Below are 45,917 nucleotides of genomic sequence, written 5' to 3' on the forward strand. Positions count from 1 at the left end.
GCAGACCGCGCGAAGCGCTCGGCCCCCGCGAGGAGGCCCAGCGGTGACCCCTCAGATCTGCGCCCGCTGCGACCAGCCCACCAGCGAGCCGGTGACCGTCGCGGTCGAGCACGGGGCGAGCGTCGGCGGCCGCACCGTCTACGCCTGCCCCGACGAGTGCGCCGCGAGCTTCCCCCAGCAGCGCGACCCGCTCGCCGAGACCGCGGCCATGCGCCGCGCCCGAGAGCAGGGGTGGGTCCGGTGACGACCAGGGACCCCGCCGAAGAGGCGGCATGGCTCGCTGCCATCAAGCACGCCGCGGGCTGCCAGGCGTGCAAGACGCCCGGCGCCGTCTGCAGTCAGGGCGAGCAGTTGCTGCGCGCCTACGAGGCAGCCACGCGGCAGGCCCGCAAGGAGGAGGACGGAGGATGAGGCACCGCCGACCGTCCCCCGCCGAGCGGGCCGCGCTGTTCGTCTTCCGGGTCGCCCGCGCCGGCGTGGCCATGGGCGTGCCGGCCGGGCTCCTGATGCTCACCGTCGCCCTATGCGTGGCGGGCGACCCGGCCCCGTAGACCGGTGGGTCGTCGGGCGTCCGGTCCCCCCGTGCCGGAGGCGTCCGCTCGGCGGCCCACCACCTGGCCCCCGCTCCGGCCGCTCCCGACAGGTGAGGACGGCCGGCCGGAGCGGGCCTCGCCGAGCAGCACGCGCTCGGCCTCCCTGCCCCCGCCCCCGGCTGCGGTTGACCACGGTCCCTCAGCCGCGGGCGGGCCTCACCACCCATCCATTTCGAAGGAGACCCATGGACGACGACGAGCTCCTGGCGCAGATCGGCAACCTCGGCGCAGCGATCAACGCCAGCCAGGACCCGGCTCTCGACCCCCAGCTACAGGGCCTGGCGGGAAGCGCCGCCGAGCACGCTGCCGGACAACTGTCCACCGACAGCAAGCAGGAGTAGGGCCCACCGCATCACAAGCCCCCGCTCCGGTCGCCCCCTTATCGGTGAGGACGGCCGGCCGGGGCGGGCCCAGTCCCTCGACACGGATGGAGCAGCCCGTGAGCGCTTACGAGGAGTATCAAGAGAAGGCCACCGAGAAGGGACACAAAAAGGCTGGCCCCGGTGGTGACCAAGGGAACGGCAAGACGAGCGGCTGTATGGTCGTGGCCCCGGTGGCCGCCCTCTCAGCCCTGGCCGCCGCAGCGATCCGCCGGAGGTAGACCGTGCCGATCAGAACGGTACGCATGTGCACCGAGTGCGACGAGCCGCACGAGGACGAGCACGGAACGCGCTTCTTTGGCGTGCCCGCGTGGATGATCTGCCTGGCGGCGTGCGTGGCGATGCCGATAGCGCTGCTCGCCTACACGTACACCAGCCGCTGACCCGATCAGCCCGAGCCCCGCCCGCGCTGCCTCCGTGCCGTGCGGGCGGGGCTTCGTCGTCTCCGCTGTCGGTGGGTCGCCGTACCGTGGACGGCGCGCGAAGGAGGGGGCGGCACCTCCGCACAGGTGCCGCCCCCTTTGCGGGCCGGAGTCAGCGGTGGGGCTGAGGGTAGGGGCCCCGGCGTGACTCCGGTGGTCGGGGTTGCCGCCCGAGGGCGGCCACGGTGGTCGGGTTACCGCCCGAGGGCGGCGGCGCGGCCGGATTCGAGGCGGGCCACGGGGACGCGGAACGGGGAGCAGGAGACGTAGTCCAGGCCCACCTCGTGGAAGAAGTGGACGGATTCCGGGTCGCCGCCGTGTTCACCGCAGACGCCGAGCTTGAGGTCGGGGCGGGTGGCGCGGCCGGCTTCGGCGGCGCTGCGGACGAGGGAGCCGACGCCGTCCTTGTCGATGGTCTCGAAGGGGCTGACGCCGAAGATGCCCTTCTCCAGGTAGGCGGTGAAGAAGCTGGCCTCGACGTCGTCGCGGGAGAAGCCCCAGACCGTCTGGGTGAGGTCGTTGGTGCCGAAGGAGAAGAAGTCGGCGGACTCGGCGATCTGAGCGGCCGTCAGCGCGGCGCGCGGCAGCTCGATCATGGTGCCGAGGGTCAGCTTGAGGTCCACGCCCCGGGCGCGCTCGACCTCCTCGATGACCTTTTCGGCCTCCTCGCGGACGATCTCCAGTTCCTGGACCGTGCCGACCAGCGGGATCATGATCTCGGCGCGCGGATCGCCCTTGGCACCTCGGCGCTCGGCGGCGGCCTCCGCGATGGCCCGGACCTGCATGGCGAAGAGTCCGGGGATGACGAGGCCGAGGCGCACGCCGCGCAGGCCGAGCATCGGGTTCTGCTCGTGGAGGCGGTGGACGGCCTGGAGCAGGCGCAGGTCGTTCTCGTTGTGCTCCTTGCGGGACTCGGCGAGGGCGACGCGCACCGACAGCTCGGTGATGTCGGGCAGGAACTCGTGGAGCGGCGGGTCGAGGAGCCGTACGGTGACGGGCAGCCCGTCCATCGCCTCGAACAGCTCGACGAAGTCGTCCTTCTGGAGCGGCAGCAGCGCCCCGAGGGCGGCTTCCCGCTCCTCGTCGGTGTGGGCGAGGATCAGCCGCTCGACCAGTTCGCGCCGCTCGCCGAGGAACATGTGCTCGGTGCGGCACAGGCCGATGCCCTGGGCGCCGAAGCGGCGGGCGCGGGCGGCGTCCTCGGCGTTGTCGGCGTTGGCCCGCACCCGGAGCCGGCGCACCCGGTCGGCGTAGGCCATGATCCGGTGGACGGCCCGTACGAGTTCGTCGGCGTCGTCGGCGCCCGCGTGCATCCGGCCCTCGAAGTACTCGACGACCGGGGAGGGGACGACGGGGACCTCGCCCAGGTAGACCTTGCCGGAGGAGCCGTCGATCGAGATGACGTCGCCCTCCTCGATCACCAGGCCGTCCTTGCCGTCGCGGCCGGGCACCGTCATCCGGCGCCGCTTGGTGTCGACTTCGAGCTCCTCGGCGCCGCAGACACAGGTCTTGCCCATGCCGCGGGCGACGACGGCGGCGTGCGAGGTCTTGCCGCCGCGGGAGGTCAGGATGCCCTCGGCGGCGATCATGCCGTCGAGGTCGTCGGGGTTGGTCTCGCGGCGGATGAGGATGACCTTCTCGCCGGAGCGGGACCACTTGACCGCGGTGTACGAGTCGAAGACGGCCTTGCCGACGGCCGCGCCCGGCGAGGCGGCGATGCCGCGGCCGAGCTTGCGCACCGCGTCGCCGTCCGCCGCTTCCTCGTCGAAGCGCGGGAACATCAGCTGGGCGAGCTGGGCGCCGTTGACCCGCCGCAGCGCCTCGGCCTCGTCGATCAGGCCCTGGTCGACGAGCTGGGTGGCGATACGGAAGGCGGCCCCGGCGGTGCGCTTGCCGACGCGGGTCTGGAGCATCCACAGCTTGCCGCGCTCGATGGTGAACTCGATGTCGCAGAGGTCCAGGTAGTGGTTCTCGAGGATCTCCATGATCCGCATCAGCTCGTCGTACGAGCCCTTGTCGATCCGCTCCAGTTCGGCGAGCGGCACGGTGTTGCGGATCCCGGCGACGACGTCCTCGCCCTGGGCGTTCTGCAGGTAGTCGCCGTAGACGCCCTGCTGGCCGCTGGCGGGGTCGCGGGTGAAGGCGACGCCGGTGCCGGAGTCGGGGCCGAGGTTGCCGAAGACCATGGAGCAGACGTTGACGGCGGTGCCCAGGTCGTGGGGGATGCGCTCCTGGCGGCGGTAGAGCTTGGCGCGGTCGCCGTTCCACGAGTCGAAGACCGCCCGCACGGCGAGGTCCATCTGCTGCCGCGGCTCCTGCGGGAAGTCGCGGCCGGTCTCCTGGGCGACGATGTCCTTGAACTCGGTGACCAGTCGCTTGAGGTCCCCGGCGTCCAGGTCGACGTCGACGGTCACGCCCTTGGCGCGCTTGGCGTCCTCGAGCGCCTCCTCGAAGAGGTCGCCGTCCACGCCGAGCACCGTCTTGCCGAACATCTGGATGAGGCGGCGGTAGGAGTCCCAGGCGAACCGCTCGTCGCCGGCCTGGGCGGCGAGGCCCGCGACCGAGTCGTCGGAGAGGCCGATGTTGAGGACGGTGTCCATCATGCCGGGCATCGAGAACTTGGCGCCGGAGCGCACGGAGACCAGCAGCGGGTCGTCCGGCTGGCCGAGCTTCTTGCCCATCTTCCGCTCGAGGGCGTCGAGGTGCGCACTCACCTCGTCGCGCAGGGCCGGGGGCTCCTCGCCGCTGGCGAGGTAGACCTTGCAGGCCTCGGTGGTGATGGTGAAGCCCGGTGGCACGGGGAGACCGAGATTGGTCATCTCGGCCAGGTTGGCGCCCTTCCCGCCGAGCAGGTCCTTGAGATCCTTGTTGCCCTCGGTGAAGTCGTAAACGAACTTCTGCTGATCTTGTGTTTCCGGCACGGGACTCGAACTCCTCGGCTCGGCTGCCCTGACGGCGGGGAGCGTACCCAGATCGAAGGTGCCTGAGCATGTGCACTCCCCCGTCATTCGGCTGTAACCACCCGCCTGCCACGAGTTCGAAAGTCACTCGTACGAATGACGCCCCTCCCGCGTTTGATTCAAGTGTCGAATACATGCTTACGTTTCGACCACATCAAAACGCTCAGACGTCACCCTGCGTCACTATTGGTTCGGCGTGTCGAACATCCAAAAGGTGGCACGGAGTGCCATGCCTTGGAGAGGTGAGCACAGTCCCGCACCGCCGAGACCCCTCCGGATCACCGCTCATGTGAGCGAGGGGGCTATCAGAGTGGCGAGAATCACGCGCTCTGACGGGGTATCATCTCGCCTTTTGGATACAACGAGAGGGGCCCCGCTCAAACGAGCACCTCGCATGGGAATCACCTCGCATGGGAACCCCCCGAACGAGCACGCGCAACGCAGCAGGGCCCGCCGCGCGCTCGGCTATCTTCGCCGTGACGGCAATACGAGGCCACGACCCTCTCGGAGTCCTTCGTGGAAAGCGGCGAGCCACACCAGCCCGCGCCCCCGCGGCTGCTGCGCGGCGCCCGGCGGGTGCTCCTGGACAACTGGACCGGCACCTCCACGGTCCCCTCCCGCGGCCTCTACCCGCACCAGTGGAGCTGGGACTCGGCCTTCATCGCCATCGGGCTGCGCCACCTGTCGGCGCCCCGCGCCCAGCGGGAGCTGGAGACCCTGCTGAGCGCCCAATGGGGCGACGGCCGGATCCCGCACATCGTCTTCAACCCGGCGGTGCCGCTCGACGCCTACTTCCCCAGCCCCGACTTCTGGCGCTCCTCCCGCGCGGGCGCGGCCGCCGGCGCCCCCGCGGCCGTCGAGACCTCCGGCATCGTCCAGCCCCCCGTCCACGCGCTCGCCTGCCTGCTGGTGCACCGCGCCGACCCCCGGACCTCGGCCCGCCGCGGCTTCCTGGCCCGGCTGTACCCCAAGCTCGCCGCCTGGCACCGCTATCTGACCGAGGCCCGCGACCTGGGCGGCCACGGGCTGGTGGCCGTGGTCCACCCCTGGGAGCCCGGCATGGACAACAGCCCCTGCTGGGACGCCCCGCTGAAGCGGATCGAGCCCGCCGCGCCCGGCACCTTCCGCCGCGCCGACCTCCACCACGGCGCCGCCGCCGACCGGCCCACCGACCTGGACTACGGCCGCTATGTGCGGCTCGCCGCCGACTACCGGGACCGCGGCTACCGCGACGACGGGCCGCCGCCCGCCTTCGCCGTGGAGGACCCGGGCGTCAACGCCCTGCTGATCGCCTCCGAACACGCGCTGGCCGAGATCGCCACCGCCGTCGGCGCCGCCCCGGCACCCCACCGGGCGCGAGCCCGGCGGCTCACCGACGCGCTGGTGAAGCGGCTGTGGGACCCGGCCACCGGGCTGTTCCTCTGCCGCGACCTGCGCGACGACACGCTGATCCCCGAGCGCGGCGCGGCCGGCCTGCTGCCCCTGATCGTCCCCGGCCTGCCGCCCGCCCTCGCCGCCCACCTCATCCGCACCGCGACGGGCCCCCACTTCGGCCTGGGCGCCGCCGCGCGCCTCGTCCCCAGCTACGACCTGCTGGGCGCCGCCTTCGACGCGTCCCGCTACTGGCGCGGCCCCGCCTGGTTCAACGTGAACTGGCTGGTCGAACGCGGCCTGCGGCTGCACGGCGCCGCACCCCTGGCCGACACCCTGCGCTCCGCCGCCCTCGAGGTGGCCGTCTCCTCCGGCTTCGCCGAGTACGTCGACCCGTACACGGGCCAGGCGCGCGGCACCCGGAACTTCAGCTGGACGGCGGCGCTGGCCCTCGACCTGCTGGTGGCCTCGGGCGGGGCGGGCGCGGAGCCGGTGGCGTGGGACCGCGAGACGGCTGCCGTGGAGGCGGGCGGCACGGACTGACCTCGGGCTATTCCTCCTGATCGTCGTCCGTCGACCACAAGGCGGCCAAGGCCTCGCGGGTGGCGACCGTGCGGTCGTGCTCCTCCCCCAGGACTCGCTCGCTGATCTCGAGCACCGCGCGCCACTCGGCCTCGGCCTCGTCGAGGCGGCCGAGGCCCTTGAGGGCAAAGGCGAGGTTATGGCGGGTGGAGAGGGTACCTGGGTCCTCCTCCCCCAGGACGCGCTGCCGCCCCCGCAAGGTCTCTCGGATCTCCGTCTCGGCCTCCGAGAACCGGCCCAGCTCGTTGAGCACATAGCCGAGGCCGTGCCGGGCGTTGAGCGTCATATCGGCCTCCGCGCCCAGAGTCCGGGTGCGCCCCTCCACCACCTGGCGGAGCAGCGGCTCGGCCTCCTCGTAACGCTTCTGGTCGCGCAGCAGGAGGGCCAGTTGGACCCGCGTCCTCAGCGCGCTCGGATCGTCCCGCCCCCGCGCCCGGGCCTCCGCCTCCACGGTCACGCGGTACTCCTCCTCGGCCTCTTCCAGACGCCCGAGGTCCCTCAGGACCCCGGCACGGTTGTAGCGCGTCACCAGCGTCTCCAGGGCATCCGCTCCCAGTACCCGAATCCGGCCCTGGAGCACCCGGTCGAACTCCTCCAACGCCTCCTCGTGCCGCCCGGCCGTCCTCATGCTGCTCGCCAGGTACCGCCGGGTGGTGAGGGTGCCGGCATGTTCCGCCCCCAGCACCGCGGTCTGCCGCTCCGCAAGCTCTCGGAGGGCCGACTGCGCTTCGTCGTACCGCCGTTGATCGTCCAGCAGGGCCGCTTGCAGACGCAGTGCGCCCAGCGACTCCTCGTGCCACTCCCCGACCGCGGCGACCGACTCCTCCACCAGCGTGCCGATCTCGGCTTCCGCCTCGGTGTACCGGCCGAGGCTGCGCAGCCCGTCGATGCGCCTGCGACGTGCCGTACGCACCCGCCAGTGGCCGGGACCCAAATCCGCGGACGCCCTGTCGACCAACTCGCGCCACACCGGCTCCGCCTCTTCGTCGTGCTCCCGCGCCGCCAGGAGGTCACCCAACGTCCAGAGTGCCCTGAACAGCGCGTGGTCCGCGGTCGATTCGGCCGAGCGGCATTCCTCCACCATCGCGCGCGCCTCGGCCTCGGCCTCGTCGTACCGCCCCAGCTGCCGCAACGCGGCGACCAGCCAGGCACGTCCGTTGATGGTGTCGAAATGCCGAGGGCCCTTCAGCTCACGTTGGCCGCGTGCCGCGGCGCGGAACTCCCGCTCGGCCTCCTCCCTCCGGTGCAGATTCAGCAGGAGGGTCCCCCGCATCCGGCGCAGCCGCAGTACCGTCGCTCGGACGTCACCCTCCGAGCGCCGCTCCCACGCCTCGATCAGCGTGCGGCACTCGTCCTCCGCCGCCGCCGTCCGCCCGGCGTCGTCCAGCAGATCGACGAGGTAGTCGCGGGCGAAGAGCGTGTAGTCGTGCTCCTCTCCATGGGCTCTCCTGGAGATCTCGACCACCGCACGCAACTCTCGCTCCGCCTGGTCGTGCTCTCCCAACTGGTTGAGGGTGAGCGCCAGATGTCCGCGGAGGTCTCTGGATTCCAGGTCCTCGAAGGAGGCCAGTGCCGCGAGTTGCTCCCGCGCCACGTCACGCAGCTCGTTTGCGTACCCCCGCCACCCGGCCTTGACGAGTTCCCGGGCCAGGTCCGGCAGGGTGCGCACCCCCGACCAGCCGGTGTCAGTCCGCTTGCCGGCCTCGCCCAGCACCTTCTCAACCCATTCGCGCACCGTCCTCGGCAGGCCCTCCTCCGCCGCGATCCGCCGCACCACCGCGATCAGCGGCGGCTGGACGCGCTCGGAGGTGTAGGAGCGGGCAGGGGGCCCGGCGGCCGGTTCGGCCGGCCGCCTCGCGGGCTCCTCCGGCTCCGGCGAGGGCCGGTCGTCCGGGGGCTGCTCCGGAAGCCCCAGCCGTCGCAGCAGCTCGGGGGACGCCGCGGCGAAGGGGCGGGCCTCCTCGGCGACCCGGGAGTCGCCCTGGTCGCCCACCAGCCTGGCACGGAACTCGGGGCCGCCGCCCTGGCGGTGCAGCAGGAACTCGGTGACCCGCGCCGCCGTTTCCAGCGCGTCCGCCGTCCGGACCGCGTCCAGGAGCAGATCCGCGACCCCGGGATGGAACTCGTACTCGTCCGCGCCGCCCTCCCGGCCCCGCAGCAACCCGCCCAGGAACACCTCGGCGAGCTGCGCCGGGTGGAAGCGCTCGCCGCGTTCGGCGGCCGCCTGGTGGATCAGCCGCATCACCGGGAGCGTCAGCGGCCAAACGGTGGCCAGTGCCCCGGCCAGGCGCTGGCTCTCGGGAGAGGCCGCGGCCCGGAAGCGGCGCAGCCGCTCCTCGGCGGACGGCGCGGGGACGGGGGCCGTGGCCGGCGCGGTCACCGGTTTCTCGGCCCCTTCGAGCAGCATCACCGACAGCAGGGCGCTGCCGTCCCCCGTACCGGTGAGCGTCGCCCAGGCGCCCAGCTCGCCCTCGGCCAGCTCCAGCACGGGCACCGGAGTGCCCTCGTACCGGACGAGGCCGCGCGGCAGCACCGGATGGCGCACGGACAGCGCACGGCCGGGTGCGCCCTCCCGGCCACCGGCTTCGACCAGGAGCCGCTGGGTGGGCATTCCCCGCTCCGGCCACATCCGCGCCGGCAGCGGCTGGAGGACCGCCACGGGCGAGTGGCGGGCCCAGCGGTGGAGGAGGCGGGGAATCGCGCCGCTGCGCCATGCCGGGCCCACCCCGTCGGAGAGGACCAGCATCACCGTACGGCCGGAGATGTCGGTGAGCTGGCGTGCGGTGCGACGCGGGGCGCCGGGGGCGTACGGGCGCGCGGTGAGCACCGGTTCCAGGTCCGGGGCGCTGTCCAGGCCGTAGGTCCGGACGGAGCGGAAGGCTCCCTGTCGCTCCAGCAGGCCGCGCACCTCGGTGGCCAGTTGCCGCCAGAGCACCATCGAGGGGCCGTCGTCCACGATGAGCGCCGCGCTCAGCCGACGCTCCGGGCGCGGGCGCAGCACCACATCGGGAAGAGCGGTTTCGGCGATCCAGGCGGCGGTGGCGGCCTCGTCCATGTGGAAGGAGGTGCGGGAGGGCACGCTCCGCCGCAGCGGCCGCAGCGCGCGGGACAGCCCGCGCGCCGTGGGGAGCGCCCGTACGCCCCTGACGCCGACCGTGCGCGCCGGGCGGGTCGCGGCGGGACGGGCGGCTCCGGGTGAGAAGAGCCCGACGGGGGCGCTGCGCTCGGGCTCGGGTTCGCCGGCGGTGTGCTCCCCGGCGCGGCGGTGCGGGACGCCCTTGCCCTCGTCACCGCCGTCAGCCTCCTCGGAGGCGGGGCGGGCGCCGCCCGTGGACCGTGCCCGCCCGTCGCCGTCCCCCGCCGACGGGGTCGGTGCGGTGGTGGCGGCGAACCACAGGACGTCGCGCAGCTCCACCTCGGAGAGCTCGACCCCCGCGTCCTCCAGCAGGGCGCACAGCCGCTGGATCATTACGCGTCGACTTCGTTCAGCGAGCGGAACAGCTTGTCGAGGACGTCGTGGTCCACCCGCACCCCGGAGGCCCTCAGCCGGACCGCGTTGAGCAGCTGATCGGTGGCCAGCTCCCGCTCGTTCCGCAGGCCCACGAAGTGGGTGATCAGCTCCTGGGCCCGCGCGCCGACCTCCTCACCCAGATGCATGGTGACGATCCGCTGGAGCTGCTGCTCGTCGGGGTGTTTGAGGTCGAGTCGTACGCAACGGCGCAGAAAGGCGGGAGGGAACTCGCGCTCGCCGTTGCTGGTGATGACGACGACGGGGAAGATCCGGCAGCCCACCCTGCCACCGGTGATGCCCACCCTCTGGCGGGAGCCGGTGACCTGCACCGGGACCGTCTTTTCCGCCCCGAGGCGGGCCAGTTCGGGGATCTCGAACTCGCCGTCCTCGAAGACCGTGAGCAGGTCGTTGGGCAGATCCACATCGCCCTTGTCGAGCTCGTCGATGAGCAGCACGCGCGGCCGCCTCTCGTCCGGCAGCAGCGCGGTGCCGAGCGGGCCGAGCCGCAGGTAGTCGCCGATGTCCGGCTCGGGTCCGGTGGGCTCTTCGGCGCGCTGCCGGAGGGAGGCCTCGCGCAGCCGGCCCACCGCGTCGTACGAGTAGAGGCCCTCGGTGAGCGTGGAGCGGCTGTTGACCGGCCAGTGCAGCACCTCGCCGAGTTTGAGCTCCTGCGCGACGGCGCGGGCCAGGGTCGACTTACCGGTGCCGGGCGGGCCGGTGACCAGCAGCGGGCGGTGGAGGTGCAGCGCCATGTTGACGACGTCGCGGTCCTCTTCGGAGATCAGGTACGGCAGCCGTCCCCGGGACCGGCGCGGCGAGTCGTCGCCGAAGCGCCGCCACGGCGGTGCGGTGGGCCAGGCCTCCACGTCATGGGGCTCGGTGTCCCCGCCCTGGAAGAGTCTCCAGTCCTGTGCCATCGTCTTCTCTCTCCTCAGGGTGCCGACAGGTGGAGCCGTTCCGGGAGCGGCCGGTGGGGATCGTCCCACAGCAGGGCCACGTGTCTGCCCGGGTGGCTCTCGTCGGCCTCGCTCGCCGAACGGAGCCTGCGCAGGTACTGGGGCAGGGACTTCAGCTGCTCGGCGCCGCCCAGCAGGGGCTCCAGTTCGGCCTCCGCCTCCGCCAGTTCCCGGGCCTTGTGCCAGACCATCACCGGGACTCCGCCGTACAGACAGGCTGTGAAGACCTCTGCCCGGGCTCGCGCCGGAGTGGTCATCACCACGCCCGGTATGTCGTCGCGCGCCTGTAGGGCTCCGTAGACGAGCCTGCTCTTGTCCAGGTGGCCGGGCAGCCGGTAAAGATCGCCGGCGCTCGCCCCGTCGACCCGCTCCCATCGCCGCATCCACAGGTGGCGCTGGACCTCTCGGAGCTCGCCGCAGCGCACGACCACGGGGAAGTCGGTGCCGAGGGAACGCTCGAAGGGGCCGGACGCGCCGAGCTGCCAGCAGTGCACGTCGAGCTCCAGGTCGGTGGGCTCCACGAAGAACTCCACCAGGGTCTCCTGAACGCGAGCGTGCCTGAGCAGGAGGTCGTCCAGGCCGCGCTGTATCTCCTCGACGGTCGAGGGGGTGTCGACCTTCGCCAGCGAGACGACCTCGTCGCCACGCCGCGACCAGACCTCATAGGCGCGCCGCTGGCCGGGGCCGCTCGGCCCGAGTCGTATCTGCAGCCGCTCGTCCACGGGTCCGGCCGCCCGGGCCCGGGCCGCCCGGTCCTCGGCTTCGGCGCGCCGGTCGTGCAAGGCTCCCTCCAGCCCCAGCCGGATGGCGCACCGCAGCGACCAGTCACGCAGATCGACCACCGGAGGGCCGTCGGCGGCGGCCGCGAACCGCTCGACCGCGCGAAGCAACTGCGGAAGCTGGTGGGGGCCGCAGGTCAGCTCTTCGAGCGCGTCGGCCAGGGGCGCCGGGACGGAGGCGGCGGGGAGGAACACGCCGGGGATCTCGGCACGGGCGGCCCCGGCGAAGTCGTCCATGGCAGCTGGGCTCAATTCGCCCAGCAGGCCCACAAGTTCATCGTACTCCGGGCAGGTGAGCCACTGCCCGGGCTGGAGGACGAAGCATGCCTCGCGGGCCAGGGAGAGGATCGGTTCATCGGGCAGGGCCTCGCCGAGCGCGGCCAGGAGGGTCGCCGCTCCGTGACGGTGGCGCAGCGCCCAGTCGACCATGGCGTCCGTCGAGAGTTCCGCCGACGAGGGCGGCTCCTCGCCGAACGCGCCGCACAGCCGCGCGGCTACGCCCGCACGGCTGCCGGGGAAGGGGTCGCACAGCCGTCCGACTTCCAGAAGCAGTTGCCGCCGCGCGCGGCGGCGCGTCGGGTCGGATGGCCGTGGGGCCCAGGTGTACTCGCGCTCCCGCTGCCGCCAGTTGCTGACGGACACGGTGGGGAGCTGTCTGCTCCCCTCGTCCTCGCTCAGCCGGAGGAACTCGTCGTCGACCCCCTGCCACACCCGGTCGAGGTCCGGCGTCGCCCCGCCACCGGAGGCCGCGTGGAGCTGCCGTAAGAGCACGGAGGTGAACAGGCCGACGCGCTGTTGGTTCTTGGTGACACCCCCCGCCTGGCAGGCCCGCATCCAGAAGATCTGGCGGTCGTCGATGGTCTGCGGCTCAGTGGTGAGCGTGTCCGGGGTGTCGGCCAGCTCATGGGTGCCGGCGGGGAGGGCCTCACGACAGGCGTCGATGACGACCGTGACCCTGTCCACACCGGAGGAATACGGCAGACAGTCCGTCCGCAGCAGGTGGACCAGATTCTCCGCGTCCAGCCCCTGGAGATCCGTGTCATGGGTCTCGGGATACAGCAGGCTCCACCGGCCGCCCCGCGCCTGCACGCCGTGCCCGGCCCAGTAGACCCACAGCCAGTCCCCGTCGATCTCGCGCAGTCCCTCCCGGAAGACCTTGCGCACATCGGCGCGGTCCGCCGGCCGGTAGGCGGGGTGCACCGCCTCCAGAGCCGCCTTGTTGTGCCCCAGGGGGGAGGCCAGCAGCTGGATGTTCTCCGCGGGGACGCCCTGTCCGGTCAGCCATTTCCACATCCCGATGGCGTCGTGCACCGGGCCGTCGAGGTTCAGGCCGTCGCCGCCGTTGTACTGCTCGACCGCCACGATCACGGCATGGGTGCGGCTCCAGTCGTGTGTCACCTGCGTCACCGCGGCAGCTCCGGGGCCAGCAGTTCGTACAGCCGCTGGTGGGCGAAGTACGAGGTGTGGGCGCGCGGAAAGGGCTGGCGGGTGTTGACGCGCAGGTCGGTGACCCGGTCGGGGAAGACCTTCTCGCCGACGAAGCCGAGCAGGTCGTGCTCGTCGTAGACGTTGATCCAGCGGGGGAAGGTGTCGGGCAGCGGCTCGTCGCGGCGCAGGGAGGTCAGCGCGTCCAGCTCGTAGAGGAACGGCGCCTGCGAGCCGACCGTCACCAGCAGCCCGACCTCCGGCGGCGGCTCGGTGGCGTCCGCGAGGAGATCGACACAGGCGATACCGCCGAGGCTGTGGGCGAGCAGTACGACCGGCCCCCCACCGCTCTCGGCGGCCTCGCGCACCGCCGTGCGGATCGCGGCCCGCACACCGGCACCGCGCACCTGGTAGCGGAGGATGTCGCCACTGGCCGGGACGGATCCGCCTGTGATCCGACCGCGATAGCGGTGGGCCAGCGAAGAGATCGGTGACAGGTAGGAGTTGAGCGCCCGCACGGCGATGCCCTTCGCCGCGCCGGCGACGGCTCCGCCCCGGTCGGTGCCGCCCAGCTGGTCGGTGAGCGCGCCGACGAGAGTGTCCCGGTCGGCGCCGTCCACGGGCAGCGGTTCGCCGGCGCCCTGCGGGCCCTCGGCCGACCGGACGGCCAGGGCGTAGACGGCGCGGGCCGCGATCCCCTCGATGCCGTCGGCCGGCGGCGTGCCTACCAGGGAGCGGGAGATCTCGTGGGCGACACGGCCGCCGGCCGCGCCGAGATGCGGCGCGAGATCGGCGGCCAGCTCGCCCAGGCCGCCCTCAGCGTCCGCCACGGCCCCGAGGCTCAGCCCGCGCACCTTGTCGGCGGTGTCCTGCCAGGGGTCCCGGCGCCCGGGCGTGTAGCCGACGCGCGCCACCCCGCCCCGCCGTGCCTTCGCGGCCTCCGCGTACTCCCGGAGCTCGGCGAGCGGATCGGCCTCCAGCAACGCCCAGACGGCCAGCGGGTCGTCCTCGTCCAGCGGGCCGTCGCCGCCGACACCCCGGTTCCGCGTCCGCACCGGGATGGACACACCACCGAGCCCCAGCGCGGCACCGTGCTCCTCGCCCCAGAAGCAGCGGAGGACCCGGACATCGGCTCTCACCCGCCCCAGGCCGCTTGTCACCCGCGCGAAACTCTTCTCATAAGACGCGGCCCGGACCCCCGTGCCATGGACGAAGACGACGCTTGTCACCGATCCCCCCAGACCGTCCAGCTCCCCGCTGGGACCACGAACCCATCACTGTAACGTGTCATGCCCTCACAGGACCGGGTCACCCGCCGGGTGTGTCGCGGCCCCGGTCACCCGCCCGAGGTGTCCAGCTCCGCGTCCGCGCTGACGCCCGCGCAGTCGTACGGGTCGTCCAGCCAGCCGTCGGGCAGGACGACCCGGTTGCGGCCGGAGGTGCGGCCGCGCGGGCCGTCCGCGCCCGCCGGCCACTCCTGGTCCAGGTCCAGCTCGGCGAGGAGGGCGTCGAGCTCGGCCAGGGAGGAGGTGATCGCCAGGCGCTTGCGCATCTCGGAGCCCACCGAGAAGCCCTTGGTGTACCAGGCGACGTGCTTGCGGAAGTCGATGACGCCGCGCTCCTCGTCCTCCAGCCACTCGGCCAGCAGCTCGGCGTGGCGCCGCATGACCGCCGCGACCTCCCTGAGGGTGGGCCGGGCCGGTGCGCCGCCGCCCTCGAAGGCCGCGACCAGGTCGCCGAACAGCCACGGCCGGCCCAGGCAGCCGCGCCCCACGACCACGCCGTCGCAGCCCGTCTCGCGCATCATGCGCATGGCGTCGTCCGCCGACCAGATGTCGCCGTTGCCCAGCACCGGGATCTCGGGGACGGACTCCTTCAGCCGGGCGATGGCGTCCCAGTCGGCCGTGCCGCCGTAGTGCTGCGCCGCCGTACGGCCGTGCAGGGCGATGGCCGTCACGCCCTCCTCCACCGCGATGCGGCCCGCGTCGAGGTAGGTGATGTGGTCGTCGTCGATGCCCTTGCGCATCTTCATCGTCACCGGCAGCGAGCCGGCGCCGGTCACGGCCTCGCGCAGGATCGAGCGCAGCAGGTTGCGCTTGTACGGGAGCGCCGAGCCGCCGCCCTTGCGGGTGACCTTGGGGACCGGGCAGCCGAAGTTCAGGTCGATGTGGTCGGCCAGGTCCTCGTCGACGATCATCCGTACGGCCTTGCCGACGGTCACCGGGTCCACGCCGTACAGCTGGATGGAGCGGGGCTTCTCGGAGCCGTCGAAGTGGATCAGCCGCATGGTCTTGGCGTCGCGCTCGACCAGCGCCCGCGTCGTGATCATCTCGCTGACGAACAGCCCCTTGCCCCCGCTGAACTCGCGGCAGAGGGTGCGGAACGGCGCGTTGGTGATCCCGGCCATGGGCGCGAGCACCACCGGCGGGGTCACCGTGTGCGGTCCGATCTGCAGCTGCGTGGCGGTCATGGAAGGGGCGTCCTCGGGTATCTCTCGGGTATGCGGTCAGGGCGGCGGACTTCTCATTGTCCCGCACGCCCGGACCCGGATGCGCCGGGCCCGGATGACGGCCCGACCCGGATGCGCCGGACCGGATGACGGCCCGGCCCGGATTGTGGATGTAGCGTTCAAACATGCCTGAGCTGAGCCACCGCCGGCGCATGCTCGTGCTGGCGATCTGCTGCATGAGCCTGCTGCTCGTCAGCCTCGACAACACGGTCCTCAATGTCGCCCTGCCCTCGATGCGGCGTGAGCTGCACGCCTCCGTCTCCGGGATGCAGTGGACGATCGACGCGTACACGCTGGTCGTCGCCGCGCTGCTGATGCTCGCGGGCTCGACGGCGGACCGGGTCGGGCGCAAGCGCACCTTCCAGACCGGCCTGGTGGTCTTCACCCTCGGCTCCGCGCTGTGCAGCCTCGCGCCGAACCTGGAGGCGCTGGTGGCCTTCCGGATGGTGCAGGCGGTCGGCGGCTCGATGCTCAACCCCGTCGCGATGTCGGTCATCGCCAACACCTTCACCGAGCCCAAGGAGCGGGCCCGGGCGATCGGGGTGTGGGGCGGGGTCGTCGGCATCAGCATGGCGGCCGGGCCGCTGGTGGGCGGGGTGCTGGTGCAGTCGGTCGGCTGGCGCTCGATCTTCTGGCTCAATCTGCCGATAGGGCTCGCGGCCGTGATGCTGACCGCCCGGTACGTGCCCGAGTCGCGCGCCCCGCGGCCGCGCCGGGCCGATCCGGTGGGCCAGCTCCTGGTGATCACGCTGCTCGGCTCGCTCACGTACGCCATCATCGAGGCGCCCGACCGGGGCTGGGGCTCGCCGCTGATCGCCGTGTGCGCCGCGGTCGCGGCCGGCTCGCTGGCCGGGCTCGTGGCGTACGAGCGCCGCCGCGCCGAGCCGCTGATCGAGCTGCGCTTCTTCCACAGCGTGCCCTTCAGCGGGGCCACGGTCATAGCGGTGAGCGCCTTCGCGGCGCTGAGCGGCTTCCTGTTCCTGAACACGCTGTACCTCCAGGACGCGCGCGGGCTCAACGCGCTGCACGCCGGGCTGTGGATGCTGCCGATGGCGGCCATGTGCTTCGTGTTCGCGCCGCTGTCCGGGCGGCTGGTCGGCAGCCGCGGGCCGCGGCTGCCGCTGCTGCTGGCCGGGGCGGCGATGGGGATGAGCGGGGTGCTGTTCGCGGCCTTCGACGCCCAGGCCACCGACGGCCTGCTGCTGGCCGGGTATGTGCTGTTCGGCATCGGCTTCGGCCTGGTCAACGCGCCCATCACCAACACGGCGGTGTCCGGCATGCCGCGCACCCAGGCCGGGGTCGCGGCCGCCGTGGCCTCCACCAGCCGCCAGGTGGGCGCCTCGCTGGGAGTCGCGGTGATCGGCGCGGTGCTGTCCTCCGGGGCGTCGGGCAGCGCCGCCCGCTTCACCGAGGCGGCCCGCCCCGCCTGGTGGATCATCGCCGGGTGCGGGGCCGCCGTGCTGCTGCTCGGGGTGGTGACCACGGGCCGCTGGGCGGCCGCCACCGCCCGGCGCGCCGCCACGCTCTTCGGCGACGAGGAGCGCGCGCCCGCTCAGACCTCGGCGAGCACCAGCGCGTGAAGCTTCTCCAGGCGCTCGTGCGACTCGCCGTCCACCGGGGTGTAGACCGTCACCTTCGGTCCCGGGTTCGGGCCGGTCCACAGGGTGGTGGCGGTGAGCCGGAGCAGGCCCACCCGCGCCTGGCGGAAGACCTTGACCTTGTTGCTCGGCCGCAGCACCTCGTGCCGGGCCCAGACCTCGCGGAACTCGGGCGAGGCGTCCTGGCACCGCTTCAGCAGCGCCTTCCACGCCGGCTCGGCCAGGTGCTCGGCCATCGAGGCCCGGTACTTGGCGGCCATTCCCCGGATCGTCTCCTCCCGGTCGGCCATGCTGTCGCGCCAGCCGGGGTGGGTGAGGGCCAGCCACAGACAGTTGCGGTCCTCCGGGGGCACCGCGTCCATGTCACACAGCAGCCGCCCGTAGGTGCGGTTGTACGCGACGATGTCGAACCGCGAGTTCTGCACACAGGCCGGGAACGGCTCGAGCTGCTCCAGCATCAGCCGCAGCGCGGGCGTCACGCCCGTGCACTCGTTGCCGGGGCTCGGATCCACGGCCCCCGCCAGCGCGAACAGGTGCTCGCGCTCGCTGCGGTCCAGCAGCAGCGCGCGGGCGATGGAGTCGAGGACCTGCGCGGAGACGTGGATGTCCCTCGCCTGTTCGAGCCACGTGTACCAGGTGACCCCCACCGCGGCGAGCTGGGCGACCTCCTCGCGGCGCAGCCCGGGCGTGCGCCTGCGCGGGCCGCGCACCAGGCCGACCTGCTCGGGGGTGATCCGCTCGCGCCGGCTGCGCAGGAACGCCGCCAGCTCGCCCCGGCGCACGTCCCCGTCTGCGGGCCGTACGGCGGTCACGGACTGTACGGCGGTCTCCTGCACCATCGTGGTCATGGCTCCAGGGTGCCGGAAGACTCAGCCGGTTGCCAGGTAGTTCTGGTACCAGGATAAGAACACTCTGGTACCCGTCTGAGCGGGGCGGGATCGTCGTATCCGTGAGCCAGACAACCCTCCGTACCCAGAACCCCGCCCCCGCGGAAACCAGAACCCCGACCGGCGCCGGCGGCGCGCTGACCGCCCTCGGGCTGTTCACCGTCCTGCTCGGCGGGTCCCTCCCCCTCATCGACTTCTTCATCGTCAACGTCGCCCTGCCCGCCATGGACCGCGATCTGAACGCGGGCCCCGCGCTGCTGGAGCTGGTGGTCGCCGGGTACGGCGTCGCGTACGCCGTGCTGCTGGTCCTCGGCGGCCGGCTGGGCGACACCTTCGGCCGGCGCAGGCTCTTCCTCGCCGGAATGGCCGCCTTCGGGCTGACCTCCCTCGTCTGCGGTCTGGCGCCGGACGCGTGGAGCCTGGTGGCGGGCCGGGTGGCGCAGGGCGCCTCGGCGGCGCTGCTGCTCCCCCAGGTGCTCGCGACGATCCACTCCACCACCTCCGGGCCGCGCCGCGCCCGCGCGGTGAGCCTGTACGGCGCCACGGCCGGCCTGGCCATGGTGGCCGGGCAGATCCTCGGCGGTGTGCTGGTGGCCGCCGACCTCGCGGGCACCGGGTGGCGCGCGGTCTTCCTGGTCAATGTGCCGGTCGCGCTGGCCGGGCTGGTCCTCGCGGCCCGTACGGTGCCGGAGACCCGCTCCGAGCGGCCCGCGCCGGTCGATGTGCCGGGCACCGGGCTGCTGGCCCTCGCCCTGGTGGCGCTGCTGCTGCCGCTGACCGAGGGCCGCGCGGCGGGCTGGCCGCTGTGGACCTGGCTGCTGCTGGGCACCTTCCCCGTCGCGGCCGCCGCCTTCTACGCCGTCGAGCGGCGCCTGGAGTCCCGCGGGCGCGTCCCGCTGCTGCCGCCGAGCCTGTTCGCGCTGCGCGGGCTGCGCCGGGGCCTGCTGATGATCCTGCCGTTCGGCGTGGGCTTCGGCGGCTTCATGTTCGTCATCGCGGTCGCCCTGCAGCAGGGCCTGCGCTACGGGCCCGTCGAGGCCGGCCTGGCGCTCACGCCGATGGCCGTGACCTTCTTCGTGGCCTCGCTGATGGGGCCGCGCCTGGTGAGCCGCTACGGCGGCCGGGTGGTGACGGCGGGGGCGGTGATCCAGGCCGTGGGCCTCGTGCTGCTGATGCTGGCCGTCCACCGGGGCTGGACCGACCTGTCGCTGACCGACCTGCTCCCCGGCATCGCGGTGGCCGGCTTCGGCCAGGGGCTGCAGCTTCCGGTGTTGATCCGCAGCGTCCTCGCCGAGGTCCCCGCCGAGCGGGCCGGGGTCGGCAGCGGCGTGATGGTCACCACCCAGCAGTCGGCGCTGGCCCTGGGCGTGGCCACGCTCGGCACGCTCTTCGTCTCGCTGGCCCCGTCCGTGGGCATGGGGGACGCGCTGGTCAGGACGCTGGCCCTGCAGCTCGCGGCGATCGTGGTGACCGGGCTGCTGAGCCTGCGGCTGCCGCGGGCGCTGGGGTGAGCGGGCGGCCCGGCCCTCACCCCGGGCCGGGGAAGCGCCCCGGGCCCGCCCCTCGGCCAGCACCCTCACCCTGATGCCTCACCCCACGCGCCTCGCTGCCTCACCCCACGCCGAGAAAGCGCAGCACCGCCAGCACCCGCCGGTGGTCGCCGTCCGCCACCGGCAGGTCGAGCTTCACGAAGATGCTGTTGATGTGCTTGGCCACCGCCGACTCGCTGATCACCAGCCCCTCCGCGATCCCCGCGTTGGACCGCCCCTGGGCCATCGCCTCCAGGACCTCACGCTCGCGCGGGGTGAGCCGGTCGAGCGGGTCGCGGTGGCGGCGGACCAGGAGTTGGGCGACGACCTGGGGGTCGAGGGCGGTGCCGCCGGAGGCGACGCGGCGCAAAGCGGCGATGAAGTCCTCGACGTCCGCGACCCGTTGCTTGAGCAGATAGCCGATTCCGCTGGTGTGCGCGGTCAGCAGGTCGGCGGCGTACCGCTCCTCCACGTACTGGGACAGCAGCAGCACCGCCGTGTCCGGCCACTGGCGCCGGATCAGCAGCGCGGCGTGCACGCCCTCGTCGGTGAAGCCGGGCGGCATCCGGACGTCGACGACGGCGATGTCCGGGCGGTGCTCCTCGACGGCCGCGAGCAGCCCGTCCGCGTCGTCCGTCTCCGCCGCGACCTCGAACCCCGCGGTCTGCAGGACCTTCACCAGGCCGATCCGCAGCAGGACCGAGTCCTCGGCGATCACAGCACGCACGGCAACTCCACGGTGATGACGGTCGGGCCCCCGCGGGGGCTGCTGAGGTCGAACGTCCCGTCCACGGAGCCCACGCGCCCCACGAGCCCCGTAAGGCCGCTGCCCCGGCCGGGATCGGCACCGCCGACCCCGTCGTCGGCGATGACCACCCGCAGTATCTCGCCCGTCCGTACGACCGTGACCTCGGCCTCCGTGGCCCGCGCGTGCTTGGTGACGTTGGCCAGCGACTCGGAGACCACGAAGTAGGCGACGGCCTCGACGGTGGGCGCGGGGCGCTCGGGGAGGTCGACGCGCAGCCGCACGGGGAGCGTGGCACGGGCGGCGAGGCCGGACAGGGCGGCGTCGAGCCCGCGGTCGTCGAGGACGGCCGGGTGCAGCCCGCGCACCAGGTTGTTCAGCTCCTCGATGGCTTCCTTGGCCTCCCGGTGCGCCTCGTCGATGACCTTGCGGGCCTCTTCGGGCAGGTCGCTGAGCGTGGCCTTGGCGAGGCCCAGGTTGACCGCCATGGAGACGAGGCGCTGCTGGGCGCCGTCGTGCAGGTCGCGTTCGATGCGGCGGCGTTCGGCGTCGGCCGCGTCGACCGTGCCCGCGCGGCGCTCGGTCAGGTCCTCGACCCGGCGCTCCAGCTCCTTGGCCGGGTCGGGGCCCAGCATCGCGGTGGCGAGGCGGACGTCGAGCCGGGCGAGGGCGCCGATGAGCCAGTACGCGACAGCCAGCAGGGCCAGGCCGAGCGCGGTGAGATACGCCTCCACCACGGTGGTCGGCAAGAACTTCGGCCGCCCGACCAGCGGTCTCCAGAGGAACACGGTCGCGCCCTCCAGCCCCACCACGGCGAGGATCCAGGCCAGCAGCCCGCCGCAGGCGATGGCCGGCGCGGCGAGCAGGTTGTAGCGCACCTGCCACCCCCAGCGCGCCGGGCCGGGGATGTCGACACCGCGCAGGGCCGCGAAGCGGCGCCGCTGCGTCCGGGTGAACGCCGGGCTGAGGGCGGCCAGGGCACCGACCGGCAGGGCGACGTTGAGCAGGACGGCCGGCAGGGACGCGGCCTGGTCGTAGATCAGCCAGGGCACGCTCATCACCAGCAGGGCGAGGAACTGCACGGCTATGCCCGCGAGCCCGAATACCGCGTCGCGCCGCAGCCGCTCGAGCGCTGCTCGCGGCGCGGTGGGGAGTCTCATGCGGCGACCTTAAACCGCAGCTCGGGACGCGTCGTTCACGCCCGTACCCGGATCGGGGGTGCACCTAGTGCCACCCCCGTTCGGCAACCCGCGTTACCGACAGGGGCGGTCGCGCCGAGGAGGCTGGTGGACGTGCCCGGGGAGCAGCCGCACCCCGCCGGGCCGGAAGGAGAACAGCTCGATGACCGCCCTGTACGCCCCCGCCTCGACGGCCCCCGCGCCCCCGGCCCGTGCCGCTCGCGCGGACCGCGTCACGCCCCGCCGCCGGGGCCGGCTCGGCCGCCGTTTCCGGGTGGAGTGGGTGCTGCTGGGCAGCGGAGCGGCGCTGCTCCCCTGGCTCGTCGTCCTGGCGACGACGCTGCCGCCCACGGCGCGGGTGGGCCACTGGAACGCGGCGTGGGCGGGCCTGGACGCGCTGGAGGCGCTCGGGCTGCTGGCCACCGGCCTGCTGCGGCGCCGGGGCGACGGCCGCCACCGCCTCACCGCGGCGGCGACCTGCGCGCTGCTGGTGGTGGACGCGTGGTTCGACACCGTGACGGCGGCCCCGGGAGCCGAGCTGTGCGCGGCCCTGGCCATGGCGGTGTGCGCGGAGCTGCCGCTGGCGGCGGTGTGCGCGGCGCTGGCCCTGAGGAAGGCCCCCGGCGCGGACCTCGGGCGACGGTGACCTCGCGTGACGGTCACCTCGCGTGACGGTGACCTCGGGCGACGGTGGCCTCAGGTCCGGGAGGTGGCCCACCACAGGACGACCGCCGCGATCAGGAAGCAGATCGTCATCGTCCACATCACCTGCCGCCGCGCCCGCGCGTCGGCCGTCATGGTCGGGCTGCCGACCGCGCCGTGGGCCTGGGCGAGGTGATCGAGGCCCTTGTGCCGGGCGCCGCCGTAGGTGATCTGCTCCTCCCAGTCGCAGTGCAGACACTCGAGCATCCGCCGCTGCCGCGCGCCGTATCCGTAGCTCACCTCGAAGACGGTGCCGTCCTCCCGGGTGGCGGTGATGTGATGCGTCACACCTCGCATGTCTCCAGAACCCCCGTTCCCGCAGAACCACGGCGAACAGCCGCGGAAAAGAGCCACAGAAAGAAAAGAGCCACAGAAGGTGACGGGCCCTGGCGCCGCGGCAGTCTACCCGCGGCGCCAGGGCCCGTCCCGGCCTGATCGCCTGACGACCCGCCCTGATCAGCAGCCGATCAGTCGGCCGCCCAGGTAGGACTGGATCTGGTCGAGGGAGACCCGCTCCTGCTTCATCGTGTCGCGCTCGCGCACGGTCACCGCGTTGTCGTCGAGGGTGTCGAAGTCGACGGTGACGCAGAAGGGCGTGCCGATCTCGTCCTGGCGGCGGTAGCGGCGGCCGATCGCGCCCGCGTCGTCGAACTCGATGTTCCAGTTCTTGCGCAGGTCAGCCGCGAGCCCCTTGGCCTTCGGGGAGAGCTGCGGGTTGCGGGACAGCGGCAGCACGGCGACCTTGACCGGCGCGAGGCGCGAGTCGAGCCGCAGCACGGTGCGCTTCTCCATCTTGCCCTTGGCGTTGGGCGCCTCGTCCTCGACGTACGCGTCGAGGAGGAAGGCCAGCATCGCGCGGCCCACGCCGGCCGCCGGCTCGATGACGTACGGCGTCCAGCGCTCGCCGGCCTCCTGGTCGAAGTACGACAGGTCCTGGCCGGAGGCCTGGGAGTGGGCCTTCAGGTCGTAGTCGGTGCGGTTGGCCACGCCCTCCAGCTCGCCCCACTCCGAGCCGCCGAAGTTGAAGCGGTACTCGATGTCGGCGGTGCGCTTGGAGTAGTGGGAGAGCTTCTCCTTGGCGTGCTCGTACCAGCGGATGTTGGCCTCCTGGAGGCCGAGGTCGCGGTACCAGTTCCAGCGCTGCTCCATCCAGTACTCGTGCCAGGTCTCGTCCTCGCCCGGCTTGACGAAGAACTCCATCTCCATCTGCTCGAACTCACGGGTGCGGAAGATGAAGTTGCCCGGCGTGATCTCGTTGCGGAAGGACTTGCCGATCTGGGCGATGCCGAAGGGCGGCTTGCGGCGCGAGGTCTGCTGGACGGCCAGGAAGTTGGTGAAGATGCCCTGGGCGGTCTCGGGGCGCAGGTAGGCGACCGAGCCGGAGTCCTGGGTCGGGCCGAGGTGGGTGGAGAGCAGGCCGGAGAACTGCTTGGGCTCGGTGAAGCTGCCCTTGGTGCCGCAGTGCGGGCAGTTGAGGTCCGCCAGGCCGTTCTCGGGCAGCCGGCCGTGCTTGGCCTCGTACGCCTCCTCCAGGTGGTCCGCGCGGAACCGCTTGTGGCAGGAGGTGCACTCGGTCAGCGGGTCGGTGAAGGTGGCGACGTGGCCGGACGCCTCCCAGACCTCGCGGGCGAGGATCACCGACGAGTCGAGACCGACCACGTCGTCGCGCGAGGTGACCATCGAACGCCACCACTGGCGCTTGATGTTCTCCTTCAGCTCAACGCCGAGCGGTCCGTAGTCCCAGGCGGCCCGCTGCCCGCCGTAGATCTCGCTGGACGGGTAGACGAAGCCACGGCGCTTGCTCAGGCTGACGATTGTGTCGATCTTGTCGGCGGCCACGGTGCTCTCTTCATTGATGACGGCTGATGACGACGGATGGATGGACGACAAAGCGAATGCTTCAGGTTACCGGCGGCGGCACCCCTCGGATCAAATCGGTAAGCGAAGCGATCAGGAATCAGATCGTTGTTGACAATCGTTTCCAACTTTGTTGAAAATGAGAGTCATGAACATACGCCGCTCCACCCTTCCGGCCGCTGTCGCCGGCGCCGCCGTCCTCGGCCTCGCCGCGACGCTCACAGCCTGCTCCGCCAACGAGACGGACGGCCGTACGGACGGCAAACTCGATGTGGTGGCGTCGTTCTACCCCATGCAGTTCCTCGCCGAGCGGATCGGCGGCGGACACGTCCATGTGTCCAGTTTGACCAAGCCCGGCACGGAACCGCACGACCTGGACATCAGCGCCCGGCAGACCGCGCGGCTCAGCGAGGCCGGCCTGGTCGTCTATCTCAAGGGGCTCCAGCCGGCCGTCGACCAGGCCGTCACCCAGGCGGAGCCGAAGCACGTGGCCGACGCGGCCTCGTTCACCACCCTGGAGGACCACGGTACCGACGTGGAGGGCGACGAGCACGGGCACGACGAGCACGCCCACTCCGGCGAGGACGCCGGCGCCGACCCGCACATCTGGCTGGATCCGGTCCGTTACGCCCAGGTCGCCGAGGGTGTCGGCAAGGCGCTGCGGGAGGCCGACCCCGACCACGCCGCCGCCTACAAGAAGAACACCGCCGCGCTCGTCAAGCAGCTCCGCGCGCTGGACGACGAGTTCAAGACGGGTCTGAAGAACCGCACCTCGGACACCTTCGTCACCACCCACGCCGCCTTCGGCTACCTCGCCGAGCGCTACGGTCTGCACCAGGAGGCCATCTCCGGGCTCGACCCGGAGTCCGAGCCGAGCCCTGCCAGGATCAGGGAGCTGCACTCGGTCGCGAAGAAGGAGAAGGTGAGCACCATCTTCTTCGAGACACTGGTGAGCGACAAGACCGCCAAGACGCTGGCGGGCGATCTGCACCTGCGCACGGATGTGCTCGACCCGATCGAGGGCATCGGCAAGAAGTCCAAGGGCGACGACTACCTCGAGGTCATGCGGGCGAACCTCGCGGCGCTCGAAAAGGCCCTGGGTGCCAGATGACGCCTGCCCGCGGCCTCGGCCGTGACCGCGACCGCGACCGGGCCAGCAGCTCGATCAGCTACGGAGGAAGCCGCATGAGGCCGGAACCCGACATATCCGCCGGCGCCGCCCCGAGCACCGAGGCCCGCGCCGACGACACCCCCGGGAAAACCTCCGCCGAGACCCCTGCCCAAACTTCCGCCGAGGCCCCTGCCCGGGCCTCCGCCGAGGCCCCGCCGGTGATCTCCCTGCGCGGGGCCACCGCCTCGCTCGGCGGCCGCCCCGTGCTGCGCGGCGTGGACCTGACCGTACGGCGCGGCGAGGTCGTCGCGCTGCTGGGCGCCAACGGCTCGGGCAAGTCCACGGCGGTGCGCTCCGTCGTCGGCCAGGTGCCGCTGTCCGGCGGCGAGCTGCGGCTGTTCGACACCCCCAGCCGCCGCTTCCGCGACTGGGCCCGCGTCGGCTACGTACCGCAGCGCACCACCGCCGCCAGCGGCGTCCCCGCGACCGTCCGCGAGGTGGTCTCCGCCGGGCGGCTGGCCCGCAGACGGCTGGCTCCGCCGCGCGCGGCCGACCGGGCGGCGGTGCGGCGGGCGCTGGAGCTGGTCGGGATGGCCGACCGCGCCAAGGACCCGGTGGGCGCCCTGTCCGGCGGCCAGCACCAGCGGGTGCTGATCGCCCGGGCGCTGGCCGGCGAGCCCGAGCTGCTGATCATGGACGAGCCGATGGCCGGGGTGGACCTGGCCAGCCAGGAGATCCTCGCCGACACGCTGCGCGAGCAGGTCGCCCGGGGCGCCACCGTGCTGCTGGTCCTCCACGAGCTGGGCCCGCTGGAGCCGCTGATCGACCGCGCGGTGGTGCTGCGCGACGGCTGCGTGGTCCACGACGGCCCGCCGCCCAAGGCCGTCGGCCAGCACGCCCTGCCCGGCCACGACCACGTACACCCGCACGCGGCACACGACGCCGAACCGATCCGGACGGGACTGCTGACCTGACATGCTGGAGATCCTCGACTACGCGTTCATGCAGCGGGCCCTGATCGCCGCCGCCCTGGTCGGCATCACCGCCCCCGCCGTCGGCATCTACCTCGTCCAGCGCCGCCAGGCGATCATGGGCGACGGCATCGGCCACGTCGCGCTCACCGGTGTCGCGCTCGGCTTCCTGACCGGCGCGAACCCGGTGTGGACGGCCGTCGCGGTCTCCGCCCTCGGCGCGATCCTCATGGAGCTGATCCGCTGGTACGGCAAGACGCGCGGCGACCTGGCCCTCGCGATGCTCTTCTACGGCGGCATGGCCGGCGGCGTGCTGCTGATCAACCTCTCGCCGACCGGCTCCAACGCCAACCTCACCACGTACCTCTTCGGCTCGATCACCACCGTCTCGCGCGAGGACGTCACCGCGATCACCTGCCTGGCCGCCTTCGTGGTGCTGATCACCCTCGGGCTGCGCCGCCAGCTGTTCGCGGTCTGCCAGGACGAGGAGTTCGCGCGCGTGACCGGCCTGCCGGTGCGCACCCTCAACCTGCTGCTGGCCGTCACCGCCGCCGTCACCGTCACCGTCGCCATGCGCGTCGTCGGCCTGCTGCTGGTCAGCGCCCTGATGGTGGTCCCGGTCGCGGCCGCCCAGCAGGCCACGCGCGGCTTCGCGATGACCCTGGCCCTCGCCGTCGCCATCGGCGTCGTGGTGACGCTCTCCGGCACGGTCTTCTCCTTCTACGAGGACGTCCCGCCCGGCGCCAGCATCGTCGTCCTGGCCATCGCCGTCTTCGCCGCGACCACCGCCCTCGCGGCGCCACTCGCGCGAAGGCGCGCCCGCAGGGCCGCCGCCGAGGCCGAGGAGCCCTGCGCCCTTCCGCTCCCCGGCGCCCGCGCGGCCGCACCGGCCCCGGGTGCCACTGGGGCGGGTGGGCCGGACGATGTCCTGGTCTAGCCCGCCCGGTCGGCTTTCCCTGGCACAATGGCCAGGCGAACGCGCGACGTACGGGCAGGCGACGAGCAGGCGATGTTGAGGAGGCAACTGTGGTGACCGCGGGTCCCCCAGTACGCGGCCGGGCCACCAGGCAGCGCGCGGCGGTAGCGGCGGCGCTGGACGAGGTGGACGAGTTCCGCAGTGCGCAGGAGCTCCACGACATGCTCAAGCACCGCGGCGACTCCGTCGGCCTGACCACGGTCTACCGCACGCTCCAGTCCCTCGCCGACGCGGGCGAGGTCGACGTCCTGCGCACCACCGACGGCGAGGCCGTCTACCGCCGCTGCAGCAGCGGTGAGCACCACCACCACCTGGTCTGCCGCTCCTGCGGCAAGGCGGTCGAGGTGGAGGGCCCGGCCGTGGAGAAGTGGGCCGACGCGATCGCCGCGGAGCACGGCTTCGTGGACGTCGCCCACACGATCGAGATCTTCGGCACCTGCGGCGACTGCGCGGCGGCGGCGCGCGAGGCGTAGCGCCCGGGCAGGCTCACCGCTTGAGGTAGGCCAGCACGGCCAGGACCCGGCGGTTGTCGTCGGCGGACGGCTCGATCCGCAGCTTGTCGAAGATGCTCGCGGTGTGCTTGGCGACCGCGCTCTCGCTGATGTGCAGGGTGTGCGCGATGGCGGCGTTCGACCGGCCCTCGGCCATCAGTTTCAGCACGTCGTGTTCGCGCGGGGTCAGGCTCCCGGTCCGTCCCCTGGCGTCGCTGCGGGCCAGCAGCTTGGCGATGACCTGCGGATCCATGACCGTGCCACCCGCCGCGACGGTGCGCACCGCGTCGATGAACTGCCCGGTGTGGGTGACCCGGTCCTTGAGCAGATAGCCGATGCCGCCCTCGCCTCCGGCCAGCAGCTCATGGGCGTAGAGCTGGTCGACGTACTGGGACAGGACGAGCACCGGCAGGGCGGGGCGGCTGCGGCGGGCCTCCAGGGCGGCCCGCAGGCCCTCGTCGGTGTGGGTGGGCGGCAGCCGGATGTCGACCACGGCGACATCCAGGTCCTCCTCGCGCAGCGCGCGCAGCAGCGCCGGGCCGTTGTCCACGTCGGCGATCACCTCGCAGCCGTGCTCCCGCAGGGTGCGGATCAGACCGTCCCTGAGCAGGAAGAGGTCTTCGGCGAGGACGACACGCACGGAATCTCCAGGGTCACGGTGGTCGGGCCGCCCGGCGGGCTGTGCAGGGCGAGAGTGCCGTCGAAGGTACCCAACCGGCGCCGGACGCCGTGCAGTCCGGTCCCCCGGGACGGATCCGCGCCGCCCCGGCCGTCGTCGGTGACCGTGACCCGCAGCCGCGCGGCCTCGTGCGTCAGCGCGATGCGCACTTCCTGGGCGCCGGAGTGCTTGGCCGCGTTGGCGAGCAGTTCGCCGACCGCGAAGTAGGCGGCGGACTCGACCGCGGCCGGGAGCCGGCCGGGCAGCCGGGCCTCGACGTGGACGTCGAGGAAGCTGTCCAGCGCCAGGGACCGTACGGCGTCGCCGAGCCCCCGGTCGGCGAGCACCGGGGGCTGGATGCCGTGGACCAGGTCGCGCAGGTCCTGGAGCGCCCGCGCGGACGTCTCGCGCACCTCCAGGAGCAGCGCGCGGGCGGCCCTGACGCGCGCGCCGTCGATGTGGTCGGCGCCGTCGGTGTTGTCGTCGGTGTCCCCGCTGCCGTCAGTGCCATCGGCGCCCAGCAGCCGGGTCGCCTCGTCCAGCGTCATGCCGAGGGCGACCAGCCTGGCCTGGGCGCCGTCGTGCAGGTCCCGCTCGATGCGGCGCAGCTCGGCCGCCTGCGCGTCCAGCGCCTCGTCACGGATGTCGGTGAGCCGCTCGACGCGCCGGGCCAGTTCGGTGCTGCGCGGCGCGGACAGCAGCCGGCGGCTCCAGCGGCCGTGCAGCGCGAGCACGCGCGGGGCGAGGCGCAGGCCCGCCGCGATGAACACCAGGCCGAGGGCCAGCGCGGCGAGCATGGTCGGGGTGGAGCGTACGGGGATGAAGGCGTACCAGTTGCCGTCGCCGAGGTGGCGCCAGACGAACGGCTGCACCAGCGCGCCGAACGCGCCGTACTCGACGAGGGCGAGCGGCAGCGCGACCAGCAGCCCGCCGAGCCACGGCTCCAGCCACGCCCATCGCAGATCGCGCCAGAACCCCTCGTCGCCGAGGACCGCGGCCGCCCGCCGACGGGGCCGCTCTGCCCGCTCGGCCTGCTCGACCCGCTCGGCGTGCTCGACCCGCTCGACCCGCTCGTCGGCGAGCGGCTCCGGCGGGCTGATCGCCGTACCCGTCCAGCGGGCGGCCCAGGAGCGGTAGCGGTCGGAGAGCCGGCGCAGGGCGGTTGCGGCGGGCGGCAGCAGCCGGAACCCGGCCCCGATCGGGAGCAGCAGCAGCGCGCCGATCACCAGCGCCCCGACGCCGGCCACCGCGAAGCCCGCCAGCCCGAGCAGCTGGCACCGGCCGAGGGCAAGCCCGCCGCGTACGCCCCGTGTGCCCCCCATGCCCCGCCCGCCCCGCTTCTCGCTCCCGCCGCATCAGCGCCCCGAGGGCGCCACGGCGGGGATCGTAGCCGCCGGTGCCCGGCGCACCCACGGCACCGCCGCCACCAGGCAGGCCGCCCCGAAGAGGACCATGGGCAGCACCGCGCCCGACTCCTCGTCCATGAACAGGAGCATGCCCAGGTTGATCAGGGTGTGGAAGCCGCCCGCCAGCAGCAGCCGGTTGGCCCGTACGCGCTCCAGGCCGAGCCCCAGGACCACCGACATGGCCACCGTGGCCAGCAGGAACCCGGCCGCGTACGCCGGGGCCTGGACGAACACCTGCACATGCCACACCCCCCACACCACGCCCACGGCGGCCGAGGCGGCGAGCGGGCCGAAACGGGTCCGCAGGAGGGGCTGGAAGAAGCAGCGCCAGCCGATCTCCTCACCACACGCGCCGACCAGCTGCGCCACCACGATCAGCGCGAAGGGGTGGTCGAGGGTGCGCGGGTCGGTGGCGTGGGCGTCGCCGGTCGCCAGGGCGTACGCGCCCGCGCTCAGCGCGGTGATCAGCAGCGCGGTGGCGAGCAGCGGCAGCGCGCGGCCCGCACCGTACGGCGCGGGGCCGGGGCCGTACGCCGGGGAGTCCGCTGTGGCGTCCGCCGCCCGGCCCGGCAACGCCCCGGCGAGCAGGGCCCGCACCCCGCCGGGCCACAGCAGCGCCACCGCCGCCACCCCCAGCGCGGGCCCGAACTGGGTCAGCTGGATGACCTCGTCCGGTATCCCCGTCGCGGGCTGCGCCGCGCCCAACGCCCCCGCCGCCACGAACGTGACCGCGAGGAACAGCCCCGCTTTCGCCTTCCACTTGTGCCGCATGCCGCCAGCCCCCGATCGGGTCGTACCGAATGTTCGTCGCTGCCGACGATGCCGGTCGGGGAGCCGGCGGACACTGCACCTGGTTGCCGAACGGGGTGTATCCAGATGCACCCCCCTGGGACCGGAAGCACTGCTTCCTGCGCGGGGCGCCCCCGGCTCGTGACAATCCACATGCGGAGCCCCCCGGCCGGCCAGTACGGTCACGGGCATGACGAACACGGAGACGGACTGGCTCCGGCTCAACCGTGAGAACTGGGACGACAGGGTCCGCATTCACGCGGACAGCGAGTTCTACGACCTGCCCGGATTCCGAGCAGGCGCGTCCACGCTGCGTCCGTTCGAACTCGACGAGGTCGGCGAGGTGTCCGGCAAGCGCCTTGTGCACCTCCAGTGCCACATGGGCCAGGACACCCTGTCGTGGGCACGCCGTGGCGCAGAGGTCACCGGCCTGGACTTCTCCAGCGCCGCCGTCCGGACCGCTCGCACCCTGGCCGAGGACATCGGCATGGCGGACCGCGCGCGGTTCGTCGTCTCGGACGTCTATGAAGCGCCCACGGCCCTGGGCGGGGAGCGCTTCGACATCGTCTACACCGGCCTCGGAGCCCTGGTCTGGCTCCCGGACCTGCCCCGCTGGGCCGGCGTGGTGTCCTCCCTGCTGAAGGACGGCGGATTCGTCTACCTCGCGGAATTCCACCCGCTCACCGAGCTGTTGGGCGAGGACGGCAAGAGCCTGGAACACGACTACTTCCAGACCCGGCCCGAGACCTACGACTTCCCGCACACCTACACCGACGGCCCGCAGCTCACCAAGACGCTCTCGGTCCAGTGGCAGCATCCGCTCGGGGAAGTGGTGACCGCACTGGCACAGGCCGGGCTCCGCGTCGAGTTCCTGCACGAGCACGCCACCATGCTCTTCCAGCGCTATCCGGTGCTGGAGCCTTGCGGGAACGGGGAGTACCGCTTCCCGGCCGGGCACCCCCGTCTCCCGTTGATGTACTCGATCCGTGCGACCAAGGCCGCCTGACGCGGCCGGGGGCCGACGCCGGGGTTTGCGGTGAGTATGGGACAACGACACGCCGTGGCGTCGGCGTGTCGTTGTCCCATACTCACCGCAAACCCACGAAAGGCGCGGTCGTTACGGCGGTGGCGTCATGACACCGGTGCGGCCTGCCTCTCCAGGGCGGAGCGCATGAAGTGGCAGCGGTCGTACGAGAGGCGCCGCATCCACAGGACCCAGGAGCAGAGGCCGGCCGTGAAGGCCACGTAGACCAGCGGGAAGAGCCAGGAGCCGTTGACCACCCCGAGCACGAGGAGGCCGACCGCCACCAGGCCCATGAAGCCCAGCCAGTAGGGCAGCCACCGGCCCGCCCGCTCCATCCGCCTCAGGTGGTCCGCGACGAGCCGCCGCATGGCCTCCCGCTCCTCGGGGTCGCTCGGCACCTCGCGGTGCCGGAGCTTGCGGTTGAGCTCGGCCAGTCCGCGTACGTCGGTGCCGGACGCGCGGCGGGCCCTGCGGCGCTGCGCGGCCACGATCGCGATGCCGATGGCGGCGTACAGCACGCCGTGAGCCACCCAGGAGGCCGGAGGCTCGTCCCGGCGCACCACGGCGGAGATTCCCACACCCAGCAGAACGATCAGGACCGCCTGAGCGGTCAGACTGCGGTCGAGCCAGCGCTTCAAGCCGCGCACGACACGCACCTCCTCGGGATCGACGGGTTACCGCTGTGGCTTTCCGCGTACCCCGTCAACGCCCGTCCGCACAGGACGACGACGGCCGGTGCCACCGTCCGTGAGGGCGGCGGCACCGGCCGTCAGGAGTCCGTGTCAGCGCGGGCCCTCCTGGGAGCCGTCCTTCTTCTCCGGTTCGTTCGGGATCGCCCCGCCGAAGCGGCGGTCCCGCGAGGCGTACTCCAGGCACGCGCGCCACAGGTCGCGGCGGTCGAAGTCCGGCCAGAGGACGTCCTGGTAGACCATCTCGGCGTAGGCGCTCTGCCAGATCAGGTAGTTGGAGGTGCGCTGCTCGCCCGAGGGCCGCAGGAACAGGTCCACATCCGGCATGTCGGGGTAGTAGAGGTACTTCGCGAAGGTCTTCTCGTTGACCTTCGACGGGTCGAGCCGCCCCGCCCGCACGTCCTCCGCCAGCGCCTTCGCCGCGTCCGCGATCTCCGCCCGGCCGCCGTAGTTCATGCAGAAGTACATGGTCATGGCGTCGTTGTCCTTGGTCTGCTCCTGCGCGACCTGGAGCTCCTGGGCCACCGACTTCCACAGCTTCGGCATCCGCCCCGCCCAGCGGATGCGGACGCCCATCTCGTCCATCTCGTCGCGGCGGCGGCGGATGACGTCCCGGTTGAAGTTCATCAGGAAGCGGACCTCGTCGGGCGAGCGCTTCCAGTTCTCGGTGGAGAAGGCGTACAGGGACAGGTTCTTGACCCCGATCTCCAGACAGCCCTTGAGCACGTCCAGGACCACGCCCTCGCCCACCTTGTGCCCCTCGGTACGCGGCAGCCCGCGCTCCTTGGCCCACCGGCCGTTGCCGTCCATGACCACGGCCACGTGCCGGGGCACCAGCTCACCGGGGATCTTCGGCGGGCGGGCACCCGAGGGGTGCGGCTCCGGGGCCCGGTACTCGCGCCGCTGTCGGCCCAGAATCCCGCGTCGTGCCATGTGCCTGCCGTCTCCCTCTGAATGCTTCCGCGTGTCTATTTCTCTACGTACCGCAGCGACCGAAGTCCCCGCTCCAGGTGCCAGTGCAGATACGCCGCCACCAGCCCGCTGCCCTCCCGGGCGTGCCGGGCCTCGCACGCGTCCGCCGTCTCCCAGTCCCCGGTCAGCAGCGCGCCCAGCAGCGTCAGCGACTCCGCCGAGGGTACGACGCTTCCGGGCACCCGGCACTCCCCGCAGATCACCCCGCCCGCGCCCACCGAGAAGAACCGGTTGGGCCCGGGCATGCCGCACTTCGCGCAGTCGTCGAAACTCGGCGCGTAACCGTTGACGGCGAGGGAGCGGAGGAGGAAGGCGTCCAGGATGAGATGCGGCGCGTGCTCCCCGGAAGCGAGGGTGCGCAGCGCGCCGACCAGCAACAGATACTGCTGCACGGCGGGCTCGCCCTCGTGGTCGGTGAACCGCTCGGCGGTCTCCAGCATCGCCGTACCGGCGGTGTAGCGGGCGTAGTCGGTGACGATCGCGCCGCCGTACGGAGCGATGGTCTCACTCTGCGTGCACAGCGGGAGCCCCCGGCCGACCAGCTCGCCGCCCCCGCGCGAGAAGAACTGCACGTCGACATGGCTGAACGGCTCCAGCCGAGCCCCGAACTTCGACTTCGTCCGCCGCACCCCCCGGGCCACGGCCCGTACCCGGCCGTGACCCCGGGTGAGCAGCGTGATGATCCGGTCCGCCTCGCCCAGCTTCTGGGTGCGCAGCACGATGCCGTCGTCGCGGAACAGACTCATGGCGCTCATTCTCCATGACGACGGACTCCGCGGAGTACCGAGGACCCCGCTCAGGCGGTGGCGAAGTGGGCGATGAGCGCCGTCGCGATCGGCTCGACCACCTCCGGGGCGATCATGTGGCCCATGTCCTGGATCATCAGCAGCCGTGCCCCGGCGATCGCCTCCGCGATCAGCGGCCCGTGTCCGGGTTTGGCCGGTTCGCAGGTGCCCTCGACGACCAGGGTGGGCGCCTGCACCTTGACCAGCGCGCCGACGGGTTCGAACTCCAGGTCGGCCATTCCGGCGAGCCGGTGGTTGGCCATGGTGCGCGGGTCACGGGCGCGGTCGAACAGCAGCTCCTCCAGGCGCCGCTGGGCGTCCTCGTCGAACGGCAGCGCTGTTCCGTTCATCACCCTGGCCGTCGCGATCTGGAAGTCGATGGCCTCGGCGCGGGTGCTGGGCGGCGCGGCCGTCAGGGCGGCCCGGAAGAACTCGATGAACTCCGGCCGCGGCTCCGGCAGGCTGCCCGCCGGCTGCGGTTCGCCGAGCAGGGCACGGGTCAGCACCTGTCCCTCGCGGGCACCGAGCGGGGAGGAGCCGATCACCGTGAGGGTGGCCACCCGCTCGGGGTGGTCCGCGGCGATCCACTGGGCGAGCAGGCCGCCCGCGGAGTGGCCGACCACGTGCGCCCGGTCGATGCCGAGGGCATCCAGCAGGCCGAGCGCGTCGTCCTTGAGCGCCGCCCAGGTGTAGGGGTGGGTCTCGAAGTCCCGGGCCGTGGACCGGCCGACGTCCCGGTGGTCGTAGCGGATGACCCGGTAGCCGGCGGCCGCGATGCACCCCACGAACTCGTCGGGCCACAGCAGGCCCTGGGTCATCGAGCCCATGATGAGCAACACCGGCGGATGGGAGGGGTCGCCGAACTCCTCCGTCCACAGCTCGATGTCGCCGACCGTGACCAGTCGTCCTTCTGCCGTCATCTGTGTCGCTCTTCTTTCGTCGCTTCTCTCGTTGACGGGGACAACTGTGCCGGGGCGGGCCACCGGTGCCATCCGTAGGACCACTGGTGACGACCACTGGTGGCGGCTACTGAAGCAGCAGCCTGGCCAGCTCCGCGCGCGAGCTGATGCCCAGCTTCGGGTAGACCTTGTACAGGTGGTACTCCACGGTGCGGGGGCTGAGGAACAGCTGGGCCGCGACCTCCCGGTTGGACGCGCCCTGGGCCACCAGCCGTGCGATCCGCAGCTCCTGCGGGGTGAGCGCGGCGAGCGCGTCCGGCGCCGGGCGGTCGGCGCTCTCCCCCGCGGCCCGCAGCTCGCCCCGCGCGCGCCGCTCCCACGGTTCGGCCGCCAGCCGCTGGAAGACCTCCATGGCCTGGCGCAGATGCCCTCTGGCCTCCCCGACCCGGCGGGCGCGGCGCAGCCGTTCGCCCAGCAGCAGCGCGGTACGGGCCTGGTCGTACGCGGCGCCGCTGTCGGCGGCGAGGTGCCCGAGCGCCTCGTACAGCAGCGACACGGCCGTGTCGTCCTCGGCGACCAGCGCACGGCAGCGGGCCAGCAGCGCCCGGGAGCGCCCCGAGGCCGCGTGCGCCGACCACCGCTCCAGGAAGGCCACCGCGGCGCGGGCGGCGGCCTCGTCCCCGGCGGCCACGGCGGCCTCGACCCGGTCGGCGACCGATCCCCATACGACGACGGGGGCCCCGGCGCCCGGGCCCGCGTCGGCCAGCGCGGTCAGCCGCTCATGCGCCTGGGCGAACCGGCCGAGGCCGAGGTCGAGGACGCCGAGGGCGTAGGAGGCCACGCCGACGCGCAGCCCGAGCCGGTGCGGAATGGCAATGGCCAGGGCCTGTCGGGCATGCGTGTGGCAGGCGTCCTCCTCGCCGCGCACCGCGGCGCAGACCGCGAGGTTGGCCAGGTGCGCGGCCGCGGAGTTGCTGATGCCCGCCTCCCTGGCGAGCGCCAGCCCTTCCGTGGACAGGGCGACGCTCAGGGCGAACCGGCTGTTCATCCGCTCCGCGGTGGCGGCGTTCTCCAGGACGACGGGCAACGTGCCCGCCATCCCGGACACCCGGGCGACCTCACCGGCCCGAGCCCCGTACGCGGCCGCGGCGTCCCCTTCGCCGAGCAGACTGGCGGCGGCCGCCGCCCACAGCAGGGTGGCTGCCTCGCCCGTGTCGTCCGGGACGGCCGCCAGGGCCCGTCTGAGCAGCGGCACCCCGCGTTCGGGGTCCCCGCCCTGCAGGGCACCCGCCCCGGCCAGGACATCGCGCGTGAACGCGTCCGCGGAACCGGGCGGTGGGGGCTCGGAGAGGGCCTCGGCACGCCGGCCGATGCGCACGGTGGCGTCGTTGTCGCCCACGTTGGCCGCGGCCTCGGCGGCGTCCGCGAGCAGTTCGAGCCGGTCGGGTGCCCGGTCCGCCGCGGCGAGGAAGATGCGCAGCGCCTCGGCCGCGTCCCCGGAGTTGAGCGCGAAGCGGCCGCGAAGCTGAGCGAGTTCGGCCAGCAGGCCAGGGTCCTCCGCGGTCTCACCGGCCGCCGCGAGCGCGCTGTGCGCCTGGCCCGGCCGCCCGCCGAGCCAGGCCGCCACGGCCGCGTCGGTCAGTCGGCGGGCCCGGGCGGCGGGGTCGGGCGTCAGCCGCGCGGCGCGGGTCAGGGCATCGGCGGCGTCCGCGTAGCCGCCCCGGGCGCGGGCCCGGCCGGCAGCGGCGGCCAGGTCCGCGGCGATCTCCTCGTCGGGGCCGATGGCCACGGCGGCCAGGTGCCCTGCCCGGCGGTCCGCGTCGCCCGCCGCCCCGAGGACCGCGGCCAGCGCCTCATGGGCGGCGCGCCGGTCCGCCGGGCTCGCGGCGGCGTGCACCGCCGAGCGGATCAGCGGGTGCCGGAAGGTGATCGCGGCAGGCCCGGCCACCACCAGGCCGGCGGCCTCGGCCGGCTCCAGGGCGCGCTCCGGGGCCCCGAGCCGGGCGGCGGCGGCCAGCACCACGCGGGGGTCGCCCCGCCCCTCGAGCGCGGTGACCAGCAGCGCCCGGCGGGTCCCGGCGGGCAGTGCGGCGAGCTGGCCACCGTAGAGGGTGGTGACTCCCTCGCCCAGCGGCAGCGGGTCGGGCAGCGGCTCATGACCCGTCAGGTGGTCGGCCGTCAGCAGTTCGGCGGTCTCCCGCAGGGCGAGCGGGTTGCCTCCGGTGGCCTCGGCGATCAGCTCCGCGACCCGAGGCGAGGGCTCCACGGCCGCCCAGGCGGCGAGGGCCCCGGCCACCTCGGCGGCGTCCAGTCCGGTCAGCCGCCGCTCCGGCAGGTCGCGCAGCGCGTACCGGGTGTCAGGGGTGTCGCGCGTGGCGATCAGCAACCCCACGCCGTCGGTGTCCAGGCGGCGCGCGGCGAACAGCAGGGCGTCGGCGGACGCCCGGTCGACCCAGTGGAAATCGTCGACGACACACAGCAACCCGTGCGGCCGCGCGGCCTCGGCCAGCAGCGACAGCACCCCCGCGGCCACCAGGAACCGGTCCTGCGCGGCGGGCGGCGCGGCCAGCCCCAACGCCCCGCGCACGGCGTCCCGCTGCGGACCGGGCAACGCGTCGATGAGCCCGGCGACCGGCCGCAGCAACTGATGCAGGGCGGCGAAGGCGAGGCCCGTCTCGGGTTCGGCGCCGGTGGCGCGCAGCACCTTGGCGGGGGCGGCGTGCTCCGCGGCGTGCCGCAGCAGCGCGGACTTGCCGACGCCGGGCTCGCCACGCAGCGTCAGAACCCGCCCGGCGCCGGACCGGATGCCGTCGAGCAGATCGGCGAGCATCGCGCGTTCGGCCGCGCGTCCGGCAAGTCGGCCCCCTGACATGCGTATCCCCCTGTGCCTGTTCCCCAGAGCGCGGCGGGCCCGGCGCCACGCCGGGCCGACTGTACGCGGTCCGCTCCGCGGCGGTGCGGCCTCACGCTCAGCCGGCCAGGTGATCGAACCACCCGGCCTTCACGGCGCGGGTGAGGGCGCGGAGGGCGGTGGGGGTGGTGGCGATCACGGTGTGGGGTTCGTCGCTTTCGCGGAGGAGGATCGTCGCGTCGGGGGTCTGGGCCACTTCGACGCAGTTGTGCTGGTCCGACTCCCCGGAGTACGAGGACTTCCGCCAGTGCATCGGGACATCTCCGTAGGTCAAAGTTGCCGCGCTATGTCGCGGATGAAGCTGGTGGTGTCCTCGGGAGCGAGGGCCAAGGCTTCCAGTTGGTCCAAGATACGGCCGTAGTGTTCGAGGTGCGCCTCCGAGTCGAGGAAGGCGCCGCCCGAGGGCGTATCGGCCTGCACGGTGTCCAGTTGCCGGACCGGCCCGGACACGTAAAGCGTGCTCATACCCGGGTTCGCGAACCCGCCCGCCGCAAACGGGATCACGCGCACAGTCACGTTGTCCCGCTCCGATGCCTCGATCAGGTACTCCAACTGCCCGCGTCGCACCTTCGCACCGCCGAACTCCATCCTCAGCACGGCCTCATGGATGAGGAAGGTGCACTGCGGAGGATCCTCCCGGTCCAGCACATCGCGACGCCTCAGGCGGTACGAAATCCTGGCCCGCAGTTGCGCCGCCGTGGGGCTGGTCACGGCCGTGGAGAACACGGCCTTCGCGTATTCCTCCGTCTGGAGGAGGCCCGGCACGTGCATCATCTGCATCGAACGCATGGCCACCGCGTGGTGCTCCAGCTCGGCCAGGTCGAGTGCGCTCGCGTGGGTCTTGTCGCGGTAGTCCTCCCACCAACCACGGACACGTTCCTCGTTCATGGCGACGAGGGCGTCGATGTAGGCCCTGTCCGTGCACGAGTAGATGGTCGCGAGCGTTCTGATGCGGTCCTCGCTCACACCGAAGCGCCCGGCCTCGATGTTGCTGATACGGGTCCGGTTCACGCCGAGACGCTGACCGGCCTCCGCCACGTTCATCCCGGCCCGCTCGCGCATCTTGCGCAGTTCCGTACCGAGACGCCGCTGTCTCGCGGTCGTCACCACCCGCTGCCCCATGCGCCCTCCTCTCTTCGCGTCCGAGCGACCTTCCCACACTTCCAGAGGAGAACTAGTTCCGCCAAGTTGGTGGAACTAGTTACCAGGCGTGGCCTATCGTTCTCTCACAGCGTGACAATTCAGTGACGCACCGCGTTGGGAGAACCGCCATGCCCGAAGCCGCCGAAGCCGCCGCCGAACCCCCATACGCCTACCGACTCAGCGCCCCCAACTCCCCCAAGAGCCCCAAGGCCTGCCGCGACGCGATCGCCGCCCTCCTCCAGGCCAACGGCCTGGACGACCTCGCGGACACGGCCCGCCTCCTCGTCTCCGAGGCGGTCACCAACGTCAACCAGCACACCACCACCCGCGTCATCCACATCGACGCCCTCGTCCGCGACCGCATCGCGACGATCGCCGTACGCGACAGCTCCCCGGACGACCTCCCCCGCCCCCGCAGGGCGGCCGCCGACGAAGAAGGGGGCCGGGGCCTCTTCCTGATGAAGCAGCTCGCCCACGCCTGCGGCGTGACCTGGGAGAGCGGCGCCCACCCCACCGGCAAGCACATCTGGTTCGAGCTGCGCGACCCGGTTACCGAGTGATCAGGCGCGGGCCCCGGCGGCTGCCACCAACTCGCGTACTCCGGGGACGTGCGGGTGTCGGGAGCGGAGTTCGGTCACAATCTTCCGAATCGCCGGTCGATCACGGACTTCACCCGGGGACACACGCACTGCGGCGAGGAGTTCGGCCGCCGTCTGTTCCGGCTTGCCCCACCGCCACCATGCACGAGCCAAGTCAGTGTGCATCCTCCCCTTGCGCTCGGCGGTCTTGAACTGTGCGGCCCGCAGACTCCGGCCGACGTTCAAGGCCCGTCCGGCGTCCCCCAGAGCCCAGTGCACGCCTACGGCGTACAGGTCAACGGTGGCGGGGGTGACGGCGAAAATTCGCCCGTCCGGCGATTCATGGGGCAGGTAACGGGCGGCTCGGGTAGCTTCACTGATCATCGCGAGGGCTTGGTCTCGATCCCCGGCGACTGCCGCAGTGTACGAGGTAGTGCACAGCATCTGTGCGTATGCCGATGCCTGAGCGTCAGTCTTCAGCCCAGTGGCCTCGACCTTGGTGACGGCGTCCAGGATGCGGTGCTGGGCAGCAGCCGGCTGTTGAAGGTGGCGCAGGACAATGCTCATCTCGCGTGCCGCTGCAGCGGCCGCGAGGGGAGAGCCGGACAGATCCGCGTAGACCGCTGCCCGATCGGCAGTGCGCCTCGACTCCTCGTAATAACCGATCTTGCTGAGAACCTGAGAGGCAAGGCAGTAGGTGATGGACAGGCGAGCCAGGGACACCTCCTGGCGGCTGCGGGCCGCATGGTGCGCGTCAGCAAAAAGGCCGGGCAGTAGCTTCACCAGCCTGACGTTGTGCCCAGCGTCAAAGTGCGCGCGTGCCGTGGCGAGTCGAACGTCCAGGGGGACGGGGGAGCCGGTCGGCCCACTCGCGAGTGCGTCGTCCAAACCTGTGAGCAGGGTGGCGGGTGCCGCGAGGCCGACGGCAGAGAGCAGTGTGCGGCGGCGCATCGGGTCCTCCTCGGCACGGCACGGCCCTGACGGCGCAACTTTAGTGGTTGCCGGGGCGGATAAGCCGAGGCTCGCGGCTAGCACGTGCACTGGTAGGCCCACCTCGCGCGCGGCGTCTCGGAGAAGTGCCAAGTCACTGTGTCTGCCACGCTGCTCAAGGCGGGAAACCGTAGAAGCGGAGCAACCGATCCGTGCACCCAGCTCCGCTTGGCGCCACCCGAGACTTAGGCGGCCGACGCGGATGAGTCCTCCAGGGTCTCGCTCGTCGATGAGCATACGAACCTCATCGGTGGTCCAGAGCGAATCGACGCTCATCGGTCCTCCCCCATGCGTGGGGCCAGGCGGATTACATACCCAGGGTAAGAGCTCGTTCGCGCTGCGTATGCGTCATCTGCACGATCTGCAAACTGGATGCACGCGGCGGCAATCGATCACCAGGCCCCAGGCGGCGAGCTGTTTCGTGGACGTGTGCCCCCGCTCCGGGCGGTGGGCCCCGACCACGGAGGACAGCATGGTGACAGCAGTCGAGAACAAGATCCGCGACCCGCGGGACTACGTGAAGCCTGAAGTCTGGGACCGTGAGATTCAGCTTCTCATGCGCGACCACCCCTTCGACGCGGTAATGGCCAACCGCTTGTTCGGCGCTGCCATCTCCTATCTGGTCACCGCCATCGAGAAGTGGGGCCAGGGCCTGGAGATGTGCTGCGGCCGCCTGGTCGACATGGCGGTGCACGTCTTCATCCTGGACACGAAGAACTACCGGGAGTGGAGCCACGAGCACTTCGATGGCCGGTTCCTGGAGCACATTCCCGAGGTCGAGTTCAAGTACGACGGCTCGGTCGAACGCACCGCGCGCATCATCGCCGACAACGGCTTCGACGTCGACTGGCCGCTGTGGGAGCGCGACTACTCCAAGTGCGGCCCCTGCCGTCCCGGCGAGAACTGCCACTGACCTGCCCAGGACGCACCAGCCGGGTCCGGCAGCAGCCATGCTGCCGGACCCGGCACCTTCGCCACCTGTACGGAGGGAAAAGAGGCGTTCCCGCTGTGACGGGCGGGAGGCGTGGGTACGGTGTCCAGCCTGTCGGACACCCTCGGAGGACGCCCATGCCGCTCGAGTCGACCACGCTGCCGGAGTATTGGGACACGTACAAGCCGTATCGCGGGGAGGGCGAGCAGCCGACGCCTGATGTCGAGACGTTCGCGTGGACCCAGTACGACGGCCACGGCCCCGGTGAGGAATTTCTGGGCAGTCCGCGCACTGCGCTGGAACTGGGCTGCGCCGAGGGCAAGGAGGCCGTGTACCTCGCTCGTACCGGCGTCGAGGTGACCGCAGTGGACTTCTCCGCCGTCCAGATCGCCCGCGCCCGCCGGTGGTGGGACGGGACCCCCGGGCTGGCATTCGTCGAGGCGGAGGCGTGCGGCTACCTCACTACCACTGAGACGACGTTCGACGCGATCTTCTCCATCTGGGGTGCACTCTGGTTCACCGACCCCGACGACCTGATCCCATTGATCGCCAAGCGCCTCAACCCGGGCGGCGTCCTCGCCTTCTCGCAGGCCGAGCCGATCGAGGGCTACTACGGACCGCAGCCCATGTACGGGAACGGCCTCGCGGGCCGCAAACTCACCCTGCTCCGCTGGTCGTACCCACCTCAGTGGTGGGCCGACCTACTCAAGCGCACCGGATTCGTCGACATCGAGGCCCGGGTGCTCCCCGCTCCGAACCCAGAAGACGTCGGCACGCTCATGGTGCGCGCGAGCGCGCCAAACAAGGTTCTCCCCGCCGACGTGCGCTGACCTCGGCGTGAGCGGCGGTCGACGCCGCCGCTCCGTAGTCCGGCGCCCACCCCACCGGCAAGCACATCTGGTTCGAGCTGCGCGATCCCGCATCGCCGTGACGAGCCACCACCCCCGGACCCGACAGCCGTCCGCCCCGGCCTCGCGAGCTCGGGCCGAGTGGAGGGGACAGCGAGTCAGGGACTACTTCAGTGGTTCAGGCTGCGAGTGGCCCGAGCAGCGGATCTCACGCAGGGCGTCAGCGAGTGTCTGGCCGCCCAGTGTCCTGAGCACGGCCTGCTCGGCCCGCTCGGTCAGACGCTCGAAGTAGCCGGCGGCGTGCGTCGACACCAGGCATTCGTGTTCGGCCTCGGGACGGCAGGTCCACAACGGCTTGTCGCCGACCGCACAGAGGTAGACCTCGGCGAGCGGGATGTCCTGCGGGGGCCGGGCCAGTTTCGCACCGCCCGCACGCCCCATCACGGACTCGACCAGACCCGCTTTGGCGAGTGACGACAACAGCTTGCGGACCAGGCTCGGATTGGTGCCCAGCCGCTCGGCGAGCTGCGCGGAACTCATCACCGGCGGGCCCTCCTCGGCCGCGGCGGCAAGGAGCAAGAGCGTGGTCAGGGCGCTGGAGAACCTGACGTCCAGCACGTGGGGCACCACCCTTTCTTCCCGGACGAAGCATATCGAACGCCGCTACCCTGAGCGGCTTAAAAAGTACCTATCAAAGTTGCACTTTCCCGGGCGGCGATGTGTATCTTTGCCGAACACACATTACTGCCTCACCCCCAGGAGTGCGACGCCATGACCTCTCGCGCGGCCCAGTACCTGGCCAAGCCCTTCACGCTGGGCTCGGCCCAACTGCGGAACCGGATCGTGATGGCCCCCATGACGCGAGCCCAGTCCCCCGGCGGCGTTCCGGGGGGCGATGTCGCCGCCTACTACGCCCGCCGGGCCGGTGCGGGAACCGGCCTGATCATCACCGAGGGCACCTACATCGGCCACCCGACCGCGGGCGACCTGGAGAACGTGCCGCGCTTCCACGGCGAGGAGCAGCTCGCGGGATGGCGCCGGGTCGTCGACGCCGTGCACGCCGAGGGCGGGCGCATCATGCCCCAGCTGTGGCACGTCGGCATCACCCGCCGGGCCGGGAGCCCGCCGTTCACCGAGGCCCCGTCGGTCGGCCCGTCCGGCATCGCGCTCGACGGCACCCCCGGCGCGGGCGAGGCACTCTCCCTCACCGACATCGACAAGATCATCCTGGCCTTCGCCGAGGCCGCGCAGGAAGCCGAACGCATCGGGTTCGACGGCATCGAGCTGCACGGCGCGCACGGCTACCTCATCGACGAGTTCCTCTGGGAGCGGACCAACCACCGCACCGACGCCTACGGCGGCGACCTGCTGTCCCGCACCAAGTTCGCCGCCGACATCGTCGCCGCCATACGCGAACGGGTCGCACCGGACTTCCCGGTGGTCCTGCGCTTCTCCCAGTGGAAGGCCGACAACTACGACGCCAGGCTCGCCACCGACCCGGATCAGCTCCAGACGCTGCTGGAGCCGCTGGCCCGGGCCGGGGTCGACGCCTTCCACGCCTCGACCCGCCGCTACTGGGAGCCCGAGTTCCCCGAGACCGGCCTCGACCTGAACATGGCGGGCTGGACCAAGAAGCTCACCGGCAAGCCCGTCATCACGGTCGGTTCCGTGGGGCTGGACGCCGCCTTCGATCCCAGCTCCTTCGCTCCTGGCACACGGGTCGGCGTGACGAGCGTCGAGGGGCTCTTGGAGCGCCTGGAGCGGGACGAGTTCGACCTGGTCGCCGTCGGCCGCGCGTTGCTGGCGGACCCGGAGTGGGCCCACAAGGTCCTCAGCGGCAAGGAGGACGACCTCACACCGTTCAGCAGCGACGCGCTCCAGACCCTGCACTGAGGCGGTCCGATCGGTTGAGGAGTCTTAAACGGCCGGCGTGCTCCCTCGCGCCCCTGCCGCACGCCCTTGACGCCCCGTCAAGGTGGTTCGGTGGCATCCGCTGACGTCCAAGGGGACCCGGCCGCGCTCGCCCGGCGACTCGCGCGTGACGGCCGGCTCCAGCCCGCCTGGCGGGACGCCTTCACGCGCGTGGACGGGCGGCGTTCCTGCCCGAGCGCGTCTGGGTCCGCGCCGCCGGCGGGTACGAGCCCGTGGACCGCGCCGCCGAACCGGAGCGGTGGCAAGCACTGGCCTACAGCGACGAGGCGCTGGTCACCCAGGTCGAGGATCCGCCCGGCGCCGCCGTGGCGCGCACCCCGTCCAGCTCGGCGAGCATGCCGAGCGTCGTCGCGACGATGCTGCGAGCCCTCGACGTGCACGACGGACAACGGGTCCTGGAGATCGGCGCGGGCACCGGGTACAACGCCGCGCTCCTCTCCGCCCGGCTCGGCAGCCGGCAGGTGACCACCATCGAGGTGGACCCCGCCCTCGCCGACCGGGCGCGCGCCGGCCTGAAGGCCGCCGGCTACCGGCCCGCCGTGCTGACGGCGGACGGCGCGGAGGGGTGGCCCCCGGGCGCGCCGTACGACCGGGTCGTCGCCACCTGCGCCGTGCACGACGTGCCGCGCGCCTGGATCGAGCAGACCGCGCCCGGCGGGGTCGTCGTCCTCCCCTGGGGCACCGCGCTGCGCAACGGCGTACTGCTGCGGCTCACCGTCGAGCACGGCCCGGACGGGCCCGTCGCCTCCGGCCCGGTCGTCGGGGACAGCGCGTTCATGTGGATGCGTGCGCAGGCGCTCCAGCGCGACGTCATGGCCGTCGTCCAGGGTGAGCCGCACCACGGCGGCACTCGCCTCGACCCGAGCTTCCTCGGTGACGACGACGCGTGGTTCGCCGCCGGAGTCCTGGTGCCGGGGTGCCGGTCGGCGGTGGGGCGGGGGCCCGGCGGGGAGTGGACGCTGTGGCTCGCCGACGCGGCCACCGGCTCATGGGCATCCGTGGACTACGAACCCGGCGCCACCGAATACGGGACGGAGCAGCACGGGCCCCGGATGCTCTGGGACGAGCTGGAGGCGGCACACGCCTGGTGGACGCGGGCCGGGCGGCCGGCCCGCACCCGGTTCGGGCTGTCCGTCACCCCTACCGGTCAGCGGGTGTGGCTCGACCGCCCGGACAAGGTCCTCCCCGCCGACGTGCGCGGGTAGGGAGCGCCTTCCACACCCGCGACAGCGCACCGGCGAACACCGGACCGGTCATCGGGTGAGACGCCGCGAACTCCACGCGCGCACCCCCAGGAACACCAGCAGTCCGAACGCGACGCCGTCGCGACCCGGCGGCGGCACCGCCGCCGCGATAACGCTGGCGCTGCTGTGCCTCCCGGGGCTCCTGTACATGCTCTCCAAGACGGTGGGCGTCCCCGGCCACCTGGCGCTGGTGCCTTCGCCAGAGTTAGACCGTCGTCCGCGCTGAGACGCCTGAGGCAGCAGCGCACCACGAATGGCTCCGTGATGCGCTGTCGGCCCCCGACGTGACGCGGCGCCGGGGGCTCAGCCCGGCAGGTCGCCGGTGTAGCGGTAGATGTTCCCGGCCGCGTTCACACCCCACACCGTGCCGTCCGCACCCGCGCCGATGTCCCTCAGCGCACCCGGGATCTGCACCCACGGGTCGGCGTCGTTGTTCGTGTACCGGTAGATGTTCCCGGCCGCGTTCACCCCCCACACGGAGGTGCGGGAGCCGGCGGCGATCGCCTTCAGTCCTCCACTGATCTGCTTCCAGTGGTTGGAGTCCTGGTCGCCGGTGTAACGGTAAATGTTCCCGGCCTCGCCTCG

43 protein-coding genes are annotated in these 45,917 nt (G+C 72.4%); 19 read left to right on the top strand and 24 right to left on the bottom strand.

Annotation, left to right across the window (positions count from 1 at the left end; genetic code table 11):
* The first annotated feature begins 43 nt into the window (after positions 1 to 43).
* The 5 genes from BBH68_RS04955 to BBH68_RS41800 all read left to right on the top strand — a co-directional run bounded on the left by BBH68_RS04955 (position 44) and on the right by BBH68_RS41800 (position 1,356).
* A complete protein-coding gene (locus tag BBH68_RS04955) occupies positions 44 to 244 on the top strand; it encodes a hypothetical protein (RefSeq protein ID WP_065959068.1) in 201 nt (66 codons plus the stop codon).
* Positions 241 to 411 carry a hypothetical protein gene (locus BBH68_RS38960; RefSeq protein ID WP_245737894.1) on the top strand — a complete coding sequence of 57 codons (171 nt, stop codon included), beginning with the start codon at positions 241 to 243 and terminating at the stop codon, positions 409 to 411. Before BBH68_RS04955 ends, BBH68_RS38960 begins: the two co-directional genes overlap by 4 nt.
* Positions 408 to 551 (top strand): hypothetical protein, encoded by a 144-nt coding sequence (locus BBH68_RS41790; RefSeq protein WP_170066534.1) that lies wholly within the window; start codon positions 408 to 410, stop codon positions 549 to 551. Before BBH68_RS38960 ends, BBH68_RS41790 begins: the two co-directional genes overlap by 4 nt.
* 227 nt (positions 552 to 778) lie before the next feature.
* Positions 779 to 934, top strand: a complete 156-nt coding sequence (locus BBH68_RS41795) for a hypothetical protein (RefSeq protein ID WP_158080319.1) — start codon at positions 779 to 781, stop codon at positions 932 to 934.
* 263 nt (positions 935 to 1,197) lie between these two features.
* Positions 1,198 to 1,356: a hypothetical protein gene (locus tag BBH68_RS41800; protein ID WP_158080318.1), complete on the top strand. Its 159-nt coding sequence runs from the start codon at positions 1,198 to 1,200 to the stop codon at positions 1,354 to 1,356.
* Positions 1,357 to 1,589: 233 nt separating this feature from the next.
* On the opposite strand, the gene ppdK is transcribed toward BBH68_RS41800, so the two are convergent.
* Positions 1,590 to 4,316, bottom strand: coding sequence for a pyruvate, phosphate dikinase (gene ppdK, locus BBH68_RS04960; RefSeq protein ID WP_065959097.1), 2,727 nt, complete (start codon positions 4,314 to 4,316; stop codon positions 1,590 to 1,592).
* Between the two features lie 555 nt (positions 4,317 to 4,871).
* Here ppdK and BBH68_RS04965 point away from each other — a divergent pair.
* Positions 4,872 to 6,269: an MGH1-like glycoside hydrolase domain-containing protein gene (locus tag BBH68_RS04965; protein ID WP_065959101.1), complete on the top strand. Its 1,398-nt coding sequence runs from the start codon at positions 4,872 to 4,874 to the stop codon at positions 6,267 to 6,269.
* Between the two features lie 7 nt (positions 6,270 to 6,276).
* Here BBH68_RS04965 and BBH68_RS04970 read toward each other — a convergent pair whose 3' ends face one another.
* The 5 genes from BBH68_RS04970 to dusB form a co-directional block, all read right to left on the bottom strand.
* Entirely contained in the window at positions 6,277 to 9,777 is a 3,501-nt protein-coding gene (locus BBH68_RS04970) for a tetratricopeptide repeat protein (protein WP_065959104.1), read from the bottom strand.
* Positions 9,777 to 10,736, bottom strand: coding sequence for an AAA family ATPase (locus tag BBH68_RS04975; protein WP_065959106.1), 960 nt, complete (start codon positions 10,734 to 10,736; stop codon positions 9,777 to 9,779). The genes BBH68_RS04970 and BBH68_RS04975 overlap by 1 nt, the downstream gene beginning before the upstream one ends.
* A gap of 14 nt (positions 10,737 to 10,750) precedes the next feature.
* Complete coding sequence (locus BBH68_RS04980) at positions 10,751 to 12,961, bottom strand: VMAP-C domain-containing protein (protein ID WP_079150812.1); 2,211 nt, start codon at positions 12,959 to 12,961, stop codon at positions 10,751 to 10,753.
* Positions 12,958 to 14,139 carry an alpha/beta fold hydrolase gene (locus BBH68_RS04985; protein WP_245737895.1) on the bottom strand — a complete coding sequence of 394 codons (1,182 nt, stop codon included), beginning with the start codon at positions 14,137 to 14,139 and terminating at the stop codon, positions 12,958 to 12,960. Before BBH68_RS04985 ends, BBH68_RS04980 begins: the two co-directional genes overlap by 4 nt.
* Before the next feature lie 176 nt (positions 14,140 to 14,315).
* On the bottom strand, positions 14,316 to 15,449 hold the full coding sequence (gene dusB / locus BBH68_RS04990) for a tRNA dihydrouridine synthase DusB (RefSeq protein WP_065959110.1): 1,134 nt from the start codon (positions 15,447 to 15,449) through the stop codon (positions 14,316 to 14,318).
* Positions 15,450 to 15,613: 164 nt separating this feature from the next.
* On the opposite strand from dusB, the gene BBH68_RS04995 reads away from it, so the two are divergent.
* Positions 15,614 to 17,068 (top strand): MFS transporter, encoded by a 1,455-nt coding sequence (locus BBH68_RS04995; RefSeq protein ID WP_065959113.1) that lies wholly within the window; start codon positions 15,614 to 15,616, stop codon positions 17,066 to 17,068.
* On the opposite strand, the gene BBH68_RS05000 is transcribed toward BBH68_RS04995, so the two are convergent.
* A complete protein-coding gene (locus tag BBH68_RS05000; protein ID WP_079150813.1) occupies positions 17,041 to 17,934 on the bottom strand; it encodes a helix-turn-helix transcriptional regulator in 894 nt (297 codons plus the stop codon). The two genes, BBH68_RS04995 and BBH68_RS05000, sit on opposite strands and share 28 nt — an antisense overlap.
* Before the next feature lie 101 nt (positions 17,935 to 18,035).
* On the opposite strand from BBH68_RS05000, the gene BBH68_RS05005 reads away from it, so the two are divergent.
* Positions 18,036 to 19,484 (top strand): MFS transporter, encoded by a 1,449-nt coding sequence (locus BBH68_RS05005; protein WP_079150814.1) that lies wholly within the window; start codon positions 18,036 to 18,038, stop codon positions 19,482 to 19,484.
* A gap of 100 nt (positions 19,485 to 19,584) precedes the next feature.
* On the opposite strand, the gene BBH68_RS05010 is transcribed toward BBH68_RS05005, so the two are convergent.
* Both BBH68_RS05010 and BBH68_RS05015 read right to left on the bottom strand, forming a co-directional pair.
* Positions 19,585 to 20,229 (bottom strand): response regulator transcription factor, encoded by a 645-nt coding sequence (locus BBH68_RS05010; RefSeq protein ID WP_065959116.1) that lies wholly within the window; start codon positions 20,227 to 20,229, stop codon positions 19,585 to 19,587.
* Positions 20,217 to 21,407 (bottom strand): sensor histidine kinase, encoded by a 1,191-nt coding sequence (locus BBH68_RS05015; RefSeq protein WP_065959119.1) that lies wholly within the window; start codon positions 21,405 to 21,407, stop codon positions 20,217 to 20,219. The genes BBH68_RS05010 and BBH68_RS05015 overlap by 13 nt, the downstream gene beginning before the upstream one ends.
* A gap of 181 nt (positions 21,408 to 21,588) precedes the next feature.
* Here BBH68_RS05015 and BBH68_RS05020 point away from each other — a divergent pair, with 181 nt between their 5' ends.
* The gene (locus BBH68_RS05020; RefSeq protein WP_245737896.1) at positions 21,589 to 22,071 is read left to right on the top strand and encodes a hypothetical protein; all 483 of its coding nucleotides are present in this window, start codon (positions 21,589 to 21,591) and stop codon (positions 22,069 to 22,071) included.
* A gap of 50 nt (positions 22,072 to 22,121) precedes the next feature.
* Here BBH68_RS05020 and BBH68_RS05025 read toward each other — a convergent pair whose 3' ends face one another.
* Positions 22,122 to 22,424 (bottom strand): hypothetical protein, encoded by a 303-nt coding sequence (locus BBH68_RS05025; protein WP_065959121.1) that lies wholly within the window; start codon positions 22,422 to 22,424, stop codon positions 22,122 to 22,124.
* Between the two features lie 159 nt (positions 22,425 to 22,583).
* Positions 22,584 to 23,966, bottom strand: coding sequence for a glycine--tRNA ligase (locus BBH68_RS05030; protein ID WP_065959124.1), 1,383 nt, complete (start codon positions 23,964 to 23,966; stop codon positions 22,584 to 22,586).
* A 166-nt stretch (positions 23,967 to 24,132) separates the two neighbouring features.
* Here BBH68_RS05030 and BBH68_RS05035 point away from each other — a divergent pair, with 166 nt between their 5' ends.
* From BBH68_RS05035 to BBH68_RS05050, 4 genes are all read left to right on the top strand, one after another.
* Entirely contained in the window at positions 24,133 to 25,095 is a 963-nt protein-coding gene (locus BBH68_RS05035) for a metal ABC transporter substrate-binding protein (protein ID WP_065959126.1), read from the top strand.
* Between the two features lie 74 nt (positions 25,096 to 25,169).
* Positions 25,170 to 26,069: a metal ABC transporter ATP-binding protein gene (locus tag BBH68_RS05040; protein ID WP_245737897.1), complete on the top strand. Its 900-nt coding sequence runs from the start codon at positions 25,170 to 25,172 to the stop codon at positions 26,067 to 26,069.
* 1 nt (position 26,070) lies between these two features.
* Positions 26,071 to 27,003, top strand: coding sequence for a metal ABC transporter permease (locus BBH68_RS05045; RefSeq protein WP_065959128.1), 933 nt, complete (start codon positions 26,071 to 26,073; stop codon positions 27,001 to 27,003).
* A gap of 89 nt (positions 27,004 to 27,092) precedes the next feature.
* Positions 27,093 to 27,515 (top strand): Fur family transcriptional regulator, encoded by a 423-nt coding sequence (locus BBH68_RS05050; protein ID WP_065959131.1) that lies wholly within the window; start codon positions 27,093 to 27,095, stop codon positions 27,513 to 27,515.
* Between the two features lie 13 nt (positions 27,516 to 27,528).
* On the opposite strand, the gene BBH68_RS05055 is transcribed toward BBH68_RS05050, so the two are convergent.
* The 3 genes from BBH68_RS05055 to BBH68_RS05065 are packed head-to-tail and all read right to left on the bottom strand — an operon-like array spanning position 27,529 to position 30,368.
* On the bottom strand, positions 27,529 to 28,173 hold the full coding sequence (locus BBH68_RS05055; RefSeq protein WP_065959133.1) for a response regulator transcription factor: 645 nt from the start codon (positions 28,171 to 28,173) through the stop codon (positions 27,529 to 27,531).
* Positions 28,125 to 29,513 carry a sensor histidine kinase gene (locus tag BBH68_RS05060; RefSeq protein ID WP_065959135.1) on the bottom strand — a complete coding sequence of 463 codons (1,389 nt, stop codon included), beginning with the start codon at positions 29,511 to 29,513 and terminating at the stop codon, positions 28,125 to 28,127. The genes BBH68_RS05055 and BBH68_RS05060 overlap by 49 nt, the downstream gene beginning before the upstream one ends.
* A 33-nt stretch (positions 29,514 to 29,546) precedes the next feature.
* Positions 29,547 to 30,368 (bottom strand): CPBP family intramembrane glutamic endopeptidase, encoded by an 822-nt coding sequence (locus BBH68_RS05065; RefSeq protein WP_065959136.1) that lies wholly within the window; start codon positions 30,366 to 30,368, stop codon positions 29,547 to 29,549.
* Between the two features lie 208 nt (positions 30,369 to 30,576).
* Between BBH68_RS05065 and BBH68_RS05070 the strand changes: the two genes are divergently transcribed.
* Positions 30,577 to 31,392, top strand: coding sequence for a class I SAM-dependent methyltransferase (locus BBH68_RS05070; protein ID WP_065959138.1), 816 nt, complete (start codon positions 30,577 to 30,579; stop codon positions 31,390 to 31,392).
* 125 nt (positions 31,393 to 31,517) lie between these two features.
* Here BBH68_RS05070 and BBH68_RS05075 read toward each other — a convergent pair whose 3' ends face one another.
* The 7 genes from BBH68_RS05075 to BBH68_RS05105 form a co-directional block, all read right to left on the bottom strand.
* Positions 31,518 to 32,057: a hypothetical protein gene (locus BBH68_RS05075; protein WP_065959141.1), complete on the bottom strand. Its 540-nt coding sequence runs from the start codon at positions 32,055 to 32,057 to the stop codon at positions 31,518 to 31,520.
* Between the two features lie 135 nt (positions 32,058 to 32,192).
* Entirely contained in the window at positions 32,193 to 33,032 is an 840-nt protein-coding gene (locus BBH68_RS05080) for an isoprenyl transferase (protein WP_065959144.1), read from the bottom strand.
* Positions 33,033 to 33,067: 35 nt separating this feature from the next.
* Entirely contained in the window at positions 33,068 to 33,817 is a 750-nt protein-coding gene (gene recO, locus BBH68_RS05085) for a DNA repair protein RecO (protein WP_065959147.1), read from the bottom strand.
* 50 nt (positions 33,818 to 33,867) lie between these two features.
* Complete coding sequence (locus BBH68_RS05090) at positions 33,868 to 34,776, bottom strand: alpha/beta fold hydrolase (RefSeq protein ID WP_065959148.1); 909 nt, start codon at positions 34,774 to 34,776, stop codon at positions 33,868 to 33,870.
* A gap of 106 nt (positions 34,777 to 34,882) precedes the next feature.
* The gene (locus BBH68_RS43970) at positions 34,883 to 37,627 is read right to left on the bottom strand and encodes an ATP-binding protein (protein ID WP_065959149.1); all 2,745 of its coding nucleotides are present in this window, start codon (positions 37,625 to 37,627) and stop codon (positions 34,883 to 34,885) included.
* A 97-nt stretch (positions 37,628 to 37,724) separates the two neighbouring features.
* The gene (locus BBH68_RS05100; protein ID WP_065959151.1) at positions 37,725 to 37,919 is read right to left on the bottom strand and encodes a DUF397 domain-containing protein; all 195 of its coding nucleotides are present in this window, start codon (positions 37,917 to 37,919) and stop codon (positions 37,725 to 37,727) included.
* 17 nt (positions 37,920 to 37,936) lie between these two features.
* Positions 37,937 to 38,788, bottom strand: a complete 852-nt coding sequence (locus BBH68_RS05105) for a helix-turn-helix domain-containing protein (protein ID WP_065959152.1) — start codon at positions 38,786 to 38,788, stop codon at positions 37,937 to 37,939.
* Positions 38,789 to 38,937: 149 nt separating this feature from the next.
* On the opposite strand from BBH68_RS05105, the gene BBH68_RS05110 reads away from it, so the two are divergent.
* On the top strand, positions 38,938 to 39,369 hold the full coding sequence (locus BBH68_RS05110; protein ID WP_065959154.1) for an ATP-binding protein: 432 nt from the start codon (positions 38,938 to 38,940) through the stop codon (positions 39,367 to 39,369).
* Here BBH68_RS05110 and BBH68_RS05115 read toward each other — a convergent pair whose 3' ends face one another.
* Positions 39,370 to 40,653: a helix-turn-helix domain-containing protein gene (locus BBH68_RS05115; RefSeq protein ID WP_065959156.1), complete on the bottom strand. Its 1,284-nt coding sequence runs from the start codon at positions 40,651 to 40,653 to the stop codon at positions 39,370 to 39,372.
* 196 nt (positions 40,654 to 40,849) lie between these two features.
* Between BBH68_RS05115 and BBH68_RS05120 the strand changes: the two genes are divergently transcribed.
* Positions 40,850 to 41,290: a glycine-rich domain-containing protein gene (locus BBH68_RS05120; protein WP_065959157.1), complete on the top strand. Its 441-nt coding sequence runs from the start codon at positions 40,850 to 40,852 to the stop codon at positions 41,288 to 41,290.
* Positions 41,291 to 41,445: 155 nt separating this feature from the next.
* On the top strand, positions 41,446 to 42,138 hold the full coding sequence (locus BBH68_RS05125) for a class I SAM-dependent methyltransferase (RefSeq protein WP_065959158.1): 693 nt from the start codon (positions 41,446 to 41,448) through the stop codon (positions 42,136 to 42,138).
* A 183-nt stretch (positions 42,139 to 42,321) separates the two neighbouring features.
* Here the strand turns inward: BBH68_RS05125 and BBH68_RS05130 are convergent, their stop codons facing one another.
* Positions 42,322 to 42,783, bottom strand: coding sequence for an RrF2 family transcriptional regulator (locus BBH68_RS05130; protein WP_245737898.1), 462 nt, complete (start codon positions 42,781 to 42,783; stop codon positions 42,322 to 42,324).
* Between the two features lie 144 nt (positions 42,784 to 42,927).
* Between BBH68_RS05130 and BBH68_RS05135 the strand changes: the two genes are divergently transcribed.
* Together BBH68_RS05135 and BBH68_RS05140 are read left to right on the top strand one after the other, a co-directional pair.
* Positions 42,928 to 44,049 (top strand): NADH:flavin oxidoreductase, encoded by a 1,122-nt coding sequence (locus tag BBH68_RS05135; RefSeq protein WP_065959160.1) that lies wholly within the window; start codon positions 42,928 to 42,930, stop codon positions 44,047 to 44,049.
* Positions 44,050 to 44,300: 251 nt separating this feature from the next.
* Positions 44,301 to 45,293 (top strand): methyltransferase domain-containing protein, encoded by a 993-nt coding sequence (locus tag BBH68_RS05140; RefSeq protein WP_211301802.1) that lies wholly within the window; start codon positions 44,301 to 44,303, stop codon positions 45,291 to 45,293.
* A 342-nt stretch (positions 45,294 to 45,635) separates the two neighbouring features.
* Here the strand turns inward: BBH68_RS05140 and BBH68_RS05145 are convergent.
* A partial coding sequence (locus tag BBH68_RS05145) for a tectonin domain-containing protein (RefSeq protein WP_342673115.1) occupies positions 45,636 to 45,917 on the bottom strand: 282 nt, incomplete at its 5' end.

The organism is Streptomyces sparsogenes, assembly GCF_001704635.1.
GTDB classification, from domain to species: Bacteria; Actinomycetota; Actinomycetes; order Streptomycetales; family Streptomycetaceae; genus Streptomyces; species Streptomyces sparsogenes.

Bases quoted from the DNA above. Each gene is read 5' to 3' on its own strand.
- BBH68_RS41790 (WP_170066534.1), top strand. From the start codon at position 408: ATGAGGCACCGCCGACCGTCCCCCGCCGAGCGGGCCGCGCTGTTCGTC.
- BBH68_RS41795 (WP_158080319.1), top strand. From the start codon at position 779: ATGGACGACGACGAGCTCCTGGCGCAGATCGGCAACCTCGGCGCAGCG.
- BBH68_RS04970 (WP_065959104.1), bottom strand. From the start codon at position 9,777: ATGATCCAGCGGCTGTGCGCCCTGCTGGAGGACGCGGGGGTCGAGCTC.
- BBH68_RS04975 (WP_065959106.1), bottom strand. From the start codon at position 10,736: ATGGCACAGGACTGGAGACTCTTCCAGGGCGGGGACACCGAGCCCCAT.
- dusB (WP_065959110.1), bottom strand. From the start codon at position 15,449: ATGACCGCCACGCAGCTGCAGATCGGACCGCACACGGTGACCCCGCCG.
- BBH68_RS04995 (WP_065959113.1), top strand. From the start codon at position 15,614: ATGCCTGAGCTGAGCCACCGCCGGCGCATGCTCGTGCTGGCGATCTGC.
- BBH68_RS05000 (WP_079150813.1), bottom strand. From the start codon at position 17,934: ATGACCACGATGGTGCAGGAGACCGCCGTACAGTCCGTGACCGCCGTA.
- BBH68_RS05015 (WP_065959119.1), bottom strand. From the start codon at position 21,407: ATGAGACTCCCCACCGCGCCGCGAGCAGCGCTCGAGCGGCTGCGGCGC.
- BBH68_RS05020 (WP_245737896.1), top strand. From the start codon at position 21,589: ATGACCGCCCTGTACGCCCCCGCCTCGACGGCCCCCGCGCCCCCGGCC.
- BBH68_RS05025 (WP_065959121.1), bottom strand. From the start codon at position 22,424: ATGCGAGGTGTGACGCATCACATCACCGCCACCCGGGAGGACGGCACC.
- BBH68_RS05035 (WP_065959126.1), top strand. From the start codon at position 24,133: ATGAACATACGCCGCTCCACCCTTCCGGCCGCTGTCGCCGGCGCCGCC.
- BBH68_RS05040 (WP_245737897.1), top strand. From the start codon at position 25,170: ATGAGGCCGGAACCCGACATATCCGCCGGCGCCGCCCCGAGCACCGAG.
- BBH68_RS05045 (WP_065959128.1), top strand. From the start codon at position 26,071: ATGCTGGAGATCCTCGACTACGCGTTCATGCAGCGGGCCCTGATCGCC.
- BBH68_RS05060 (WP_065959135.1), bottom strand. From the start codon at position 29,513: ATGGGGGGCACACGGGGCGTACGCGGCGGGCTTGCCCTCGGCCGGTGC.
- BBH68_RS05065 (WP_065959136.1), bottom strand. From the start codon at position 30,368: ATGCGGCACAAGTGGAAGGCGAAAGCGGGGCTGTTCCTCGCGGTCACG.
- BBH68_RS05070 (WP_065959138.1), top strand. From the start codon at position 30,577: ATGACGAACACGGAGACGGACTGGCTCCGGCTCAACCGTGAGAACTGG.
- BBH68_RS05080 (WP_065959144.1), bottom strand. From the start codon at position 33,032: ATGGCACGACGCGGGATTCTGGGCCGACAGCGGCGCGAGTACCGGGCC.
- recO (WP_065959147.1), bottom strand. From the start codon at position 33,817: ATGAGTCTGTTCCGCGACGACGGCATCGTGCTGCGCACCCAGAAGCTG.
- BBH68_RS05090 (WP_065959148.1), bottom strand. From the start codon at position 34,776: ATGACGGCAGAAGGACGACTGGTCACGGTCGGCGACATCGAGCTGTGG.
- BBH68_RS43970 (WP_065959149.1), bottom strand. From the start codon at position 37,627: ATGTCAGGGGGCCGACTTGCCGGACGCGCGGCCGAACGCGCGATGCTC.
- BBH68_RS05100 (WP_065959151.1), bottom strand. From the start codon at position 37,919: ATGCACTGGCGGAAGTCCTCGTACTCCGGGGAGTCGGACCAGCACAAC.
- BBH68_RS05105 (WP_065959152.1), bottom strand. From the start codon at position 38,788: ATGGGGCAGCGGGTGGTGACGACCGCGAGACAGCGGCGTCTCGGTACG.
- BBH68_RS05110 (WP_065959154.1), top strand. From the start codon at position 38,938: ATGCCCGAAGCCGCCGAAGCCGCCGCCGAACCCCCATACGCCTACCGA.
- BBH68_RS05115 (WP_065959156.1), bottom strand. From the start codon at position 40,653: ATGAGCGTCGATTCGCTCTGGACCACCGATGAGGTTCGTATGCTCATC.
- BBH68_RS05120 (WP_065959157.1), top strand. From the start codon at position 40,850: ATGGTGACAGCAGTCGAGAACAAGATCCGCGACCCGCGGGACTACGTG.
- BBH68_RS05125 (WP_065959158.1), top strand. From the start codon at position 41,446: ATGCCGCTCGAGTCGACCACGCTGCCGGAGTATTGGGACACGTACAAG.
- BBH68_RS05135 (WP_065959160.1), top strand. From the start codon at position 42,928: ATGACCTCTCGCGCGGCCCAGTACCTGGCCAAGCCCTTCACGCTGGGC.